This window comes from Mesorhizobium sp. M0518 (genome assembly GCF_040321125.1).
In the GTDB taxonomy this organism is placed as follows: domain Bacteria; phylum Pseudomonadota; class Alphaproteobacteria; order Rhizobiales; family Rhizobiaceae; genus Mesorhizobium.
This window is the reverse complement of record NZ_JAMYQY010000022.1, coordinates 1-56,533: the sequence shown is the minus strand read 5'-3', so window position 1 is coordinate 56,533 and position 56,533 is coordinate 1. Positions and strand designations below refer to the sequence as shown.

Annotated in this window: 54 protein-coding genes and 1 pseudogene (1 of these 55 cut by a window edge); 38 read left to right on the top strand and 17 right to left on the bottom strand. The window is 61.8% G+C overall.

The window, feature by feature from the left end; all coding sequences use genetic code 11:
• Window positions 1-677, top strand: the 3' portion of a protein-coding gene (locus NKI66_RS26490; RefSeq protein ID WP_352753506.1) for an SDR family NAD(P)-dependent oxidoreductase. It extends 109 nt beyond the left edge of the window; 677 of the gene's 786 nt are visible here — the last part of the coding sequence; its start codon lies beyond the left edge, outside the window; it ends in the stop codon at window positions 675-677.
• Between the two features lie 75 nt (window positions 678-752).
• The gene (locus tag NKI66_RS26485; protein ID WP_352753504.1) at window positions 753-1,931 is read left to right on the top strand and encodes a zinc-dependent alcohol dehydrogenase; all 1,179 of its coding nucleotides are present in this window, start codon (window positions 753-755) and stop codon (window positions 1,929-1,931) included.
• A gap of 421 nt (window positions 1,932-2,352) precedes the next feature.
• Here NKI66_RS26485 and NKI66_RS26480 read toward each other — a convergent pair whose 3' ends face one another.
• Together NKI66_RS26480 and NKI66_RS26475 are read right to left on the bottom strand one after the other, a co-directional pair.
• Window positions 2,353-2,733 carry a response regulator gene (locus tag NKI66_RS26480; RefSeq protein WP_352753501.1) on the bottom strand — a complete coding sequence of 127 codons (381 nt, stop codon included), beginning with the start codon at window positions 2,731-2,733 and terminating at the stop codon, window positions 2,353-2,355.
• Window positions 2,730-5,840: a CheR family methyltransferase gene (locus tag NKI66_RS26475; protein ID WP_352753499.1), complete on the bottom strand. Its 3,111-nt coding sequence runs from the start codon at window positions 5,838-5,840 to the stop codon at window positions 2,730-2,732. Before NKI66_RS26475 ends, NKI66_RS26480 begins: the two co-directional genes overlap by 4 nt.
• Window positions 5,841-6,172: 332 nt before the next feature.
• Here NKI66_RS26475 and NKI66_RS26470 point away from each other — a divergent pair, with 332 nt between their 5' ends.
• Window positions 6,173-6,766, top strand: coding sequence for a response regulator (locus NKI66_RS26470; RefSeq protein WP_352753497.1), 594 nt, complete (start codon window positions 6,173-6,175; stop codon window positions 6,764-6,766).
• 52 nt (window positions 6,767-6,818) lie between these two features.
• Here the strand turns inward: NKI66_RS26470 and NKI66_RS26465 are convergent, their stop codons facing one another.
• Entirely contained in the window at window positions 6,819-7,091 is a 273-nt protein-coding gene (locus NKI66_RS26465) for a hypothetical protein (RefSeq protein ID WP_127255003.1), read from the bottom strand.
• 212 nt (window positions 7,092-7,303) lie between these two features.
• Between NKI66_RS26465 and NKI66_RS26460 the strand changes: the two genes are divergently transcribed.
• The 9 genes from NKI66_RS26460 (at window position 7,304) to NKI66_RS26420 (ending at window position 16,528) form a co-directional block, all read left to right on the top strand.
• On the top strand, window positions 7,304-8,410 hold the full coding sequence (locus tag NKI66_RS26460) for an NAD-dependent epimerase/dehydratase family protein (protein ID WP_352610921.1): 1,107 nt from the start codon (window positions 7,304-7,306) through the stop codon (window positions 8,408-8,410).
• Window positions 8,407-9,480 (top strand): NAD-dependent epimerase/dehydratase family protein, encoded by a 1,074-nt coding sequence (locus tag NKI66_RS26455; RefSeq protein ID WP_352753494.1) that lies wholly within the window; start codon window positions 8,407-8,409, stop codon window positions 9,478-9,480. The genes NKI66_RS26460 and NKI66_RS26455 overlap by 4 nt, the downstream gene beginning before the upstream one ends.
• Window positions 9,477-10,769, top strand: a complete 1,293-nt coding sequence (locus NKI66_RS26450; protein WP_352753492.1) for a TIGR04295 family B12-binding domain-containing radical SAM protein — start codon at window positions 9,477-9,479, stop codon at window positions 10,767-10,769. The genes NKI66_RS26455 and NKI66_RS26450 overlap by 4 nt, the downstream gene beginning before the upstream one ends.
• Window positions 10,754-11,854 carry a glycosyltransferase family 4 protein gene (locus tag NKI66_RS26445; protein WP_352753490.1) on the top strand — a complete coding sequence of 367 codons (1,101 nt, stop codon included), beginning with the start codon at window positions 10,754-10,756 and terminating at the stop codon, window positions 11,852-11,854. The genes NKI66_RS26450 and NKI66_RS26445 overlap by 16 nt, the downstream gene beginning before the upstream one ends.
• Window positions 11,855-11,856: 2 nt before the next feature.
• Window positions 11,857-12,987 carry a CgeB family protein gene (locus tag NKI66_RS26440; RefSeq protein WP_352753488.1) on the top strand — a complete coding sequence of 377 codons (1,131 nt, stop codon included), beginning with the start codon at window positions 11,857-11,859 and terminating at the stop codon, window positions 12,985-12,987.
• Window positions 12,984-14,078 carry a CgeB family protein gene (locus tag NKI66_RS26435; RefSeq protein WP_023809476.1) on the top strand — a complete coding sequence of 365 codons (1,095 nt, stop codon included), beginning with the start codon at window positions 12,984-12,986 and terminating at the stop codon, window positions 14,076-14,078. Before NKI66_RS26440 ends, NKI66_RS26435 begins: the two co-directional genes overlap by 4 nt.
• Window positions 14,075-15,178: a CgeB family protein gene (locus NKI66_RS26430; protein ID WP_352441957.1), complete on the top strand. Its 1,104-nt coding sequence runs from the start codon at window positions 14,075-14,077 to the stop codon at window positions 15,176-15,178. Before NKI66_RS26435 ends, NKI66_RS26430 begins: the two co-directional genes overlap by 4 nt.
• Before the next feature lie 23 nt (window positions 15,179-15,201).
• Complete coding sequence (locus NKI66_RS26425; RefSeq protein ID WP_023809477.1) at window positions 15,202-16,248, top strand: UDP-glucuronic acid decarboxylase family protein; 1,047 nt, start codon at window positions 15,202-15,204, stop codon at window positions 16,246-16,248.
• Window positions 16,249-16,342: 94 nt separating this feature from the next.
• Window positions 16,343-16,528, top strand: coding sequence for a hypothetical protein (locus NKI66_RS26420; RefSeq protein WP_032900517.1), 186 nt, complete (start codon window positions 16,343-16,345; stop codon window positions 16,526-16,528).
• 9 nt (window positions 16,529-16,537) lie between these two features.
• On the opposite strand, the gene NKI66_RS26415 is transcribed toward NKI66_RS26420, so the two are convergent.
• On the bottom strand, window positions 16,538-18,280 hold the full coding sequence (locus NKI66_RS26415) for a hypothetical protein (RefSeq protein ID WP_352753485.1): 1,743 nt from the start codon (window positions 18,278-18,280) through the stop codon (window positions 16,538-16,540).
• 156 nt (window positions 18,281-18,436) lie between these two features.
• On the opposite strand from NKI66_RS26415, the gene NKI66_RS26410 reads away from it, so the two are divergent.
• The 10 genes from NKI66_RS26410 (at window position 18,437) to NKI66_RS26365 (ending at window position 27,434) form a co-directional block, all read left to right on the top strand.
• Complete coding sequence (locus NKI66_RS26410; protein WP_127292207.1) at window positions 18,437-19,540, top strand: inositol-3-phosphate synthase; 1,104 nt, start codon at window positions 18,437-18,439, stop codon at window positions 19,538-19,540.
• Window positions 19,537-20,133, top strand: a complete 597-nt coding sequence (locus NKI66_RS26405) for a histidine phosphatase family protein (RefSeq protein WP_023809481.1) — start codon at window positions 19,537-19,539, stop codon at window positions 20,131-20,133. Before NKI66_RS26410 ends, NKI66_RS26405 begins: the two co-directional genes overlap by 4 nt.
• A gap of 14 nt (window positions 20,134-20,147) precedes the next feature.
• Complete coding sequence (locus tag NKI66_RS26400) at window positions 20,148-21,248, top strand: CgeB family protein (RefSeq protein WP_023809482.1); 1,101 nt, start codon at window positions 20,148-20,150, stop codon at window positions 21,246-21,248.
• Window positions 21,248-22,051 (top strand): sugar phosphate nucleotidyltransferase, encoded by an 804-nt coding sequence (locus NKI66_RS26395; RefSeq protein WP_023809483.1) that lies wholly within the window; start codon window positions 21,248-21,250, stop codon window positions 22,049-22,051. The genes NKI66_RS26400 and NKI66_RS26395 overlap by 1 nt, the downstream gene beginning before the upstream one ends.
• 2 nt (window positions 22,052-22,053) lie before the next feature.
• Window positions 22,054-22,815 (top strand): TIGR04290 family methyltransferase, encoded by a 762-nt coding sequence (locus NKI66_RS26390; protein WP_013533206.1) that lies wholly within the window; start codon window positions 22,054-22,056, stop codon window positions 22,813-22,815.
• On the top strand, window positions 22,808-23,740 hold the full coding sequence (locus NKI66_RS26385; RefSeq protein ID WP_023809485.1) for a glycoside hydrolase 5 family protein: 933 nt from the start codon (window positions 22,808-22,810) through the stop codon (window positions 23,738-23,740). The genes NKI66_RS26390 and NKI66_RS26385 overlap by 8 nt, the downstream gene beginning before the upstream one ends.
• 6 nt (window positions 23,741-23,746) lie before the next feature.
• Window positions 23,747-24,895, top strand: a complete 1,149-nt coding sequence (locus NKI66_RS26380; protein WP_032908815.1) for a glycosyltransferase family 4 protein — start codon at window positions 23,747-23,749, stop codon at window positions 24,893-24,895.
• Between the two features lie 8 nt (window positions 24,896-24,903).
• Complete coding sequence (locus NKI66_RS26375) at window positions 24,904-25,878, top strand: GNAT family N-acetyltransferase (protein ID WP_032908818.1); 975 nt, start codon at window positions 24,904-24,906, stop codon at window positions 25,876-25,878.
• 3 nt (window positions 25,879-25,881) lie between these two features.
• Complete coding sequence (locus tag NKI66_RS26370) at window positions 25,882-26,796, top strand: class I SAM-dependent methyltransferase (protein WP_031212594.1); 915 nt, start codon at window positions 25,882-25,884, stop codon at window positions 26,794-26,796.
• Between the two features lie 461 nt (window positions 26,797-27,257).
• Window positions 27,258-27,434, top strand: a complete 177-nt coding sequence (locus NKI66_RS26365; protein ID WP_023809490.1) for a hypothetical protein — start codon at window positions 27,258-27,260, stop codon at window positions 27,432-27,434.
• On the opposite strand, the gene NKI66_RS26360 is transcribed toward NKI66_RS26365, so the two are convergent.
• Window positions 27,435-27,998, bottom strand: coding sequence for a sigma-70 family RNA polymerase sigma factor (locus NKI66_RS26360; RefSeq protein WP_023809491.1), 564 nt, complete (start codon window positions 27,996-27,998; stop codon window positions 27,435-27,437).
• Window positions 27,999-28,289: 291 nt separating this feature from the next.
• Between NKI66_RS26360 and katE the strand changes: the two genes are divergently transcribed.
• Complete coding sequence (gene katE, locus NKI66_RS26355) at window positions 28,290-30,401, top strand: catalase (RefSeq protein ID WP_352675224.1); 2,112 nt, start codon at window positions 28,290-28,292, stop codon at window positions 30,399-30,401.
• 72 nt (window positions 30,402-30,473) lie between these two features.
• Here katE and NKI66_RS26350 read toward each other — a convergent pair whose 3' ends face one another.
• The 3 genes from NKI66_RS26350 to NKI66_RS26340 all read right to left on the bottom strand — a co-directional run bounded on the left by NKI66_RS26350 (window position 30,474) and on the right by NKI66_RS26340 (window position 33,269).
• A complete protein-coding gene (locus NKI66_RS26350) occupies window positions 30,474-30,968 on the bottom strand; it encodes a hypothetical protein (protein WP_352441950.1) in 495 nt (164 codons plus the stop codon).
• An 87-nt stretch (window positions 30,969-31,055) separates the two neighbouring features.
• Window positions 31,056-32,348, bottom strand: coding sequence for an Nramp family divalent metal transporter (locus tag NKI66_RS26345; RefSeq protein WP_128303878.1), 1,293 nt, complete (start codon window positions 32,346-32,348; stop codon window positions 31,056-31,058).
• Window positions 32,349-32,678: 330 nt separating this feature from the next.
• Window positions 32,679-33,269 (bottom strand): LysE family translocator, encoded by a 591-nt coding sequence (locus NKI66_RS26340; RefSeq protein WP_352753481.1) that lies wholly within the window; start codon window positions 33,267-33,269, stop codon window positions 32,679-32,681.
• A 224-nt stretch (window positions 33,270-33,493) separates the two neighbouring features.
• Here NKI66_RS26340 and NKI66_RS26335 point away from each other — a divergent pair, with 224 nt between their 5' ends.
• The 8 genes and pseudogenes from NKI66_RS26335 to NKI66_RS26300 all read left to right on the top strand — a co-directional run bounded on the left by NKI66_RS26335 (window position 33,494) and on the right by NKI66_RS26300 (window position 42,930).
• The gene (locus NKI66_RS26335) at window positions 33,494-34,504 is read left to right on the top strand and encodes an ATP-dependent DNA ligase (protein WP_352753478.1); all 1,011 of its coding nucleotides are present in this window, start codon (window positions 33,494-33,496) and stop codon (window positions 34,502-34,504) included.
• A 106-nt stretch (window positions 34,505-34,610) separates the two neighbouring features.
• Window positions 34,611-36,364: pseudogene (locus NKI66_RS26330) on the top strand (thiamine pyrophosphate-dependent enzyme).
• 95 nt (window positions 36,365-36,459) lie between these two features.
• Window positions 36,460-37,341: a cytochrome c oxidase assembly protein gene (locus tag NKI66_RS26325; protein WP_352441946.1), complete on the top strand. Its 882-nt coding sequence runs from the start codon at window positions 36,460-36,462 to the stop codon at window positions 37,339-37,341.
• A 152-nt stretch (window positions 37,342-37,493) separates the two neighbouring features.
• Entirely contained in the window at window positions 37,494-38,570 is a 1,077-nt protein-coding gene (gene coxB, locus NKI66_RS26320; RefSeq protein ID WP_352753475.1) for a cytochrome c oxidase subunit II, read from the top strand.
• Window positions 38,567-40,507 carry a cytochrome c oxidase subunit I gene (gene ctaD, locus NKI66_RS26315; protein ID WP_352753473.1) on the top strand — a complete coding sequence of 647 codons (1,941 nt, stop codon included), beginning with the start codon at window positions 38,567-38,569 and terminating at the stop codon, window positions 40,505-40,507. Before coxB ends, ctaD begins: the two co-directional genes overlap by 4 nt.
• The gene (locus NKI66_RS26310; RefSeq protein WP_352753531.1) at window positions 40,504-41,106 is read left to right on the top strand and encodes a cytochrome c oxidase subunit 3; all 603 of its coding nucleotides are present in this window, start codon (window positions 40,504-40,506) and stop codon (window positions 41,104-41,106) included. The genes ctaD and NKI66_RS26310 overlap by 4 nt, the downstream gene beginning before the upstream one ends.
• 1 nt (window position 41,107) lies before the next feature.
• On the top strand, window positions 41,108-41,449 hold the full coding sequence (locus tag NKI66_RS26305; protein WP_352441943.1) for a hypothetical protein: 342 nt from the start codon (window positions 41,108-41,110) through the stop codon (window positions 41,447-41,449).
• Window positions 41,450-41,469: 20 nt separating this feature from the next.
• A complete protein-coding gene (locus NKI66_RS26300) occupies window positions 41,470-42,930 on the top strand; it encodes a c-type cytochrome (protein ID WP_352753470.1) in 1,461 nt (486 codons plus the stop codon).
• Here the strand turns inward: NKI66_RS26300 and NKI66_RS26295 are convergent.
• The 3 genes from NKI66_RS26295 to NKI66_RS26285 all read right to left on the bottom strand — a co-directional run bounded on the left by NKI66_RS26295 (window position 42,902) and on the right by NKI66_RS26285 (window position 44,464).
• Window positions 42,902-43,327: a c-type cytochrome gene (locus NKI66_RS26295; RefSeq protein WP_128303875.1), complete on the bottom strand. Its 426-nt coding sequence runs from the start codon at window positions 43,325-43,327 to the stop codon at window positions 42,902-42,904. The genes NKI66_RS26300 and NKI66_RS26295 overlap by 29 nt on opposite strands.
• Before the next feature lie 87 nt (window positions 43,328-43,414).
• Window positions 43,415-43,720, bottom strand: coding sequence for a hypothetical protein (locus tag NKI66_RS26290; protein WP_128303874.1), 306 nt, complete (start codon window positions 43,718-43,720; stop codon window positions 43,415-43,417).
• A 540-nt stretch (window positions 43,721-44,260) separates the two neighbouring features.
• Window positions 44,261-44,464, bottom strand: coding sequence for a CsbD family protein (locus NKI66_RS26285; protein WP_023809505.1), 204 nt, complete (start codon window positions 44,462-44,464; stop codon window positions 44,261-44,263).
• A gap of 63 nt (window positions 44,465-44,527) precedes the next feature.
• Here NKI66_RS26285 and NKI66_RS26280 point away from each other — a divergent pair, with 63 nt between their 5' ends.
• Complete coding sequence (locus NKI66_RS26280; RefSeq protein ID WP_352610931.1) at window positions 44,528-44,953, top strand: Rossmann-fold NAD(P)-binding domain-containing protein; 426 nt, start codon at window positions 44,528-44,530, stop codon at window positions 44,951-44,953.
• A gap of 127 nt (window positions 44,954-45,080) precedes the next feature.
• Here the strand turns inward: NKI66_RS26280 and NKI66_RS26275 are convergent, their stop codons facing one another.
• The 6 genes from NKI66_RS26275 to NKI66_RS26250 form a co-directional block, all read right to left on the bottom strand.
• A complete protein-coding gene (locus NKI66_RS26275; RefSeq protein WP_023809507.1) occupies window positions 45,081-45,809 on the bottom strand; it encodes an ABC transporter ATP-binding protein in 729 nt (242 codons plus the stop codon).
• Window positions 45,809-46,573 carry an ABC transporter ATP-binding protein gene (locus tag NKI66_RS26270; RefSeq protein ID WP_352753467.1) on the bottom strand — a complete coding sequence of 255 codons (765 nt, stop codon included), beginning with the start codon at window positions 46,571-46,573 and terminating at the stop codon, window positions 45,809-45,811. The genes NKI66_RS26275 and NKI66_RS26270 overlap by 1 nt, the downstream gene beginning before the upstream one ends.
• A 2-nt stretch (window positions 46,574-46,575) precedes the next feature.
• Window positions 46,576-47,535, bottom strand: coding sequence for a branched-chain amino acid ABC transporter permease (locus NKI66_RS26265; RefSeq protein ID WP_245273097.1), 960 nt, complete (start codon window positions 47,533-47,535; stop codon window positions 46,576-46,578).
• Window positions 47,535-48,446: a branched-chain amino acid ABC transporter permease gene (locus NKI66_RS26260; protein ID WP_023809510.1), complete on the bottom strand. Its 912-nt coding sequence runs from the start codon at window positions 48,444-48,446 to the stop codon at window positions 47,535-47,537. Before NKI66_RS26260 ends, NKI66_RS26265 begins: the two co-directional genes overlap by 1 nt.
• A gap of 118 nt (window positions 48,447-48,564) precedes the next feature.
• On the bottom strand, window positions 48,565-49,683 hold the full coding sequence (locus NKI66_RS26255; protein WP_245273099.1) for a branched-chain amino acid ABC transporter substrate-binding protein: 1,119 nt from the start codon (window positions 49,681-49,683) through the stop codon (window positions 48,565-48,567).
• A 147-nt stretch (window positions 49,684-49,830) separates the two neighbouring features.
• Window positions 49,831-50,466 carry an RraA family protein gene (locus NKI66_RS26250; protein ID WP_352753464.1) on the bottom strand — a complete coding sequence of 212 codons (636 nt, stop codon included), beginning with the start codon at window positions 50,464-50,466 and terminating at the stop codon, window positions 49,831-49,833.
• A 238-nt stretch (window positions 50,467-50,704) separates the two neighbouring features.
• Between NKI66_RS26250 and NKI66_RS26245 the strand changes: the two genes are divergently transcribed.
• The 6 genes from NKI66_RS26245 to NKI66_RS26220 are packed head-to-tail and all read left to right on the top strand — an operon-like array spanning window position 50,705 to window position 56,425.
• The gene (locus NKI66_RS26245) at window positions 50,705-51,481 is read left to right on the top strand and encodes an SDR family NAD(P)-dependent oxidoreductase (protein WP_023809514.1); all 777 of its coding nucleotides are present in this window, start codon (window positions 50,705-50,707) and stop codon (window positions 51,479-51,481) included.
• Between the two features lie 6 nt (window positions 51,482-51,487).
• Window positions 51,488-52,150 (top strand): 5-oxoprolinase subunit PxpB, encoded by a 663-nt coding sequence (gene pxpB / locus NKI66_RS26240; RefSeq protein ID WP_352441939.1) that lies wholly within the window; start codon window positions 51,488-51,490, stop codon window positions 52,148-52,150.
• Entirely contained in the window at window positions 52,147-53,127 is a 981-nt protein-coding gene (locus NKI66_RS26235; RefSeq protein ID WP_023809516.1) for a 5-oxoprolinase subunit C family protein, read from the top strand. The genes pxpB and NKI66_RS26235 overlap by 4 nt, the downstream gene beginning before the upstream one ends.
• Window positions 53,124-54,287 (top strand): epoxide hydrolase family protein, encoded by a 1,164-nt coding sequence (locus NKI66_RS26230; protein WP_023809517.1) that lies wholly within the window; start codon window positions 53,124-53,126, stop codon window positions 54,285-54,287. The genes NKI66_RS26235 and NKI66_RS26230 overlap by 4 nt, the downstream gene beginning before the upstream one ends.
• A 38-nt stretch (window positions 54,288-54,325) precedes the next feature.
• On the top strand, window positions 54,326-55,357 hold the full coding sequence (locus NKI66_RS26225) for an Ldh family oxidoreductase (protein ID WP_023809518.1): 1,032 nt from the start codon (window positions 54,326-54,328) through the stop codon (window positions 55,355-55,357).
• A 42-nt stretch (window positions 55,358-55,399) separates the two neighbouring features.
• A complete protein-coding gene (locus NKI66_RS26220) occupies window positions 55,400-56,425 on the top strand; it encodes a proline racemase family protein (RefSeq protein WP_023809519.1) in 1,026 nt (341 codons plus the stop codon).
• Window positions 56,426-56,533: the final 108 nt, after the last annotated feature.

Sequence of the window (56,533 nt, the reverse complement as noted above, 5' to 3'; positions counted from 1 at the left end):
AACCTGCGATCCGGCAGGCCGCCGAGGCGCTCGGTTCGCATGGTGTGACTGTCGAAACCATCGAGGCCGATCTGGCGACCGAGGAAGGTGTCGATCGTTTGATCGCCGGGATCGGCGATCGCGATGTCGACCTGTTGTTCCTGAATGCCGGACGTGGGCTCGGCCGTGGTTTCGTCGATCAGGATTGGAAAAAAGTCCGCCGCATCATCGACACCAACATCACCGGTACCGTCTATCTCGCGCATCAACTCGGAGCCAGGATGGCACGCCGCGGCCGAGGCCGCATCCTCTTCACAGGATCGATCGCTGGTTTCATGCCGGGCACTTTCCAGGCGGTCTACAACGGCACCAAGGCTTTCATCGATTCCTTCTCGATCGCACTGCGTCATGAATTGCAGGACACAGGAGTCACAGTCACCGTGCTGATGCCCGGGGCAACGCAGACGCGGTTCTTCGAACGCGCCGAAATGATGGATACCAAGGTCGGCACCGATGAGAAGGACAATCCCGCCGATGTGGCCGAGGCCGGCTACGAGGCGATGATGGACGGTGAGGAACAAGTCATCAGCGGCTGGAAGAACAAGCTGCAGGTCGCCGCGGCGCATGTGACGCCGGCAGGCACGCTGGCCGAACAGCACCGCAAGATGGCCGAGCCGGGTTCTGCCTCCAAAGGCTGACGTTCGGCCTTCACGCCAAACCAAAATGTCGGGCAGACTCTTCTGCCGACCTTCTTCCAAGGCAGGAGCACCATCATGAAAGCGCTCACGTGGCACGGCAAAGGCGACATTCGATGCGACCAGGTGGCTGATCCCGCCATCGAGGATGATCGTGACGTCATCATCAAAGTCACCTGTTGCGCCATATGCGGCTCGGACTTGCATCTGATGAACGGATATATGCCGACGATGGAGTCGGGCGATGTGCTCGGACACGAGACGATGGGCGAGGTCGTGGACGTCGGCAGCGGCCATTCGAAGTTCAGAAAGGGCGACCGCATCGTGGTGCCTTTCAACATCTCATGCGGCGAATGCTGGTTTTGCCAGAAGGGGCTGTTCTCGCTTTGCGACAGGTCCAATCCCAATGCCAAACAGGCTGCCGAAGTGATGGGACAATCCCCGGCTGGCCTGTTCGGCTATTCGCATCTGGTCGGCGGCTATTGGGGAGGGCAAGCCGAATATCTGCGCGTTCCTTTCGCTGATGTCGGTCCGATAAAGGTGCCCGAGGGAATGGACGATGAACAGGTGCTGTTCCTCTCCGACATCTTCCCAACCGGCTATATGGCGGCTGAAAACGCAGGCATCGAGCCAGGCGACACCGTCGCTATCTGGGGTTGCGGTCCGGTCGGCCAGTTCGCCATCCAGAGCGCATGGATGCTCGGCGCCGGCCGCGTCATTGCCATAGACAAGGTGCCGGAGCGGCTGGCGATGGCTCGCGAGCACGGCAAGGCCGAGACGCTCGACTTCAGCAACTCCGATATCTACGACGCCTTGATGGCGATGACCGATGGCCGCGGTCCGGATCGCTGCATCGACTGTGTCGGTACGGAATCGAATCCCGGCGCCAGTGCCGACTCCATGCTCGACAAGGTCAAGGCTGCCGTCTATCTCGGCACCGACAGGCCGCATGTGCTTCGCGAAGCAATTTACTCCTGCCGCAAAGGCGGCACCATCTCGGTGCCCGGCGTCTATATCGGCCTCGTCGATCATATTCCGTTCGGCGCCGCCATGAACAAAGGACTGACCTTCCGGATGGGTCAGACGCACACGCAACGCTATCTCGAACCGCTCCTGGCCATGGTACAGAAGGGCGACATCGATCCCTCCTTCGTGATCACGCACCGGGCAGACCTCGAAGCGGGACCGGACCTCTACAAGACGTTCCGTGACAAGCAGGATGGCTGCATCAAGGTGGTGATGCGACCGCATGGCTGAGATGTCGGCATCTTGCGTGGGGTCCGCCTTGCGCGGATTCCCCACCAAGGATAGCACCGACGCTGCCGAGGAACCTGGAACTTTCGACCGTGGCGGCGGTTGACCCGCAGAATAAACTCAGGGCGACGAGACTGTCGTGCCCGCCCGCTGCGAAGGAGGTTATCGCCATGAGGAATCCCACATCGAAACCCAGCGTCCGGTCGCCAAACGCCGATGCTCTGCCGCACCCGAGACGGGACGCCAGTGATACGGATGCCGGTGCCAAGCCGCTGACGCCGAAAACCGCCGGCACATCCCGGCCATCGGCCCCGCCGCCGGACAATCCGGTTGCCAATCGAAACGCCGGGCGGCCGCGTCAGGCGAGCACCACGCCTAGGCCGACCGACAAGCCCCTGGACTGATCGAAACCGGCCTCTTGAAATCACAGCGAGTGTTTGTCGGGACGAAGCGATGCCAGGTCGGCCAGGGTGTTGAGAAGTGCAGCGTCGCCTGCCGGTTTCGGCACGAATTTGCAGTTTCGGAAGGGTGTGGGAACGTCGCGCGGCCCAAATCCGGTCATGAATGCGAAGGGGATGCCGCGAGCCAGCAATGTTTCGGCCACGGGCAGACTTGTTTCACCGTTCAATTGAATGTCCAGCAGCGCCACGTCGGCTTTGCCTGCATCGATAACCTGACGAGCCGCGGCGACCGACGAGACCGGGCCGATCACCGGATAACCCGCCGCACGCAGGCGAGACGCGACGTCTTCGGCGATCAGCCATTCGTCCTCGACCACCAGAACGCGCGGCCTGTCGTCGCTCACGGCGCCTCCTTGTGATTTGCCGGAAACGCGATCTGGACGCTGAGGCCGTCCTTGTGGAACGCGGTCTCGACATGGCCGCCGAGCCTGTAACCGATTTCTCCTTGCAACAAGGTCAGGCCAAAGCCGTTGTCCAAGGGCGCCTTGACAAGAGGACCGTCCTTCTCTCGCCAGCCAAATGTGAAACTGTCATCCTCGATCGACCATTGCACACTGACCTTGCCGTCGGTTTTTGACAAAGCGCCATACTTGGCCGCGTTGGTGGCCAGTTCATGAATGGCCATGCTGAGGGAAAGCCCCTGTTGCGGGCCTAATTTCACGTCTGCGCCATCGAGTTCAACCCGCTCGATGCCGAAGGGTTCGAGCTCCTGCTGGAGCAATTCCCTGACCGAGGCTTCCTTCCATCTCTCCCGGGTCAGCAGGCCGTAGGCCCGCGACATGGCATGCAGGCGGCCGATCAGCGCATCCGCGAACTCCTCCTTCGTATCAGAACTTTCCCGCGTGCGGCTTGCAATGCTGGCGATCACCGCAAGCATGTTCTTGACCCGGTGGTTGAGTTCCGAGATGAGCACCTGCTGATGCTCTTCTGCCTGTGCCAGCGTGGTAACGTCGACAAGTGTCACCACCACGCCCTGGATCCTGTTGCCCTTGTCCCGATAGGGATTGATGCGGACCATGTGGAACAAGCCCCTGGCATCGCGCGCCAGATGGTGATTCAGGATCTCGCCTGTCTCGAACACCTTGTCGATGTGCTGCTTCAACTCTGGGTAGTCGAGTTGGCTCGACAAATCCGTCAGTGGCCGGCCAACATCGGAGGGGCGCAGGCTGAAGAAGGATGACGCCGCCGGCGTGAAGGTGCGGACCACAAGGCTGCGGTCGAGGAAAATGGTCGCGATGTCAGTGCTTTCGAACAGGTTGCGCAGATCGCCGTTAGCGTGATTGAGCTCTTCTATCTTGGCCGTCAACTCGGCATTGATCGTGTTGAGTTCCTCGTTGAGCGACTGCATCTCCTCCTTCGAGGCTTCGAGTTCCTCATTGGTGGATTGCGCCTCCTCATTGACGGAGACGAGTTCCTCGTTCGACGATTTCACCTCCTCCAGCGCGGTCTCGTATTCCTCGATCATCGATTGCAGGCGCTCTCTGGTATCGCGCAGTTCCCGCTCGAGATCGGCGGTGCTGTCACTGTCACGGCTGCCGCCGTCTTCCTCTGAGCGGGCCTGCGTCGGGCCCGACGGCTCGAAAAGGACAAGGTAAAGCGGCTCGCCGTTGCCGCGTTCCGCGAGCGGCTCGATCGTCAGCCTGATCGGCTGGACCCGTTCGTCGTCTTCCTCCACGGTGAGGTTTTCCCGCACCACTGTGCGGCGCGTGGTCGTCGCTTCGCGCAGTGCGGCGCGGAGATCCAGCCGCAGCCCACGCCTTGCCATCGTCAGCAACTGCCGGCTGGGAATCCCTTGTGGCGCTTCGAGATATCTGCCGGTCCTGGCCGAATAATAGACGACATCGCCCTCGGCGTTGACCAGGACATGCGGCGGCGCGAACCGTTCCAGCACCTGCGCCTCCACTGCCTGCCGCAAGGGATAGCCGACAAGTCCCTTCTTCGAGCCGGCGCTTTCGGATGGGAAGACGCTGGAATGACTTTCCCCGATCAAGGCCGGCAGTCTGATGTGCGGTGAGGCATGCTCCCGCGCATGAAAGATGCGATGTTTCTTGTCGACGGTGGCGAACAGATCGTCGTGCTGCCCGACGCTTTCGGAGGTGCCAAGGAAAAGGTAACCGCCGGGCTTCAGCGCATAATGGAAGACAGGGATGACGCGGTTTTGGATGATCGGGCCGAAATAGATCAGCAGATTGCGGCAGGAGACCAAGTCCATGCGCGAGAAGGGTGGATCGCGAATGACGCTGTGCGGCGAGAAGATGCACAGTTCGCGTATCGCATTGCTGATGACATAGCTTTCGCCATCGCCGTTGAAAAACCGCTGTTTGCGTTCGGGAGAAAGACCTTGCAGCAAGGCTTCCGGATAGCGTGCCGCCCGCGCCACCGCCAGCGCCGGCTCGTCGATGTCGGTGGCGAATATCTGGACGCGCGGAACGACCGTAAGCTTCTCCATGTGTTCGCGCAGCAGGATGCCGATGGAGAACACCTCCTCGCCCGTGGCGCACCCGGGAACCCAGACCCTGACGGTGTCGCTGGCGGTCTTGCCTTCGAACAGCTGCGGTATGATCTTTCGCTCGAGCAACTCGAAGGCATCGGGGTCGCGAAAGAAGTTGGTGACATTGATCAGCAGATCGCGAAAAAGGCTCATCACCTCGCGAGCATCCTTCTTCAGCCAGTCTATATAAGCGCTGATGGAATGGACCTGGGCGATCTGCATGCGCCGCTTCACGCGGCGCAGGAATGTCTTGGTCTTGTAGCCCGAGAAGTCGTGGCCGGAGTGGCTGCGCAGAATGGCGTATATCTGTTCTCGCACCTTATCGATGTCGGCCGTATGGTCGCCATCTTCTTCCGCCAGCCCTTCCAGCGGGTCGAAGCCGCGGGCGAAAGCCTCCAGCTTCGCCCCGATCTCCTCGGCGGGCACAGCGACATCGACGAGTCCGCTGGCAATAGCGCTCTGTGGCATGTCGGGATTGCGCGGCCCGTAGCCGTCCGGCGCCTGCGCGACGGTAAACCCGCCCCGCTCCTTGATGGCCTTGGCGCCCAGGGTTCCATCGGAGTCGCCGCCCGACAGGATGACGCCAACGGCGTATTCGCCTTGGTCTTCACCCAATGCGGCGAAGAAGATATCGATGGGCTTGCGCTCCTGGGTAAGCCCATTGGGCCGGCGGAGGTGCAGCACCCCCGATTCAATGGCCAATGTCACGTTTTGCGGCATCACATAGACGTGGTCAGGCTCAACCACCATGCCGTCCTCGATCACAATGACAGGCATGTCGGTGTAGCGGCTGATGACCTCGTGCAACAGGCTTTCGCGCTTGGGGCTGAGATGCGTGATGATGACGAAAGCCATACCAGGCTGACCGGTCACGCCTTTGAACAGACCTTCCATCGCGGGAATGCCGCCCGCGGACGCGCCTATGCCCACGATGGGAAACCTTTTCGGTTGGGCTGTCACGTCATGTCCCCCTTTCGCCGACCCGACCTGAAATCCCCTCAAGGCCGGCGGACAGGACACAACCATATAGCGCGCAAGACGGATGGAACAAGACGTCAGGGATGACGTTGAACCCGATATCAATGGTGGTTCAATGGCAAAACGATCTGCTGACATAAAACTCCCGACGCCGGTGGTATCAGGGGAGCCTGGATCGCTTGGAAGTTCCCATGCTGGGGCCGTCCCTGATCGCATGCTGGCGCTTACGAGACAATTGCAGGCGGCCTTGGACGACAGAATTCGGAAGGCAAATCCGCTCCATTCTAACCCCCGTTCCAAGAAAGGATGACGACGTGCGCGACCTGCGGGGGCTGCATATTCTGATAGTCGAAGACGAATGGGCGATGGCGGGAGATCTTGCGCGGTTTTTCAGCAATATGGGTGCCATCATCCTCGGTCCCGCTGCAACCGTCGAACAGGCATCCAAACACACCGGGACGGCTGAAGCTGCAATCCTCGACGTCAATCTCAATGGCCGACGCGTGTTTCCAATCGCCGATGAGTTGATGCGCCGGGGTGTCCCCTTCGTGTTCTTCAGTGGCGATGACGACATCGCCATTCCCGATCATCTACGCTACGCCAGCAATTTGCGGAAATCCTCGGGCAGCCAGGCGGTGTTCAACGCGCTCTTTCCCCCGCAGGCATCTGGGCGGGAGACCCCCATGTCGGACCCCTCCGACGACGTCTTCGCGCTTTTGCCCAAACTGCGACTTGCGGCGCGCCTTTTGCTGGCAGACGTCGAGGCATCGGATCGGCTCGTCGAGAGGACGCTCGAGCAAGCGATCCGGGATGTCGACCGCAGACAGCTTGGTCAATCCACTGAAAACTGGCTCAACGGCATCATGCAAGAGATGGCGAAAACCCGCGGCGCAAAACTGATGCATTAGTTTGCCTTCCAAGAAAACTTGGCCGTACAGATAGGCCATTTGACCGGCGTCATCAGCCCTTCTGATTGCGCTCGACGAACTTGTTGAAACGGCTGGCTTTCCCCTCACCGGTCTTGGCCTGATACAGAAAGGCCAGATCATTCTCGTCGAATATCCGGAAGAACTCGTCCCATTCGACGGGCTCGAATGCTTCCTCGGGCTCGCCGAAGTCGATCCGCAGGATGCCGCCCTCGCCTTTGGTGCGCACCACTGCCGGCCGGCCATCCCGCTCCTCGGCCCATTTGCGAATTTCGTCGTGGTTGGTGGTCGTTTGCGACTGAGACATTGAAATCTCCTTTGATCATCGGCGTTGCCACATGGGACACGCGGGCTGTCGGGCGTCCTAACAGCACAGGGGCGCCAATGTTCCAGCACCGCGCGGTGATCGCGCTGCGCCGGCTCCCAATGGGACCGGCCAAAGGAACTTTGTTGAAGCAAGGGAACAAACCTTTTGCCGAAAAGTTCGGGGCGCCGAGGTTACTTGTCTGAGGAGTCGTCGTGAAACGCATATTGGTTACAGGAGGCTGCGGCTTCATCGGCCGGCATGTCGCACAGGAACTCGTCGAGCAGGATTATTCGGTTCGCATCCTCGATGCGCTGCTGGAGCAGGTGCATGCGGGCGAAGCCGTCGCGCTTCCCGCTGGAACCGAGCTGATCAAGGGCGACGTCCGGGACCGAGAGGCGGTCGCCAGTGCGCTGGAAGGTGTCGACGCGGTCATTCATCTGGCGGCGGAAGTCGGCGTCGGACAATCGATGTACGAGATCGCGCGCTATGTCGGCGCCAACGATCTCGGCACCGCAACGCTGCTCGAGGCGCTGATCAAGCACCCGGTCGAACGGATCGTCGTCGCCTCGTCGATGAGCGTCTATGGCGAAGGGCTCTATGCAACGCCAGACGGCCGGCGTGTCGACAATGCTCGGCGCAAGGCGAGCGACATCAGGAGCGGGCAATGGAACCCGCTGTCGCCAGAGGGAGACGCCCTCTCGCCGCTGCCGACGGACGAAGAAAAGCCGGTCGATCTCGCCTCCATCTATGCGCTGACAAAATACGCACAGGAACGCGCCGTGCTGATCTTCGGCGAAGCCTATGGCGTCGATGCGGTCGCGCTGCGCCTGTTCAATGTCTTCGGCGCCGGCCAGGCGTTATCCAATCCCTATACCGGCGTGCTTGCCAACTTCGCTTCGCGTCTCGCCAACGGCCAACGGCCAATGATCTTCGAGGATGGAGAACAGAAGCGCGATTTCGTCCATGTGCATGACGTCGCCCGCGCCTTTCGCCTTGCGCTGCAGCAACGCCAGGCAAGGGGTCATGTCATCAACATCGGCAGCGGCCGCGCCTATGCGATCAGCGAAGTCGCGCGATTGCTGGCCGAAGCCATGGGGACACCGAACCGCTCGCCGGAACTGCTCGGCAAAGCCCGCTCCGGCGATATCCGGAACTGCTTCGCCGATATCTCCAAGGCCCGTGAGCTGCTCGGTTTCGAGCCGGTGCGGCAACTGGAGAATTCGCTCGGCGAGTTCGTTTCCTGGGTGCGTAACACGTCCGCCGTCGACCGCGGCGCCGACATGAAGCGCGAGCTAGAAGAACGTGGGTTGGTCTCATGAACACACGCAATCGACGCGACGCGCCGATCGCCATCATCGGCGGCAGCGGCTTCATAGGAACGAACCTCGCCGACAGCCTGTTGTCGGATGGCGAGCCGGTACTGGTGATCGACAATCTCAGCCGTCCGGGCGTCCAGCAGAACCTTGAATGGCTGGCGCAAAAACACGGTGGTCGCCTCACGGTGGAGACGATCGACGTGCGAGACGCCAACGCACTGGCGCCTGTCTTGATGGTTTCCAGGGCAATTTTCCATCTGGCCGCGCAAACCGCCGTCACCACAAGCTTGGTCGAGCCGGGCGAGGATTTCGACATCAACCTTCGCGGAACGTTCAACGTTCTGGAGGCGGCGCGACTGAGCGGTGAGCGCATCCCTGTGATCTTCGCCAGCACCAACAAGGTCTATGGCAGCCTGCCCGACGTCGCGGTCCGCGAGGACGGCGATTGCTATGTGCCTTGCGACAGCGTCATCCAGGCGAACGGCATCGATGAGGCTCGGGGCCTGGACTTCTGCACGCCCTACGGTTGCTCCAAAGGCGCGGCGGATCAGTATGTGCTCGACTATGCCAAATCTTACGGCATGCCGACGGCGGTTCTGCGGATGAGCTGCATCTATGGACCGCGCCAGTTCGGAACCGAGGACCAGGGCTGGGTCGCACACTTCCTGCTCAGCGCGCTGACGGGACGCCCAATCACCATTTACGGCGACGGCAGGCAAGTGCGCGATATCCTGCATGTCTCCGATGCCGTCGCCGCCTACAGGGCCGTGCTCGATCGCATCGAGACCACCAAAGGCCAGGCATTCAATCTTGGCGGCGGCCCGGAAAATGCGGTCAGCCTGCGCAGGTTGTTGAGCGAAATCCGTAGCCTGACCGGCCATGATCTTTCAATCCGCCATGATGGGGAACGCACCGGCGACCAGCCCTTCTTCGTCGCCGACACCCGCAAGATCAAAACCGCGCTTGGCTGGATGGCCCATGTTTCATGGCGCGAAGGCATCCGCGACCTCGCCGACTGGCTGCGCCGCCATCGGCTCGAGCCTCGCCCTGAAGCCGTGAGGTACGTTGCATGAAAATCGCCCTGGTAAACCCGTCCTGGACGTATGACGACAGCATTTATTTCGGCTGCCGCCAACCGCATCTGCCGCTGGAACTCGGCTATTCGAAGGCCCTGCTCGAAGCCGCCGGACATCAGGTGCTGATGCTGGATGGCCAGTTGCAGAAGCTCGATAATTCCGGTCTCTGCGAGCGGGTGGCTGATTTCGCCCCGGCTATGACCGTCGTCAGTACCGCCCCGACCTATCTGTTCTGGCGCTGCGCACCGCCGGAATTGCGTGTGCCGGCCGATTTCCTCAACCGTCTGGCCGGGCGCGGTGGACGCACGGTCGCGGTCGGGCCGCACGGCTCTGCAACGCCGGCGCCGACCTTGCGCAAGCTCGGCGTCGACATCGTCGTGCGCGGCGAATGCGAAGAAGTCGTCGAGCAACTTGCCCGGCGCGACGATTGGAGCGCCGTGCCCTCAACCGCTTATCTGCGGGATGCCAGGGTTGTTTCGAACGGCGGCGTCCACGCCAGCTCGTTTGTCGATCATCCGCCACTCGAATGGCCAGCGGACTGGATCGCAGCCCATGCGCATCACCATCACAGGTTTGACGACAGTCAGGTCGGGTTCGGCGCGGAAGTGGAGGCATCGCGCGGCTGTCCCTACAATTGCAGCTTCTGCGCCAAGATCGATTTCCGTGATGCCTATCGCCGTCGAAACCACGAAGCGGTGGTAGCGGAGATCGATCGGCTGATTGCCCAGGGTGTCGGCTACGTCTACTTCATCGACGAGATCTTCCTGCCGCAAAAAGCGTTGCTGGAAGCCTTGGTCGATCGCGACGTGAAATTCGGCGTACAGACCCGCATCGATCTGTGGAAGCCCGAGCTGCTGGAATTGCTGGGCGCCGCGGGCTGCGTCTCCATCGAGGCCGGTCTCGAAAGCCTGACCGTCGAAGGCCGGGCAATGCTGGCCAAGCGCTGCCGGCTGGGGACCGAGGAACTCGCCGCGCTGCTCGTCGATGCCAGACGTCACGTTCCATTCGTCCAGGCCAATCTGATCGGCGTGGTCGAGGATGATCCCGCCCTGGTCGAGCACTGGCGAACCCACCTGATCGACCACGGCGTATGGGCCAACGAACCTGTGCCGCTTTACCCGTATCCGAGTTCGCCCAGCTACCGCGAGCTTTGGGGCGAACCCGACGACCTTGCCTGGGAACGGGCCCATGACCACTACCTCGCATCCTTCCAGAAATTCAGTGACATCCAGGAGAGGCGGCCGCGGCCGCTGGCGGAACTGGAGGCGACATGTTGCGGACACTGACGCCGCGCTCGCGGCGCATCCTGATGACCGTCGATGCCGTGGGCGGCGTATGGCGCTATGCGCTCGATCTGGCACGGGAACTTGTGAACGGCGGCGACAGCGTGGTGCTTGCCGGCCTCGGTCCGCAACCGTCGAGGCAGCAGGCCGAGGAGGCGGAGGCTTTCACGACGCTGATCTGGTTGAACACGCCGCCGGATTGGATGACCCGCGACGGCGGCGACCTCGACGCGCTGCCGCGGGAATTGCATGCGCCCATGCGCGACCACGCCATCGACCTTGTCCATTTCAACGCGCCGACGCAGGCATCGGGATTCGATGCGCCATGCCCAGCCGTGGTGGTCTCCCATTCCTGCGTGACGACATGGTTCCACGCCGTCAGGAAACAGCCAGTGGACGGCGCATGGGCCTGGCAGAAGGAGCGCAACAGGCGCGGCTTGGATCGGGCCGACGCAGTCATTGCGCCGAGCCGCAGCCACGCCGACATGCTTGAGACCTGCTACGGCCCGATCGCGCGCCTGCATGTTGTTGCAAATGGCGCTCGTCCCGTCCCGAATGCCGAACAACGTCAACCAGTCGTCTTCGCCGCGGCCCGCTGGTGGGACGAGGGCAAGAATGCGGCGGTGGTCGACCAGGCCGCGTCGCTGACGCAATGGCCCGTCTTTGCCGCCGGTTCGATGCACGGTCCGAACGGCGGGCATACCAGCTTCAGCTATGCTGTTCCTCTGGGAGCACTGCCGTCTCACGAGGTGCGCTCCTTGATGGCGCGCGCCGGTATTTTCGTGTCGCCATCGATCTATGAGCCATTCGGTCTGGCCGCGCTGGAAGCTGCCATGTCGGCAACGCCACTGGTGCTTTCCGACATCGCAACCTATCGCGAACTATGGGACGGGGCCGCGATGTTCTTTGATGCGTGCAATCCGCACGACCTCGCTGCCTGCCTCAATCGTCTCTCCAGCGACGCCGAATTCAGGCGGGAGCTTGGCCAGGCAGCCATGCGACGGAGCCGCCGGTTTACACTGGTCAGGCAAGCGGCGGCCATGCGAGGCGTCTACGACAAGGCGGCCCTGGCCATGGCGGGGCGCTGACCATGCGCTTTCTGTTCTACACCCACTCGGTCGTTTCCGACTGGAACCACGGCAATGCCCATTTCCTGCGCGGTATCATGCGGGAACTGATCGCGCGCCGGCACCAGGCGGTGGCGCTGGAGCCGGCGGACGGTTGGAGCCGTTCGAACCTGGTGGCCGAGAAGGGACCCTTCGCCATCGAACGCTTCCGCAAGGATTTCCCAGAACTGATGCCGGTGACCTATGATGCCGGGTTCGATCACGAAGCCTGGATCGCTGAGGCCGACGTCGTGATCGTTCATGAGTGGACGGATCCGGAGCTTGTCGCACGCATCGGCCGTGCCCGGGCCGCTGGCGGCAACTTCATCCTTCTGTTTCATGACACCCACCACCGGGCCGTATCGGCGACCGAGGCAATCTCGGCGCTGCGGTTGGAGCACTATGACGGCGTTCTCGCCTTTGGCGAGGCCTTGCGCGAGAGCTATCTGCGCGCCGGCTGGGGCAAGCGCGTCTTCACCTGGCATGAAGCCGCGGACGATCGCCTGTTCAAGCCGCATCCGGAGATCAACGTCACGTCCGATCTGGTCTGGATTGGAAACTGGGGCGACGATGAACGAACCGTCGAACTCAGGGAGTTTCTGATCAAGCCGGTCCGCGATCTCGGCCTCGAGGCCACGGTGCACGGCGTCCGCTATCCCAAGCCGGCGCTCACGGACCTAGCCGCCGCCGGACTGCGCTATGACGGATGGATCGCCAATGCCGACGTGCCGAAGGCGTTCGCCGCGCATCGTGTCACCGTCCACATCCCACGGCGCCCCTATCGTGAGGGTTTGCCCGGAATTCCGACGATCCGCATGTTCGAGGCGCTCGCCTGCGGCATTCCGCTGATTTCAGCACCATGGTCCGATGTCGAGCAGCTGTTCAGGCCCGGCGTCGACTTTCTGTTTGCCCACAATGGCTCGCAAATGCGGCAACACCTGCGGGCGGTATTGGCCGATGCGGATTTCGCGGCTTCCCTGGTGACTTCGGGTCTCGAGACCATCCGCTCGCGGCACACCTGCTCGCACCGCGTCGACGAGTTGTTCGGCGTGCTCACGGAATGCACAGCCGAACACACCATCAACAAGACCACCGCAAAGGAAGCCGCCGCATGAAGATGGCATTCTACGGATCGAGCCTCTTGTCGTCCTACTGGAACGGTGCCGCGACTTACTATCGCGGGTTGCTGAAGGCGCTTTCCCAATTGGGCTACGAAATCACCTTCTATGAGCCCGACGTCTACGACCGGCAGAAGAACCGCGACATCGAGGCGCCTGACTGGTGCACTGTGGTCGTATATGAAGCGACCCAGCACGCACTGATGCAGGTCGCGGCACGCGCCGCCAGCGCCGACATCGTCGTCAAGGCGAGTGGCGTCGGTTTCGAGGACGAGGCGCTGCTGCGCGCCGTCCTCGACCACGCCCGCAGCGACGCGCTGGTGGTATTCTGGGACGTGGACGCTCCAGCAACCCTTGCCCAGCTGCGCGACGAACCGGACCATCCGCTCCATGGCGCCCTGCAAGAAATCGACCTTGTGCTGACCTATGGCGGCGGCGACCCCGTCGTCTGGGCCTACCGTGCCATGGGGGCGAACGAATGCGTGCCGATCTACAATGCGCTCGATCCCCAAACGCATCACCCGGTCGCCAGCAATGCGCGTTTCGCTTGCGATCTGGCGTTCCTGGGCAACCGGCTGCCGGATCGTGAGGCACGCGTCGAAGCGTTCTTCCTCGATCCCGCAAGCCAGCTTCCGAAACAGCGTTTTCTGCTCGGCGGATCTGGCTGGGGGGACAAGCCGCTTCCCGCCAACGTCGGCTGGCTTGGTCACGTTGGCACCCGCGATCATAATGCCTTCAACGTCACACCCAAGGCAGTGCTGAACATCAGCCGCGACAGCATGGCCGTAAACGGTTTTTCACCGGCCACGCGTGTCTTCGAGGCGGCTGGCGCCGGTGCCTGCCTCATCACCGACGCATGGCTGGGCGTGGAACTGTTCCTGAAACCAGGCGAGGAGATCCTGGTGGCACGCGACGGCGGCGATGTCGCCGAGATCATGCGCTCGCTGACCTCCAGTCGTGCAAAAGCAATCGGCCAGGCCGCACTTTGCCGCGTGCTGGCCGACCATACCTACGCGCTGCGGGCGGACGTGGCCGATGCCGTCTTCAAACGTCATTTCGAGCAGGGGACCGTGGAGGCAGCGGAATGACCAAGCAATTGAACATCGTCTTTCTCGGCCTGTCGCTGTCCTCGTCCTGGGGAAACGGCCACGCCACGACGTTTCGAGGCCTGCTGAAAGGTCTGCACGAACTCGGCCACCGCGTGACCTTTCTGGAGCGCGACGTGCCGTGGTACGCCAACCACCGCGATCTGCGAGATCCGGATTTCTGCGCCTTGCGCTACTACGAAACCACTGCGGAGTTGCAACGCGACTACGCCCGGTGCCTGGAGCAGGCCGACATCGTCGTCATCGGCTCCTTCGTGCCGGAAGGGCGCGTGGTCATCGACATCGTCGCTTCATTTTGCAAGGGGCGCTTCTGCTTCTACGACATCGACACACCGGTGACCGTGGCGCAGCTTTCGGCCGATGATTGCGATTATCTGAGCTGGCGGCAGATTCCGTATTTCGATGTCTACTTCTCGTTCACCGGCGGGCCGATGCTTGGCCATCTGGTGGAGGAGTTCGGCGCGCGCCGAGCCGAACCGCTCTACTGCTCGGCCGACCCGGAACGGCATCACCGGACCGGCGATCCGATCCGCTGGGATCTCGGCTATCTCGGCACCTACAGCGCGGATCGGCAGGCAACGCTGAACGCGCTGCTGCTCGAACCCGCACGGCATATGCCGGACCGCCGTTTCGTCGTAGCGGGCTCGCAATACCCATCCGACATCACCTGGCCGGACAATGTCGAACGCATCGAACATTTGCCGCCCGCCGATCATGCCGCGTTCTACAGCCGTCAGCGCTACACGCTGAACGTCACACGCAGTTCCATGATCGCTGCCGGATGGTCGCCCAGTGTGCGCCTGTTCGAAGCGGCTGCTTGCGGCACGCCCATCATCAGCGATCGCTGGCCGGGGCTCGACAGCTTCTTTCCCGCATCGGCGATCCACACCGCCGGAGAAACGGACGCTGTCGTCGAGATCCTCTTCGGCGAGTCCGAGCGCACACGCCGGGCCATGGCCCGCCGGGCCCGCGAACGCGTCCTCGCATTCCACACCGGTGCGGCCAGGGCCCGCGAATTCGTGGCGGCGTTGACACAGCCAAGGGCGGCGGCCCTCGATTTCGACATCGGAAGCGCAGCATGACCGGCATACAGGAGAAAACGACGATGCGACAAAAAAGAAACGCGCAAAGGGCAAAGGCAGTGCTTGTTGCCGGCGGTGCGGGATTCCTCGGTTCGCATCTTTGCGAAGCATTGCTCCGCGACGGCTGGCGCGTGATCTGCGCCGACAATTTCCTGACTGGGCGCATGGAGAACATCATCTCGATCATGGACCAGCCGGGTTTCCGATTGATCGAGCAGGACATCTGCCGGCCATTGGATCTCGGCGAGCCCGTGGAGCGTATCTTCAATCTGGCATGCGCTGCCTCGCCGCCGCGTTACCAGGCCGACCCGATCCACACCACGCGAACCTGTGTGATCGGCACGCTCAACCTGCTTGAACTCGCTGCCCACAATAACGCGCGGCTGCTACAGGCCTCGACGAGCGAAGTGTATGGCGATCCGGAGCAACATCCTCAGAAGGAGGACTATGTTGGCCATGTGAACTGCACCGGCCCACGCGCCTGCTACGACGAGGGCAAGCGCACCGCCGAAACGCTTTGCTTCGACTATCTTAGAGCCGGCAAAGCCGACGTGCGCGTCGCGCGCATCTTCAACACCTACGGTCCGAGAATGGATCCGGCGGACGGCCGCATCGTCTCGAACCTGATCATGCAGGCGCTCGAGAAACGTCCTCTGACGATCTTCGGCGACGGCTTGCAGACGCGATCCTTCTGCTACGTCTCCGATCAGATTGATGGATTGAGGCGACTGATGGATATCGATCCCAATCCGGGCAAGCCGGTCAACCTGGGCAATCCCGGAGAATTCAGCATCGTGCGACTGGCGGCGTTGGTAAAGGCGATGACCGGCACCAAATCGGATCTGAGATTTCTGCCGCTGCCGCAAGACGATCCTCGGCGCAGGCAGCCCGATATTTCGCGTGCAAAAGCGCTGCTCGGCTGGACACCGAAGGTGCCCCTCAACGAAGGGCTCAAGCTGACGATCGATTATTTCGCGGCGCTCGAAGGCAGTCGCATCGGCGATCAGATGACAGGCTTTGCCAAAAGGGCGAGACCCGCATCCGGCGGGCTGCAGAACCTTCCGGCATGATGCGAGCCGGCGGTCGAATCTTTCCCGAGATCGTGCGGAACATCCGCCCAAGCTTGTGGTTTGGCGGGAGGACCCGATACGGAGGATCATCCTCATGCAACCCAAGCGACCCGCGAGGGATATCGACCAGATGGCCGAACGCGAAACGGCTGCCTATCTGCGGCGCGCCTCGATCACCTATCTCGAGTGCTGCGTCAGCCTGATGATGACGCATCTCCAGCGGGAGGAAGTGGCCACTATTCTCGAGCAGGAAGCAGACATGTTGCGAAGGCTGGACTGATCGGAACGATCATGCCCGGCATTCGTCCAGGAACCGTATCAGTCGCATCCTATATCGGTCTGCCGTCGCGGCCAGCCTTGCTTTTTCCCGGCCACTTTCGGATTGCGCAGCCGTGCTCCAGAGCCCGAGCTGGAATGCCAAATAGCACGGTTCGAAAAAGCCGATGTGGCCGTTGTCGATGGCAAGCTTCATTTCTTGGACCAGGGTCCTCACATCGCTGTCGGATAGCCCGTACTCGACACGGGCGCCGGCAATGTCCCACTCAATCGGCTGGCAGCCGATCAAATCGTGTGCCCGGCAATGGTCGACAGCATCTGTCTTGAGCACCCTGCCGTCGGCACGAACGAGAAACTCCCACGGTTGTAGCTTTCCGTCGATTTCAACCCGCTGAAGCACATGCGCGGGAGTTTTTTTCGAGAGCCAACCGCGCAACGTCGCCGCGCGTTTTTCGCCCAGGGCTTCCGACGCATTGGAAACAGCCATCTCCGCGAGTGCAAGCAATGATGCACCCGGTTCGCAAGTTCGAAGATTAAGCGCACGCCAGGCCAGGTAATTTGTGAACTCCGCGATCAGCCTTTCCTTGGGCAGCGGCGCCTGATCCATCGTGGTGCCGTCAATCCACCGTTCAACCAGAAAGCCATGGCAAAGCGCGACAACTTGCGATCCGAACCCGGCTTCATGCAACATCGCCGCGGCTCGTTTCTTGCGCAGTCCGGTTTCGCCGAGGCCGGCAAATTTGACGAGCCAGCGGTCACGCCCGGCGGACGCAAGGAATTTGCGCCGCTCGGTACCGCGTGGGCTCGGCGGCCAGCGCCCTTCGTCGGTGTAGTGGGCGGCCCGCCACTCGCCACCAGATAGTTCGGTCAGGCTTAATTCCGGCCTGCCGACCGCCTCGGCCACCCAATCGCGCAGCGTGGGAATTTTCGAGTTTTCGGAGAAGGTGCATTCAAACCCCGTCGCCACATGTTTCGGACAGCGCGACCATGTCTCCCAAGACTCCCGCGACGCTTCGGTGCCCGGGCCGCCTGAATGGCTGGGAAACAGGTGAATGCGGTCCGTATCGATACCCAGTTCACGCAGCCACACGACAACGGCATGCATCGAACTGCCGGAAAGGCCGGGACCCTCGTCGACAACGGCAAAGCGAGCCGACGGATTGTTCTTCCAGGTGGCGATCGACCGCGGATCGGCGTTGACATGCCGGCGGAAGGGATGACCGATCGGACGAACGCTGAATGGCGCCGCCGCGCCAATCGAGGCCGCCACCATAGCTGCCAGTCCAAGGCCAATGCTGCGGACGCCGATCACGCATGTGTTCGCATCGAGACCCGACTTCTGCGCCGCGTCCAAATAGCTTTCGGGATAAAGCGCATAATGCGCATAACCCTCGGCAGAGCCGGTCACAACCTCGGCCTGGCAGTCGAGCCCGGCCAGCAGTTTGAGAAGTCCCGGGTCGATGCCACCGCCGACGTCGAAACCGCTTCGCCACGACTTCGCCACCTCTGCCGCAAGTCCGACCAGCAACCTCGCGCCTTGCTGTTGTCGCGGCGAAAAGATGTCGATGCCGCTGGTTTCGAAGTCGACATCGGCAAGCGCCTGAACCAGCTCCGACACGCTGATGAACAGTCCGACCAATGCAGCGTGGCGTCGGACGCCATGAGACATCCGATCCAGGCTTTCGGCCATTTCACTTGCTGCTTCGCGAAGCTGTTGTGCGTTCTGCGTCTGCTTGTGGTCGCCGTAGACGATCATCGGTCGGTTTTCCAATGCTTGCCGTGCGGCAACGCATCGAATGCAGCTTCGATCCATGCTGTCTCGCGCAATTTTTCGATGGGCGGAGGAACATTCCGGCACGCTGATGGTTCGGCGCCAGGAACTTACCTTTGAACAACATAGGGTGGCGGTTTCGTGGGATCGAAAAAGGTTCGTGTTGGTATCGTTGGTGTCGGCAACTGCGCATCCTCCCTCGTGCAGGGCCTCTCCTTTTACCGTCACGCGAAAAGCAACGAACCAATCCCTGGGCTGATGCATGCCGACCTCGGCGGCTACCATGTCGACGACATCGAGATTGTCTGCGCATTCGATGTCGCCAGGAGCAAAGTTGGCCTCGACGTCGCGGAAGCGATCTACGCCGCCCCCAACAACACGTTCCGCTTTGCCGACGCGTTGACAACCGGCGTTCGCGTCGAGCGCGGACCGACGCTGGACGGGATCGGCAAATATTTGCGTGACGAGATTGAAGAAGCTCCGGAGCCGGTTGCCAATGTCAGCGAGATCCTGCGCGACAGCAACGCTGACGTGCTGGTTTCCTACCTGCCGGTGGGTTCCGAGGAGGCGACCTGCTTCTATGCCGAATGCGCACTCGAGGCCGGCTGCGCCTTCGTCAATTGCATACCCGTTTTCATCGCCTCACGTCCGGAATGGCGCCGGCGCTTTGAGCAGCGAGGACTGCCGCTGGTCGGCGACGATATCAAGAGCCAGGTCGGCGCGACCATCGTGCACCGGTTGCTGGCCAATCTCTTTCGCGAACGCGGCGTGCGCATCGACCGCACCTATCAGCTGAATTTCGGCGGCAACACCGATTTTCTCAACATGCTGGAACGCGAGCGGCTGGAATCGAAGAAAATCTCGAAGACACAGTCCGTGGCCAGCCAGTTCGATGTTCCCCTGGAGCCGGGCAATATCCATGTCGGCCCGAGCGACCATGTGCCTTGGCTCACCGATCGCAAATGGGCCTATATAAGGGTGGAAGGCACGACTTTCGGCGGCGTGCCGCTCAATGCCGAACTCAAGCTGGAAGTCTGGGATTCTCCAAATTCAGCCGGCGTGGTGATCGATGCGGTACGCTGCGCCAAGCTGGCGCTCGATCGCGGCATAGCCGGTGCCCTGACCGGTCCCTGCAGCTATTTCATGAAGTCGCCTCCCGAACAGTTCACCGACGCCGAAGCGCGGCAGCGCACGCTTGCGTTCATCGCCGGCAAGGACGAGCCTTTGCTCGATGCCGCAGAATGACGACGACCTTCTTTCTGATCCGCCATGCGGCACACGACAATGTCGGCTCTTATCTTGCAGGCCGGATGGACGGCGTTTGCCTCGGCGATGCCGGCAAGGCACAGGCAGCGCAGCTTGGCGGCCGCATGGCCCGGGAGCCTATCGTCGCGATCCTGTGCAGCCCGCGTGAGCGTACGCGAGAGACGGCGCTGCCAATCGCGCTAGCCTGCGGTGTCGGGGACATCGCGATCTGCGCCGAACTCGACGAGATCGACTTCGGCGACTGGTCGGGAAAGACTTTCGATGAGCTGAATGGCGACGCCAGTTGGCGAGCGTGGAATGACCAGCGGCAGGAGGCAAGGACACCGAGTGGCGAGACCATGCAGGATGTCCAGCAACGCATTGTGTCGCTGATGGCCGCGGTCCGCGAGCGGCATCAGAACCAATGCGTCGCCCTGGTCAGCCATGCCGATGTGATCAAGGTCGCCGTCTGCACCGTCCTTGGCTTGCCGGCCGGTGACTGCTTTCGCTTCGACATCGATCCCGCCTCGATCACGACGATCGTGTCGGGGGACTGGGGGGCGAAGCTGATCCGATTGAACGAAGTTGCCTGACGAGGATTTGCCGGATGCAGATGGTCATTTTCGGTCTTACCGTCACGTCTTCATGGGGTAACGGCCATGCCACTTTATGGAGGGGACTGATCAGAGCCCTCGCCCGGCGCGGCTGGTCCATTACCTTCTTCGAACGCGACACACCCTACTATGCCGGAACGCGCGATCTCGATCATCTGGACGGCGGCAACGTCGTGCTCTACCCGGACTGGGAGGACATCCGCCGGGTCGCGGAGCAAACGATCAAACGATCGGATGTCGTGATCGTCACCTCTTATTGTCCCGACGCCGTGGACGCCTCGCGGCTGGCGCAGCAGGCAGGGCGCGGAGTGCGGGTCTTCTACGATCTGGACACTCCAGTCACGCTTGCCCGCATCGAACAAGGTGAGCGTCCACCCTATTTCGGCCCCGAGGGTCTTGCGGATTTCGATCTCGTCCTGAGTTACACAGGCGGCCCGGCGATCGACGCGCTAAAGACGGTGCTGGGTGCGCGCTACGTGGTGCCGCTCTATGGGCATGTCGATCCCGACCAACACCGGCCGGCAGCGCCGCGAGCCGATTTCAGGGCCGATTTGTCCTATCTCGGAACCTATGCGCCAGATCGCCAGGCAGCAGTCGAAAATCTGCTGGTTCGCCCAGCTGCGCGCTTGCCGGACCAGCGCTTCGTCATCGGCGGCGCGCAATACCCGCAGGAGTTCCCGTGGAGCGACAACATCTTCTTCGTCAGGCACCTTCCGCCGGCCGATCACCCGGCGTTTTTCTCATCCTCTCGTCTGACGCTGAATGTCACCCGCGAGGCGATGGCGCAAAAAGGCTGGTGCCCTTCGGGCCGGTTGTTTGAAGCAGCGGCATGTGGAGTGCCGATCATAACCGACACCTGGCCCGGCCTAAGCAGCTTCTTCGAACCCGGCAGCGAGATCCTGCTGGCCCACGACACCGATGACGTCGTCGCGGCGCTCGCCTTACCCGCACGAGAACTCGATGCCATCAAAACCCGAGCGCGCGAACGGGTTCTCGACGAACACACCTCTGCCCGGCGCGCGGCGGAGCTGGACCACATTCTAAACGACGCCTTTCAAAGATCTCCCGGCGAACCGATGATGGAAGCAGTCTGATGTTGGGCATCGTGCCCGCTGCCGGGCGCGGCAGCCGCATTCAGCCGCTCGGCTTCTCCAAAGAGCTGCTGCCGGTCGGCAGTCGGATCGATGGGCAGACCGAGCGTCCCTGCGCCGTGAGCGAGTATCTGGTGCGGCGGATGGTGCGCGCCGGCGTCGACAAGATCTGCTTCATCATTGGATCGGGCAAATCCGACATCCTCGAATATTACGCCGCCGGCTATGGTGACGCCGCGGCTCTCTTCGTGGTGCAGCCCAATCCGGTTGGGCTTTGCGATGCGATTTTTCGGGCAGCTCCTCTCGTCGCGCCCAATGAGGTCGTCCTGGTCGGCCTTCCCGACACGATCTGGTTTCCCGAGGATGGCTTCTGTCATTTGCCTGACGATCAGCTTTCATTTCTGCTCTTCCCGGTGGATCGTCCGGAATTCTTCGACGCCGTCATTGTCGATGACCACGAGCGCGTGATCGAAATCCAGGTCAAGCAACAGGATGCCGGCACGAACTGGGTTTGGGGTGCGTTCAAGATGCCGGGCCAGATTCTGCATCAGCTTGCGGCACTCTGGCGCGAGCGGGAATGCCGTGACGAATATATCGGCACGTTGGTCAACGCCTACCTTGCGGCCGGAGGTCAAGCCTCCGGCGTCAAGGCTGGGTCCGCCTATGTCGATGTCGGCACGTTCAATGGCTATCGCACGGCTCTGCGGCTGCTCGAGGACGGCGCCGCACCCGTCCATCACCAAACCGCCACGATTATGCCAGGTGCCCGTTCGCATGTGCCTGTCGTTCCCGGCGAAGGAGCCTGATCATGCTGCATTCCCATGCCGAAATCCGCCGCCGTATCGATGCTCTCGGCCCATGGTTCCACAACATGGAACTGGCGGGTGTCGAAACCGCTCCCAACCATTTTCTCGGCAATTATCCGCTGATCAAATGGCGCAAATTCGCCGAGGCCATTCCCGCGGATCTGACAGGCAAGACGGTGTTGGATATCGGCTGCAATGCCGGTTTCTATTCCATCGAGATGAAACGGCGAGGTGCTGCCCGTGTCCTCGGCATCGATTTCGATGAGGCCTATCTGGCGCAGGCCCGCTTTGCCGCCGAGATCGCCAATTGCGAAATCGAATTCCAGAAACTTTCGGTCTACGACGTCGGCGCCCTGCGCGAAACATTCGATATCGTGCTGTTCATGGGGGTGCTTTATCACTTGCGCCACCCCTTGCTCGCGCTCGACCTTATCCGTGAGCATGTCGCCGGTGACCTGATGATCTTCCAGTCCATGCAGCGCGGCAGCACAGATCTGCCCGAGATGGAAGAGAACTATCATTTCTGGACGCATGACCTGTTCGACCGGCCGGAATTTCCCAAGCTCCATTTCATCGAGCACCGCTATGCCGATGACCCGACCAACTGGTGGATTCCCAACCGCGCCTGCACCGAAGCGATGCTGCGCAGCGCCGGATTTGAAATCGTCCTGCATCCGGAGCAGGAGGTCTATTTCTGCCGCGCCGCCGGCGACCCGGCCAGTGGCGGTCCCGTCTACCCCTCGAAAGGACAGCGCCATGATTGAAGCCGCGATGATCTGGAACGAGCCCAACAACAAATCGCATTGGGACCCGGAACTCGACCCTGATTGGAGCCGCTTTGCCAGGATGGCGATCCTGTCGGCGGACGCAATCGCATCTGAAAACCCGGCTTTGACCAAAGTGCTCGGCGGCATCTCGCCGATAGATCCGGGGTTCATCACCCGCATGAAGGAATTCGGCGTGCTGGATCATGTAGATGCCGTCGCTGTGCACGGCTTTCCCCTCGACTGGAATCTGTGGCAGATCCAGGAGTGGCCGCAGAAGATCGGCGAGATCGCGACCGTCACCGACCTTCCCATCTGGGTCAGCGAAGTCGGCGTATCGACCTTCGGCGCCGAGGAAATCCAAGTCTGGGGGCTCAAGCGCACAGCTGAATTGCTGCTCGGCAATGCGCCACGCATCCAGTGGTACAGCCTCTATGATCTTCCGCGTGAATGGGAAGCAACGACGCGGCACCGCGAAGCCGAGGGCTCGTCTTATTACCGGCATTTCCATATGGGGCTGCTGCGCCAGGACGGCACGCCAAAGCCCGCGCTGGAGGAATTCCTGCGCCATGCACCTGCAATGGGCCTGGTGCAGTGGTTTCATTTCGAAGACCCGCGGCTGGACGATGCGGTCGCCTGGATGAAGCGGCTGGGTGTCACCAATATGCGTACCGGGCTTTCCTGGGCGGACAGCTTTCGGCCGAATGCGCTGGACTGGTTCGACCGGCAGATGGAAGCACTCGCCGATTTCGATGTGACGGTCACCTTCTGCTTCACACCTCAGCACCGCGGAATGATGCCCCACCACACCAGCCCCCCCCTGGTGCCGGAGGAGTTCGCGGAATTCTGTTCAACCATGATCCGCCGCTATGCGCCTGGCATGACATCCGCCTCGCTCCCCACGCAGCGGGCCTCGGCCGCGTGAAATGTCATGGTGCCTATGCATCAGATGCCGGGCTCCGCGACGCCGTTGACAGGTGGAGATGCGGCGCAGGGCAACGAGACGCGACCGGCCGCGACGCTCACCGTCCTCAATGTCGCCTACCCTCTCGCACCCGTCGGCCCCGACGCTGTCGGCGGTGCCGAACAGGTTCTGTCGATGCTCGATCGGGCACTGGTTCAGGCCGGTCATCGATCTATCGTCATTGGCTGCCGAGGCTCCAGAACGAGCGGCACGCTTGTGGAAATACCGGCCGAAAACGGCGTACTCGACGAGGCGGCGAAGAGCCGCGCCCAACAGGCCCATCGCGACGCGATCGCGGCTGCCCGCGCCCGATGGCCCATCGACGTGGTTCATCTGCACGGCATTGATTTCGACGCTTATCTGCCCGACGATGGTCCGACCTTGGTGACCCTCCACCTGCCATTGGATTGGTATCCGGCCGCGGCATTGCGCCCGACGCGCGGTGACCTCTGGCTCCATGCGGTCTCGACCAGCCAGCAGAAAACCGCGCCATCAGGCGCCAGGCTGGCGGCGCCGATTCCAAACGGCGTTGACATCGAAGCACTGACCCTGCTGCAGCCGAAGCGCGACTTTGCCCTTGTTCTAAGCCGGGTTTGCCCGGAAAAGGGCGTCCACCTGGCGCTCGACGCAGCCAAACAGGCAGATGTGCCGCTGGTCATCGGCGGCAAGGTCTATCCCTATGAAACGCATACGCGGTACTTTCGCGATGAGGTCCAATCTCGCCTCGATGGCCGCCGCCGCTTCCTTGGCCCGCTCGGCTTCACCGCCAAGCGACGCATTCTCAACGCAGCGCGCTGTCTGGTCATTCCGAGCCTCGCAGCCGAGACCAGCTCGCTTGTGGCCATGGAGGCCCTCGCCTGCGGTACCCCGGTAGTCGCCTTTCCAAATGGTGCGCTTCCCGATGTCATAGAGCACGGCAGGACGGGCTTTCTCGTCGACACGGTCGATGAGATGGCCCAAGCCATTCTTGCGGCGTCCAGCTTGGATGCCGAGACATGCAGGGCCGAAGCGCGACGGCGGTTTTCGCTGGAACGGATGATCTCGTCTTACATGGACGCCTATCAGGCGCTGGCACAGCTTGGCAGTGGTCGCCGGCGCTTCGCCGCGGTGCCGTGAGTAAAGCTGTGCTGCGCAGCGAAATCATCGGTGACCTCGCACAATTCGACGCCTTGACGCCGCACTGGTGGAAACTGTGGCAGCAGAGTCCCTCGGCGACGCCGTTTCAATCTCCCGCCTGGCTGGTGCCATGGTGGCACGCATTCGCACCCGGTGAACTGGCGACGGTCGCGGTATGGCGCGGCGGCGATCTGGTCGGGCTGGCGCCGCTCTATCTTGAGCATGGGACCGCCGGTTCGAAGCTGCTTCCGGTCGGCATTTCGCTCAGCGACTACCTGGACATTCTGGCTGTCCCTGGGATCGAAGCCGAGGTCGTCGCCATTGTCGCCGAGTCGATCCTCTCGATCGGGTGGGTGCAATGGATCTTGTCGGACTTGCCGCAGGACAGCGTCGCCCTTGCGATGACGCATCCCGAGATGGATTGGCCGACCGCCCATGCCGCCTGCCCCGTGCTCGCCCTCGCCGGCGACGAAACGCTTGCAGGCTGCGTCCCCGCAAGACGCAGACGCCAGTTGCGTCGGGCGCGTCAAGCCGCATCAAGATGCGGCCGGATCGCGCTGTCGTCGGCGAGCGGCAGTCCGCAAACCTTCCTCGATCAATTGATCCGCCTGCACAATATGCGCTGGGCCGAACAAGGAGGCGGTGTGTTGGCCAACGCCGCCGTCGAGCAATTCCATCGGCTCTCACTTCCCGTGCTCGATGCTCACGGTCTGGTGCGATGCTGGCTGTTCGCGATCGATGGCGGGACCGTCGGCGCCTATTACGGATTTCACCACCGCGGCCGTGCCTATGCGTACCTCGGTGGCTTCGACCCTGCTTATGCCGAGGAGAGCCCAGGCGCGATCCTGATTGGCCACGCAATCGCGGAAGCGATCCGCGAAGATGCGCGCGAGTTCGATTTCCTGCGCGGCCAGGAGGCCTATAAATATGGCTGGGGCGCCGTCGACAGGTGGACGACGCGCAGGATCTGGACGCGGAGTTGATGCATGAGTGTAACCGCACCGAAAGCCGCCCAGCGCCCGACATCGGTCAGGCTGGCGGTTGAAGACTGCGTGGCTGATGGCATTTGCGCCGAAGGCGTTCTCGTCAGACTGGCGCTCCACCTGCCGCCCACAATTGGAGCGGCGGAATTGGCGGAGGTCGTGCTGAAGGTCCAGCCGGCGGATGCCGGCGACGCAGCAAGGCTGCGAAAGGTCGCCGGACTGCTGCGCTGCAAGCCAGACGTCTTCGCCATGTTGCAGGCAACGGGTGGCGCCGTTCGGCATGAGCGCGATGAGGATGAGACGAATGTCGCTGTCGTCAGGCGGCTGGCCTCCAGCTTCGATGCCGCGGCAGCGATTTCGGGAGCCGCGAGTGTCCAACTGGCATCCCTCGGCGATGAGGCAAGGCTCACAGCCACGACCAACGAAATCGTTGCATGGCTGGAATCGCGAGAATTCACCGGAAGGGAACGGAGCATCCTCGACATCGGTTGCGGCATCGGCCGTTTCGAGCGTGCGCTGTGCAAATCCTTCAAGCGGATGGTCGGCATCGACATATCGCCGCGGATGATCTCCATCGCCTCCGAGCAATGCGCCGCGCTCGGCAATGTCGAGTTGCGACAAACCTCCGGTCTCGATCTGTCCGAATTCGCCGATGCCAGTTTCGATTGCGTGCTGGCGGTGGACAGCTTTCCCTATCTGGTTCTGGCCGGCATGGCTGATCGGCATTTCGACGAAATTGCGCGCGTTCTGAAACGGCCGGGCTGGCTCGCCTTGCTGAACTATTCCTATCGCGGATCACTTCTCTCAGACCGCGATGACATCGGCCGTCTGGCGCAAGCTCATCAATTGCGGGTCCTCATCGACGGCGAGAAGCCGTTTCGGTCGTGGGATGGCGACGCCTTTCTGCTCGCTGGGTGAAGCGGAACATTACAGCGCGATGCCAGTTCGGACGTCGAACAACGGGCACCGACGAGTGTCCCCGATTCGAAGGAGGATATCATGGCATCCGGCGGTAAAAAACATTTCGGCCGCAGCAGCCAGGCAAGAGTGCCGACGCCGGCGCGGTGACCTCACCGGAGAAGGACGAGATCGAAGAAAACGCGGTCTTGTCGAATCGCGACAAGAAGCAGCATGGCCAGGAGCGCGGGCAGGACGGCAATCGGATCAAGTCCGATCAATATCCGGGTCACGCCGCTGACCGATTGCCTAAGGACTGAACGCTACCGCAGCGCGTCCATGGCCCGCGGCGACGAAGGAGCAGCAAGGAAATAAACCTGTGCAAGGGGCCGCTGGTGAGCTTCTTGGCGGTGGACACCGCCTTGTAATGCAAGGCGCTTACCACCACACTAGGATCAAGGGACCGCTATCAAGAGAATGTGATGTCTCGTTCGAGCGACGATACCGCGGATCCGCATGTCGAGATGGCTGTGGATCAGGAGATTGCTTCCCTGCTGGCCGCCATAGAGCAGGAAAAAATTCCAGATCGCCTGACCGAGCTGGCGATCGAATTGCAAAACGCGCTCGTCGAGAAACGTCGACGCGACGTGAAGAACTGACTATCTGCGGCCGTCGACCTCGACATCGAGCTGACCATCCGACAGCTGGTTTCGTCTTTCCATCAATGTCTGCAGCGAACTCTCCCCCAGGAATTCAAGGATGTTGGCGCGCGCACGGTTCAGGCGGCTTTTGACCGTCCCGACCGCGCAACCGCATATGTCGGCGGTTTCCTCGTAGCTCACTCCCAAAACGCCGATCAGCATCAGGACCTCGCGTTGGTGTTCAGGCAGCCTTTGAATGGCGCCGTGAACTTCCCTGCTCTGAACCGTCCATTCCTGGGTAGCTTCCGAAATTGGCCTCGAAGACGCGCAATCGAGCAGGCCGGGCGCCTCCCGGGCAGCGATCTTGACCCGGGTGTAATAAGTGTTGCGCATGATGGTGAAGAGCCACGACTTCATGCGCGTACCGGGTTCGAACTTGTCGATGTTGGCGAGACCCTTGGTCAGTGTCTCCTGCACGAGATCGTCGGCGTCGTCGGGGACGCGGCAGAAGGTGCGCGCGAATGCCCGCAGGGCAGGTATCAGGTCAACGATGGAAACTTCACTGGTTTCCTGGTCGGCCAAAAGGCAGCCTCCGGATGACAATGGTCCAGCTCCCAGAAGAAAGAGTGTGTGAACGCAGCCCCAGCTAAATGCATGGAAGTTTGGTTCGTTCCTCGTGCTGGAGACAACTCTTCATAAATTCTGCGCAGGCGGAGATATCTGTCATCCGATCGGCGCGCACCATCGCCGCAGCAGTCACGGCTCCTCCGACAGCGGTGTCTCCAGCGTCCATTTTTTACGGGAACAAAGCCGCTCACCGGCAGTTTGATGGCTTGACCACTTCAACCTTCCGGTATCGATCGAGGACCTGTCATGGCCAAATCCGCTCGCCCCTCCGCTCGCCAATCGGCAAGTGGACTGGATCAGAATAGCGCGCGCGGAAATGGCGGCGAGTTGCACCAGATCGCGGGGGACGAAACGCCTGCCCTTACGACGGCGCTCGGAACGCCTGTCTCCGACGACCAAAACACATTGCGGATCGGTGAGCGCGGACCGTCGCTGATCGAGGACTTTCACTTTCGCGAGAAGATTTTCCACTTCGACCACGAACGCATCCCGGAAAGGGTCGTTCATGCCCGCGGCTACGGTGCGCATGGTTTTTTCGAGACCTACGAGTCACTTGCCAAATACACACGTGCCGACATTTTCCAGCGAGTTGGTGAAAAGACGCCGGCATTCGTTCGTTTCTCGACGGTTGCCGGCAACAAGGGCTCGTTCGATCTCGCCCGCGACGTGCGCGGCTTCGCGGTCAAGCTCTACACCAAGGAAGGCAATTGGGACCTGGTCGGCAACAACATCCCGGTCTTCTTCATCCAGGACGCCATCAAGTTTCCCGATCTGATCCACGCCGCCAAACAGGAGCCCGACCGCGCCTTTCCGCAGGCACAGACGGCGCACGACAATTTCTGGGACTTCATCAGCCTGATGCCGGAATCGATGCACATGGTGATGTGGATCATGTCGGATCGCGCGATCCCGCGTTCCTTCCGCTTCATGCAAGGCTTTGGTGTGCACACGTTCCGCCTGGTCAACGCGAAGGACGAATCCACCTTCGTCAAGTTCATCTGGAAACCCAAGCTCGGCATGCAATCGGTGGTCTGGAACGAGGCGGTCAAGATCAACGGCGCCGATCCCGACTTTCATCGCCGCGATCTGTGGGACGCCATACAGGCCGGCAATTTCCCGGAATGGGAGTTGACGATGCAACTGTTCGATCAGGCGTTTGCCGACAGTTTCGACTTCGATATCCTGGATGCAACGAAGATCATTCCCGAAGAGGTCCTCGAACCAATTCCGGTCGGTCGGCTGGTGCTCGACCGGATGCCGGATAATTTCTTCGCCGAGACCGAGCAGGTGGCGTTCATGACGCAGAATGTGCCGCCCGGAATCGATTTTTCCAACGATCCGCTTCTGCAAGGCCGCAACTTCTCTTATCTCGATACCCAATTGAAACGGCTGGGCAGCCCGAACTTTACCCATCTGCCGATCAACGCGCCGAAATGCCCGTTCGCCCATTTTCAACAGGACGGGCACATGGCCATGCGCAACCCGGCCGGTCGCGCCAATTATGAGCCGAACTCATGGGGACTGGGACCGCGCGAGGATCCGCAGCGTGGCTTCCGTTCTTTCGCCGACGCCGAAGAAGGGCAGAAAGTACGTCTGCGCGCGGAGAGCTTCGCCGATCACTACAGCCAGGCCCGGCAATTCTTCAACAGCCAGACACCACCGGAGCAGCGTCACATCGCGATGGCGCTGACCTTTGAACTGAGCAAGGTCCAGGCACCGGCGATCCGCGAGCGGATGGTTTCGCATTTGTTGAACATCGATGAAACGCTGGCGACCACCGTAGCCGACAAGCTCGGCATCCGTGACATGCCCGAACCTGCCGAAGCCGCCGTTCCGCCGCGCGACGACTTGCCGCCGTCGCCGGCGCTCAGCATCATCCAAAACGGGCCCGACAGTTTCGAAGGCCGCAAAGTCGGTGTCATGCTCAGCGATGGAGCCGATATCGCGCTGTTCGAGGAACTTCGTTCCGCCATCGAAGCGGAAGGCGCGGTGATGGAGGTGATTGCGCCCAAGGTGGGCGGCGTCGAAGCCGCCGACGGTACTCACATCGAGGCAAGGCACATGATCGACGGCGGTCCATCCGTATTGTTCGACGCGGTGGTGCTGCTCCTCTCCGAGGCGGGCGCCGAGCTGCTGGTCAAGGAGGCCGCTGCGAAGGATTTCGTGTCTGATGCGTTTGCGCACTGCAAGTTCATCGGCTTCACCACAGGGGCCGAGCCGCTCCTGATCAAAGCAGGCGTCGCTCCCGATGCCGATGAGGGGTTGACGCGGCTGGATTCGGCGGCTTCGGTAACTGCGTTTGTGCAGTCATGCCGCAAACTGCGGCTCTGGGCGCGGGAGGCGGCTGTCAAGCTTTGATGCGATGGCGCCAGCTGTTTCGTTAGCGTGTGCGCGGGCCTTGGTTGCCGCCAAACCAGCCGGCACCGCGATCTACGAGCGGCCTTCCTTGCTGGACGCTTGTTGCCGCTGCTTTTCCAGGATCTCGTCGGTCCCGACCAGCTTCTTTGCTCCGCCTGAAATGGTCGTGGACACCACCGAGGGTGGATCGCTCGCCGGAAAGGAATCCTCCAACCCCGCCTGCAGTTGGTCCTCGAGCGTCTGTGGTTCTTCGGAACGGCCGGGCGTTCTGCGCGTGTCTATCTTCTCAAGTGCCTGTTTCTTTTTTGGCGAATCGTTGGCGTTCCGGACCAGGGCGTAAAGCTGCTCGATCGCGAATTCCTTGATCGATTCGAAATCGGCCCGATCGTCCTTTGCTGCCTCGATTTGATCAACCATGGCTTTCTCGAAGCGGTCGAGGCTGTCGGCTCCGCAGGCATGGGAAAGGCGCAACAAGGCCTCGTTCAGCATCAACGGAGCGAAATGTGCTGAAGCTTCAAGCCTGAGTTGCCTTAAACGATCCGGAGTGGCGGCCTGCAACTTTGACATGGACAACCTCATTTCTCCCACAAACGTCTCAACGACATTTGACCGCCGATGTTCCACCATGCCTGAACATCCTTCCCACCCGGCGAGCTACAGGAACCAGCTTGCTACCAACCCCGCCGACGCCGCAAGAATCGCCAGGATCGTCACCCCACCCAGGATGTTCGTGCTTGTGCTGTTGACCTTGTCACCCATGATCTTGCGGTTGTTGGTCATGATGAGAAGGAGAAGCAGCAGCGGCGGCGTTGAAAATCCTTGCACGATGCCGGACCAGACCAGAGCTTTCATCGGGTTGAAGCCGAAGAAATTGAGGCCCACCGCCACCAGCGTTATGACCCCGATCACGATGTAGAATTTGGGAGCCTGCCGGGGTTTGGCATGCAAGCTATTCTTCCATCCCATCGCCTGAGCGAAATCGAAAGCGGCGCCAGCGGTCATGATCGGCACGGCCAGAAAGCCGACGCCAATTATACCGGCCGCAAAGAGAATGCCGGCAGCGTCGCCGGCAAGCGGCCGCAGCGCTTCGGCCGCCTGTGCCGCTGTCTCGATCTGCGTCTGCCCGGCCTTGTAGAGCGTCGACCCTGTCGAAAGGATGATGAAATACATGATCAGATTGGAAAACGTCATGCCGATTAGGATATCGCGGCGGGATCGGCGCAGCTCGCCCTCGGTGGCGCCTTTGCGCTCTTCGAGGCTCGTTCGACCCTTGGCGATCTCCTCCTCCACCTCCTGATTGGACTGCCACGTGTAAAGGTATGCGGAGAGCGTGGTCCCGACGATGGCGACGAGGATGGACAGGTATTCGCGGCTGAACTCGATTTTTGGCAATAGCGTGCCACGCAGAACGGAGGCGGCATCCGGTTTGGCAAGCACCGCGGAGACCACATAGGCAAGCAGAGCCAGAGCCAGCCACCGGAACACATTTCGGATCAATTTATACGATCCGAACACCTGCAGGGCAAAAATGACGACCGCAACGACAATGACGACCAAGGGAGCAGGCAGAGGAACGAACAGCACGATGGCCGCCGACATGGCGCCAAGGTCGGCGGCTGCCTCGATCGTGTTGCCAATCAGTACGCCCACCAGCACAGACCATAGCAGCCAACGCGGATAGAAGTCCGATATGACCTTGAAGAGCCCGCGACCCGAAACCTGGCCAAGTTTGGATGAAAGGTAGACGACGAGATACATCATCGGCAGCGTGACAGGTGCCGTCCACAGCAGGTCGGGGCCGAACCGGGCTCCGGCGCTCGCGTAGGTACCGATGGCCGAGCAGTCGTCATCGGCCGCGCCGGTGATCAAACCAAGCCCGAGAGCCCGAACGACGCCACCTTTTTTTTGCTCGCTTGCCCTTTGGCCCTCTTCAGGTGGCTTGTTCATTGAAGCGCGTCTTTACCGGGGCCACGCAAGAAATCATGACGAACATTCCAATCGGATGCCGATGAAGCAGCCGTTTCAAGCTGCATTGAGATCAAGTTCGAACCTCTGGTCAGGCTTTTTGTTCCTGGACACAGTCCCGGCCCGCGACGGCGTTTCATCCCATGCGGGTTCTTTCGGCGGAGCCGAACATCCAAGCGAATGCTCCGTCCCCTGAAGAAGAGAATGCTTGTCTCGAAGCCTGTCATTCAGGCGACGTGGCACAAAATTATTCTTTGAAGGAATCCAGCGGCGCCAAAGTCGAGTGTGCGGCCCGGCCGTTCATCCGCTTCGTCAGCGGCTCGTACCGCCGCCGATCACCATGCGCACGCCGAGGCCGATGATGAGACAGCCGGCGAGCCGCTGCTGCCAAAGCCTTGCGCGGGGGTGCCGCATGACCCATGCGCCGGCCGCGCCCGATGCCAAGGCGTAGGCTCCCAGCACCAGCACACCGGTTATCTTCTGTGTTGCGCCAAGCAGCACCAGCTGCAAGGTGACGGAGCCCCCATGCGGATCGACAAATTGCGGCAAGAACGCAACCATGAACATCAAAGGCCAGGGATTGCTCAGATTGGCGATCATTCCTTCCCGGGCGGCGGCGAGCGGCCGCAGCGCCTTGATGTCACCCGCGGGAATGGTTGCCGAGGCTGAAAACAGCAGCCGGATACCCAGCCACACAATGTAGGCCGCCCCGGCCCATCGAAGCAGATTGAACGCCAGCGGCGAGGCGTGGACAAGCGAGGACAGGCCAAATGCAATCAGCGGAAGCTGCACCAGTCCGGCGCCCAGCGTCATGCCGAGTACCGTGAACAGCGCCACGCCGCGCCCCTGTCCGATGCCGCGTGCCATCACCAGCATGCTGTCGGGGCCTGGCGGCATCTGCATCAGAATGACGGTTCCGACAAAAGCTATCCACAATGAGGGATCGATGGGACATCTCCGCTCGCGTTGCCGATGACATCAAAGCGGCCAGCCGTCCTCCGGGTTCCGCGGCAAACGAAAATGTCCCATCGCGAAGAACCAGGCAGAACCGTCAGATGGAACGCGGTGCCAGTCCCGGAAGTTGAAAAGCCGAAGCCGTTCCTAAACCGGTTTTGGAGGCCTGACCCGTGCATGAACCGATAAACGCCTTCCCGCTCCCGCTGGACACTCCTCCGATGGAGGCCAGGCTTGCCGATGAAATCCCCAAGGACGGGAACCGCTGGCAGTACGAGCCCAAATGGGACGGATTTCGCTGCCTGGCTTTCAAGAGCGACAACGCCGTTGACCTGCGCGCCAAATCCGGCAAGCCGCTCGGCCGCTATTTTCCAGAAATCACGGAGATTTTGCGTGACCTCAAGCGCGGGCACTTCGTCATCGACGGCGAGATTGTCATTGAGGTTGACGGTGAGCTTTCCTTCGAAGCGCTGCAGATGCGCCTTCACCCAGCACAAAGCAGAATCCGCAAACTGAGTTCGCAGACGCCTGCCAGTCTGATCCTCTTCGACATGCTTGCCAGGCCGGGCGGCGAGGTCATCACGGGCAAGCCACTTGTGGAAAGGCGGCGAGCGATCGAGGACTTCGTGACCTCCTCGAACAGTCCAGATCTTCGCCTGTCGAAGTGCGCTTATGATGCAGCCACGGCGGCTCGATGGCTAAACGGCGCTGGCCATGCATCGACCGACGGCATCGTGGCCAAAGTGCTCGATGAGCATTATCTGTGCGGCGAACGTGCGATGGTGAAGGTAAAGCCGAGGCGCACCGCCGATTGCGTTGTCGGCGGTTTCCGCTATCTCGCGGACAGTCGTGAGGTCGGCTCGCTGCTCCTCGGCCTCTACAATGACGACGGCAAGCTCGATCACGTCGGCTTCACGTCGACCATCGCCAGGACCGACAGAGGAGCGCTCACGCGCCGGCTGGAAGGGCTGCGGTCAGAGCCCGGATTCACCGGCAAGGCGCCCGGCGGCCCGAGCCGCTGGAGCACGGAGCGCAGCGGACAATGGGAACCCTTGGAACCTGAACTGGTGGTGGAGGTCCGCTTCGACCACGTTACCGGCAATCGGTTTCGCCACGGCACCAAACTGCTGCGCTGGCGCCCCGACAAGGCGCCACGGCAATGCACGTTCGAGCAGATCGAATAGACCGCTCCGGGGAGATCGCTTCCAGAAACCTGTCACGATTTATTGTGACGAAGGAACCAACTCGGGATTCACCGGTTCGGACACCATCCGCCGGAGCTACCCTGACATGCCAAATGCAGCAGAAATTCTCATCGATACGCTCGTCGCCTGGGACGTGGAGGTGGTGTTCGGCTTGCCGGGAGACGGCATAAACGGCGTCATGGAAGCGTTGCGGCGCGGCGCGACAAGATTGCCTTCGTTCAGGTCCGGCATGAAGAATCGGCTGCCTTCATGGCATGTGCGTATGCCAAGTGGACAGGTAAGCTGGGCGTGTGCCTTGCGACGTCCGGTCCCGGCGGAACACATCTTCTGACCGGCCTCTATGACGCCAAGCTCGACCAGGCTCCGGTGCTGGCGATTACGGGCATGCAGTTCCACGATCTGATCGAGACGTTCACGCAACAGGATGTCGATCTGACGCGCGTGTTCAATGATGTCTCCGTTTATAACGCCCATGTTGCCGATGCCGCGCATATGGAAAACGTCGCCAGCCTTGCCTGCCGAACCGCGCTGGCGCGCAAGGGCGTCGCACATCTTTCGATTGCCAGCGACATCCAGGAGCAGGAGCGCGATCCGTCGAAGCGCTCCAAGCGCAATCGCCCGGCGCACACGCCGCAGGATATGTTCGCCGCTCACAGCGTACCGCTGGACGTTGAGCTCGACAAAGCCGCCGACATTCTCAATGACGCTTCGCGGGTTGCGATCCTGGCCGGACGCGGCGCCATCGGCGCGGCCGCCGAACTCGAACACACGGCGCGCCTGCTGCAGGCGCCTGTCGCGAAGGCCTTGCTGGGCAAGGCGGTGCTGCCGGACGACCATCCCTACACCACCGGCGGGATCGGCATTCTTGGAACCCTGGCTTCGCAAGAGGCGATGGAGAGCTGTGACGCGGTGCTGATTGTCGGTTCGACCTTTCCCTATATCGAATACTACCCGCAGCCCGGGCAGGCCCGTGGCGTCCAGATCGACTGCGATGCGCAGCGGATCGGCTTGCGCTTTCCAGTCGAAGCCGGCCTTGTCGGCGACGCGGCCGAGACATTGCGCGCGCTCAACCAACGTCTGACGCAGAAGCCCTCCGATGAGTTCCTGCACCGTTCCCAAGAGACCATGAGAAAATGGCGCGAGATGATGCGGCAGTCGGAAGACATGCAGGCGCAACCCTTGAAGCCACAGGCGATTGCCCGGGCGTTCGGACAACGGTTGGCCGACGACACGGTGCTGGCCACGGATTCCGGTCAGAACACGGAACTGGCCGCCCGCCATGTCGATCTTCGCAGCGGCCAGGCATTTGGGGTGTCCGGATCGCTGGCGTCGATGGCTTGCGGTCTCGCCTACGCCATCGCTGCCGGCATAGCATTCCCCGGTCGCCCGATTGCCGCCATCGTCGGCGATGGCGGCTTTGCCATGCAGCTCGGCGAATTCTCGACGGCGGTGCGCTACAAGATCCCGCTGAAGGTTCTGGTGATCAAGAACAACATGCTCAATCAGATCGCCTGGGAGCAGATGATGTTTCTGGGGAATCCGCAATTCGGCTGCGAATTGCAGCCGATCGATTTTGCCATGGCGGCGGAAGCAATGGGCGCCAAGGGTTTTCGCATCGAGCGGACCGATCAGATCGAGACGGTTCTCGACCAGGCTTTCGCCACGGAAGGCCCTGTCGTGATCGAAGCGCTGGTCGATGCCTATGAGCCGCTGATGCCGCCCAAAATGCCGGCAGACTATGCCAAGAACTTCCGCCAGGCCCTGCCGCGAACACCGGGACACGAACGCATAGAAGAAAATATCGCCCGGGAGCCGGCGAAATCGATGATGGACGCCTAGAGGCGGCGCAAGGAGGTGGGAACAGCGCGCCTCCTTGGCTTCATTCTGGATCTTTCCAGATGAACCGGTGCTCTTCCGGGTGACGGATGCGGATCATGAGCTTCGACGCGCTTTTTTCGACCTCCATCTGCTACGGTAACGGCGCTCCGCAGGCCGGTTGGACTCTGGCGCTCCCCATCACATTGCCACTGGCGGCAATCCTTTTGCTGTATGTTGCCGGCGCCAACCGACTGTGGCGACGGAGCGGACGCGGACGTCGCTTGCGATCACGGCAGGCCTTCCAGTTTGCTGCCGGCTGGGCCGTCCTGGCGTTCGCCCTTGTAAGCCCGATCCATGCGTTGGGCGAACATGTGTTTGCGGCGCACATGATCGAGCATGAATTGCTGATGGTGGTCGCAGCGCCTCTGCTGGTTACCTCCCGCCCGACAGCGGCGATGATGTGGGCACTGCCGGTACAACTGCGCCAGATATTCGGAGCGGCCGGACATGCAAATACGCTTCGGGCGATCTGGGCGTTCATCAGCCGCCCTGTGGTCGCGACCGTCCTGCACGGAGCCGCGATATGGATTTGGCATCTCCCGGCGCTGTTCGAGGCTGCCCTCCAGCAGGGTTTCCTGCACTATGCCCAGCACGCGAGCTTCCTCGGCACCGGGCTTTTGTTCTGGTGGGTGCTGCTGCCTCGCCCTGGCCGCGAGCACGCTCGCGGCAATGCGGTGATGCATCTCTTCTTCACCTCGCTCCACACCGGGCTGCTCGGGGCTTTGCTCGTTGTCTCGCCAAAGCTGTGGTATCCGGCCAACGCCGTCGGCTCGGATCTGTGGGGGCTCAGCCCGCTCGAGGACCAGCAACTTGCAGGCTTGATCATGTGGATTCCCGCTGGCCTGATCTATGGCGGAGCCGCACTGCTCTTGGTCGCTTTCTGGATTCAAACGAGCAGTCGGCGGCATCAGGCTCCCCAGGAGTTGCGCATCGTCTAACCCGCACCGCTTCACGTCGGTTTTCGCCGGGGCGGTGTTGCCAAGCATCCTTTTTCAGTCAGCTGCGTTATGGCCTTGGCAACGATGGTGGATCCTTCATGGCGAGGTGCATGAGTCCGTTGGCCGGCTCTCGCAGGCGGACACGACCGCGAATGTCGCTTGCCTTTACATGTCCAACGCAAATCCTGACTGACATTGTTCCGGGAAAGGCCGCGCAACAGCGTTTGAGGTGGGTCAGCGCAGCGCCGATGTTGGTATTGGCAGGATGCGGCGATCGGCAGTCGGCCCTCCATGCACACGGTGCGAACGCCCGGAGAATCCTTGATCTGATCTGGTCTTTCAGCGCAGTCGCGGTGGCCACGTGGCTGCTTGTCATGCTGGTCTTGGCGGCAGCGCTTTTGCATCGCCGCCTGTCCGAGACAACGCGCTCGCCGCTCGAGATCGATTCACATCAGGAGCGCCGATTTACCCGCGCTGTCGGCAGCGCCATTGCGTTGACCGTTCTGGTGCTCGTCATGATGACGATAGCGAGTTTTTTCGCCGGCAAATCCATTGCTTCGCTGAGCGGAACGGAAACGCTTGCCGTGCGGATCACGGGGCACCAATGGTGGTGGGAGGTCCGGTATGCCGGTAATGATCCCTCGCAATCGATCGTCACGGCAAATGAAATCCATGTCCCGGTTGGCGAACCGGTCAAGGTCGAACTCGATTCGCTCGATGTCATTCATAGCTTCTGGGTGCCGAACCTTGCCGGTAAGCGCGATCTCATTCCGGGCCGGCTAAGCCAGCTTACCCTCATCGCCGATAAGCCCGGCATCTATCGTGGCCAGTGTGCCGAATTCTGCGGCTATCAGCACGCCCATATGGCCATCACCGTCATCGCGGAAAGCCGCGAAGCGTTCGAAGCATGGCAATCCAGGCAAAACGCCGTCGCATCGGCGCCTGGCGGCGAGGAAGAACGCCGCGGCCAACAGGCATTTCTTTCCACCGGCTGTGCGCTCTGCCATACGATAAGAGGCACGCCTGCCAGCGGAACGGTCGGACCTGATCTTACCCATCTCGCCAGCCGACGTGCACTGGCCGCGGATACGCTGGCCATGACCCCTGGCGCACTCGCCGCCTGGATTGCCGATCCACAGTCGATAAAGCCTGGCGCCAAGATGCCGCGCATTGCCCTTAGCGCCGACGATCTCAACGCGGTCGTCACCTATCTCGGAAGCCTCGAATGAGCGGCATTGCGGGAAAGCCGGCCGAGCATACCGAGCAGGGCTTGAAAGGCATCCGTGACACCGGCCTCGAAGAGGTGAGACTGCGCGCTTTTCTGGCGCATGCCTGGCGAACGCCGAAAGGCTTCTACGGCTGGCTGGTCACGGTCGATCACAAGCTGATCGGACGGCGCTATATCGTGACGGCTTTCCTGTTTCTCATCCTTGCGGGTCTATCAGCGCTCGCCATGCGTTTCCAGCTTGCCCAGCCTGAGGCCGGCCACATCGGCCCCGATCTCTACAACCAGCTGTTCACCATGCATGGCACGACGATGATGTTTCTGTTCGCCGTGCCGGTGATGGAAGCTTTCGCCATTTACCTGGTGCCGCTGTTGATCGGCACTCGCAATGTCGCCTTTCCGCGGCTCAATGCATTCAGCTACTGGGTCTATCTTTCCGGCGGGCTGATGATCTGGATCGCCTTTGCCTTCGAAACCGGTGCGGATGCCGGCTGGTTTTCCTACGTACCGCTCGCCGGACCCGAATATGGCATCGGCAAGCGCCCCGATTTTTGGGCGCAGATGGTGACCTACACTGAAGTGTCCGCGCTCGCGGTAGCGGTCGAGATCATCGCGACAGTGTTCAAACAACGTGCTCCCGGCATGTCGCTCGACCGCATCCCGCTCTATGTCTGGTCCGTCCTCGTTACGGCTTTCGTCATCCTGTTCGCCATGCCGGCCGTGATGGTCTCGAGTACAATGCTGATCCTGGACCGCCTGGTCGGCACGAAATTTTTCGATCCCGCAGCAGGCGGCGATGCACTGCTGTGGCAGCATCTGTTCTGGTTCTTCGGCCATCCCGAGGTCTACATAATCTTCATTCCGGCGACCGGCTTCGTCTCCGCGATCCTGCCGACCTTCGTTCGCCGCCCGATCTTCGGCTATCTCGGCATCGTCCTGTCGTTGATCTCGATCGGTTTTCTTTCCTTCGGCCTGTGGGTGCACCACATGTTCGCTACCGGCCTGCCGCAGCTCGGCGAAAGCTTCTTTACCGCTTCCTCGATGATGATCGCCATTCCGAGCGGCATTCAGATCTTCTGCTGGATTGCGACGATCTGGGGCGGCCGGCCGATCTTCGCCACGCCCATGCTTTTCGTGCTCGGCTTCATCTTCACCTTTGTGATCGGCGGCCTGACCGGGGTCATGGTCGCCTCGGTGCCGCTCGACCTGCAGGTGCACGACACCTATTTCGTGGTTGCCCATTTCCACTATGTGCTGGTCGGGGGCGCCGTCTTCCCCCTGCTCGGCGCCGTTTATTACTGGTTTCCCAAGATCACCGGACGCATGCTGTCGGAGAGGCTCGGCCGCTGGAATTTCTGGCTCGTCTTCCTCGGGTTCAATCTCACCTTCTTCCCCATGCATATTCTCGGTCTGCAAGGCATGCCGCGCCGCGTTTATACGTATCCGCCGGCGAGCGGCTGGGGCGAGATGAACCTCCTCATCAGCCTCTCTTCACTGGTGGTGTTCGCCGGCTTTGCGCTTTTCTTCCTGAACCTCCTGCTCAGCCTTCGCAACGGCCGCATTGCCGGAGACAATCCCTGGGGCGCGAGCACGCTCGAATGGGCGACGACGTCGCCGCCGCCCTCCTACGATTTTTCGCGGCTGCCCGTGGTAACTCACCGCGAACCGCTTTGGGCCGAGCCCGATACGCTTCCCGTGGTCGAGGGTCTGCGTGTCGACGCACGCGAGGTGCTCGCCGGCACGGTCGCCGATGCGGTGCCGCAACTAAGGGTGCCATCGGCTGACAACTCGATCTGGCCGCTGCTGTCGGCCATTGCGGTGGGCGGCGCATTTCTCGGTTCGATATACACGCCATGGGCGGTGGTCTGGGGAGCGATCCCGGTTTCGATCGGCTTCATCTGTTGGTTCTGGCCGAAAGGCGAGCCGGAGGACGAGGAATGAGGCACCGTCCCGTCGCCGACATCAGCCACCTGCCCACATATGATTTCGGGTCGGCGAGCCCGATGTGGTGGGGAACCCTTGCCTTCATTGCTCTCGAGGCAACAGGTTTTGCCTTGGCGATAGGCACCTACTTCTATCTGGCTGTGCTGGCCCGGCATTGGCCCATCGGAGCCCCGGCGCCAGATTTGCTGCCGGGCACGGCAGCGTTGATTATTCTGGTTGCGAGCGTCGTGCCCAACCACCTGATCGAGTTTTGGGCGCGTCGCCAGGACCTCGCGAAAGTTCGCCTTGGCATGGTCGTCATGTCGATCGTCGGGATTCTTCCGCTGATCGTTCGCATCTGGGAATTTCCGGCTCTGCGGATTTCCTGGGATCAGAACGCTTACGGATCGATCGTGTGGTTCCTGCTTGGACTGCATACGACGCATCTTCTTACCGATGTCGGCGACACGATCGTCCTGGCGGTTCTCATGTTCACGCAAAAAGGCAAGGCGGGCCGCCGCTTCAGCGACGTCTCGGACAATGCGTTCTACTGGGACTTCGTCGTCGTCTCATGGGTCGTGCTCTATCTTGTTATTTATTGGGCTCCGAGGATGTGAGATGCAGGCGATCCGTACCGGCGTTTCCTGGGCAGGCCTGGTCAGCGGGCCAGTTGCGTGGGCAATAGCCCTGCAGCTCGATTACTCCATTGCGTCCTGGCAGTGCCATGCCGGCTTTCGTCCCACTGCCTTGTTCTCATTGATAGGCGCCGCTGTCGCCCTGGCAGGCACGCTGCTGTCGTGGCACGCCGTTCATGACCGCGGACATGGTACGATCCCGCCCCGGAGGGCGCGCACGCGTGCGTTCCTTGCCAGGACTTCGGTGGGCGTCGGGGCGCTGTTCACGCTCATCTTGCTGGCGCAAGTGGTGGCAGGGCTGATCTTCAGCGGGTGCGAACTGTGACGACGCCAAAGACGCGGAGATTGGCCATCCACCGCCGGTACGCGCTTTGGCCTGCCACGGGCATTCCATTCCCACCCGTCATTTCTCGGGCGGTCGTACTCGTCTTGTCGTCGTTGGCGCTTTGCACCGAGCTGCGGGCGAGCGAAATCCAGAGGGGTGAATATCTCACGCGAGCGGCCGACTGCATCGGCTGCCACACGTCCAATCCGAGCCGCCCCTTCGCTGGAGGCTATCGCGTGCCGACACCGTTCGGCGATGTATACTCGACCAACATCACACCAGATCTCGAAACGGGCATCGGACGCTATTCCGCGGACGAGTTCGTGCGAGCCGTCAAGAAAGGTATCAGGCGCGACGGAGCCGATCTCTACCCCGCCATGCCCTATGACAGCTTCGCCGCAATGAGCCGCGAGGACGTGCTTGCAATTCGGGCCTATCTCCTTGCGCAGCCGCCGATTTCCCAGCCGCGGCCGCGAAACATTCTGCCTTTTCCATTCAACCAGCGCTGGACGGTTGCGCTGTGGAAGCTCGCGAATCTCCAAACCGGCAGTTTCACGCCTGATCGGAGCCGGACCGCCGCATGGAACAGGGGAGCCTACCTTGTCGAGGTGCTCGGCCACTGCGGTGCCTGCCACACGCCAAGGAATGCGACGTTCGGCATGGATGAAGACCACAAGCTTGCCGGCGGCACCGCCGGCATCTGGCACGCCTTCAACATCACCAGCGACAAGATCGCAGGCGTCGGCGGCTGGAGCAACGAAGAGCTGTCTCGATTTCTCAAAACCGGCGCCGTGCCCGGGAAGGCCTACGCGGGCGGGCCGATGGCGGAAACGGTCATGAACAGCCTGCAGCATCTTTCCGACGACGACATCCAGGCTATTGTCGCCTATCTCAGGGACGTGCCCACCCAACCGGGAGACGAGAAGCAGCCGCGTTTCTCATGGGGTAACGCGGCCGCCGCCGCGGCCGACGGCGATGCTGGAACCGAGGGGATGACGCAAGGCAGCGGGACCGCAACCGGCGATGATCTCTATCGATCGCTCTGTTCGACGTGCCATGGGGCGAACGGAGGCGGATCGCCCGACGGATACTATCCGTCCTTGACCCGCAACAGCACCCCCGGCGCGGCCACGCCCGAGGATGTCGTCATGACCATCCTTGAAGGCGTCAAAGCTGGTGACGTGGCCGGGCGTCAATCGATGGCGGCCTTCGGCGGCTGGCTGGACGATGGCCAGGTGGCAGCTCTTGCAAATTACGTCACCGCGCGGTTCGGAAATCCCGACCTCAGCGTCACCGCGGCCGATGTACGCCAGATGCGAGCAGGAACGACAACCAGCCAGACAATCATGATTCTGGCGGCTCAATCACTTGTAGCGGGCGCCGCCGTGTTGATGCTTGGCCTGCTGCTTTTGCTGGCAAGACGCCTGCGCCGTGGGGCGACTTCAGCGCGCCTCATGTTCGCGCATAGAGATAGGCGGTAATGTCGCGCGCCTCTTGAAGCGACAGATTTGTATTGGGCATGGCCGCCTTCGGGTCTACATCCCGCGCCCTGCTGATCCAGCGCATCATCGCATCCGGGGTGGCTCGCGACGCCCCGATATATCCTCTTTCGACGACGCCTTGCAGGGACGGACCGACGGTGCCATGGGCGCCGGGTACCCCCGGGATTTCGTGACATCCGCCACAGCCGTGGCGGATCATTGCCGGGACGGCCCGGTCAGGGTCGCCACCGATGGCCTGTGCAATGGTGGTTTCCCGGAGATTGTCGCCGCGGACCAAGTTGACGGCGCAAACTACCGGAATAATGACGATTGCCGCGGATACGCCTGCCACCCAGGGCAGCGCGGATGGCATCAGCCTGACGGGTTGTCGGCTCATCCGCGCATGCCATCGCAGTCGCAAAACGCGGCCCGATCGCAGCCCCAGGGAAAGGAGCAATGTCCGGCAGCGCTCCGAGGCACCAATCTATTTGTTGCAGTTCTGCACATTCGACGTTGTCGTGCCGGAGGCGGTGTTTGTGTCGGTATCATTGCCCGCGGCGTCCTTGCAGCGGTCGCTCATGCCGTTCGGGGTGGTTGTCGAATTTGTTGCGTTCGGGTCAACGGGGGTTGTCGAAGTACCGGAACCGGAACCGGCGGTACCATTGGCATCATTCGTGGTTCCGGGCGTCGTGCCCGAACCGCTGTTGGAGCTTGAACCGTTCGACTGCGCCATTGCCGATGTGGCCAATGTGAGCGCGAGCACAGCGGTGGAGAGAAGTTTGACAATCATGGTGGATCTCCTGGTTGTGTACCGCCACCAAACCAATCCTTTGCTGATAGTTCCCGGCGAAATCGTGTTCAGCGAAATTCCTGTGAAACGGTTTCAGGCTAACGCAGACTGTTAGCCGCGCGACGGCAGTCGGTATAAGCGCCGCTTGTTGCGCCGTCCGGCCGCGGAAGCAGCGCCAGCCGCATATCCTCGCCAAACACATCGTCGCTCACTGGTGGCCGCTGCAAGCGCCTCAAACGCCCGATCATCCCTGGATCGTGCAGGAAACAGCTCAATCATCGCAACGAAAATCACACCAACGGGCCGAACACGAATGTAGCAAGCAGAACAAGGAAAATCACAGCGATAACTGCGACCGCCCACATGACAATCCTTCTTGTCCCCCGTTGCTCTTGCTTGCGAGAGATATCTTCTGACACAGTACGAAATCCTTGCTGCAAAATTCAACTGACGATAAGGCTCGGCGCCTGCATGGCCCGGACCTGCCGAATTGGCACCCGGGCCGCGTCTTGGAGTTGGCCGCAGCCGGGGCTCACACGCCTACCAGCCCTGCCGACCGTACCAGTCATCGATATCGCGCCGCACACGGTCCTTTTCGAGGCCGTAACGCTCCTGGATCTTGCCTTCGAGTTGATCGCGCTTGCCGGCGATGCGGTCAAGGTCATCATCCGTGAGTTTACCCCACTGCTCCTTGACCTTGCCTTTCACCTGTTTCCAGTTTCCTTCCACGCGGTTCCAGTCCATGACACCGTTCTCCTTCGGTTTGAAAACGTCTAACCTCGGAGAGCAAACGCAAATCAACGACGGATGTTCCTGGAACTCGACAGCAAGGCGCTTGTCTTGCTCTCACAGGCCGCGATCCATTCCTTTACGCTCAGTCTGCGTCATCAATTGAGGTCGAGCGGAATTCGGGTGGTGGAGATGGCTCCGCCAATTGTCGATACCGGTCTCGTTGGCAGCACCCGCAGCGGAGGAACAGCCAACCGTATGATGGTCAGTCCGGACGAATTCGCCACCGAGGCGCTGCGCATTCGAAGCGGACAAGGACGAGGTGCTTGTCGGTATTTTGGCCCATACGCGCCGGATGGGCGAAGCTTTGTTCGAGCGGATGAACAATCACTCCTGAGCCATTATGGGATCGCCGTCGCGGTTGCGGCAATCCGCTGGTTTCCGTGCGTCCCTCGAGGTTTTGTCAGCTATGTCCCCGGGGTCGGAACACAGACTGGATGGTAGGCCCGGAAGGTCAACGTTTCTACAGAATCAACTCGTTGTGGCTGATCCCACTCCTGCAAGGCGGGCAAATCATGGACTGGAGCGGCGGCCTCATTCTGTAAAATCCGGGCGTTGGCAGCTTTGCCAGCTAAGCAGCGACGCCACCTAAATAGGCGCTGATAACCGCTTCATTGCTCGCGAGATCGCTGCCTGGTCCCTCAAGAACAACGCGTCCGGCCTTGAGAACGTAGCCGTAGTCGGCGAATTTCAAGGCGACTTTGCTATTCTGCTCCACAAGCAGAATGGTCACGCCTTCACGATTGAGGCGCTGCACGATGTTCATGACTTCCTTGATCAGTTGCGGCGCCAGACCCATGGAAGGCTCATCGAGCAACAGCACCTTGGGCGCGGCCATGAGGGCTCTGCCGATCGCCAGCATCTGCTGCTCGCCTCCCGAGAGGTTCCTTGCATCGCCATTCTGTCTGCGCGCCAGGATGGGGAAGAGCTCAAAAACATGATCCAGCCGCCGCCGGCGCTCGACGTCGTCGGCAAGCGTGAACGAGCCCAGGTCGAGGTTCTCCCTGATCGTCATGTCGCCGAAAATACGCCTTCCCTCCGGGACGTGGACGAGCCCGCGATGCGGCAGGCGATGGGCAGGGACTTTGGTTATGTCCTCGCCCAGGAAGCGGACACATCCGGAGGATGCGGCAACAAGGCCGGACAGCGTGCGCAGGGTGGTGCTCTTGCCCGCACCATTCGCGCCAAGCAGGGCGACGATCTGGCCGCGCTTGACCGAAAGGCTGACACCATGAAGGGCTTCGATGCCGTCATAGCGTGCGACGATGCGGTCCGCGGAAAGAACGATTTCGGCGTCCATCAGTCCTCCGTACCGAGATAGGCTTCGATGACCCTGGGGTCTTTTCGCACGGCCTCCGGCGGTCCGTCGGCGATCTTCTGCCCATAGTCGAACACCACGATCTTCTCCGACACCTGCATGACCAGGCCCATATCGTGCTCGATCAGCAGGACGGTGACACCGGTTTCGTCACGGATGCGGCGGATCAGGTGAGCAAGGTCCAGCTTCTCGCGCTCGTTCAGGCCGGCGGCGGGCTCGTCCAGCAGGATGAGCTCGGGCGCCGACGCCAGGGCTCTTGCGAGTTCGAGCCGCCGTTGATCGCCATAGGAAAGACCACCGGCACGGCGATGCGCATGCTGCTCGATGCCGACAAAATCGAGCCAGCGCATGCCAGCCGCGCGGATCGTCTCCTCCTCGCGCCGCTGTGCCGGCAAGTGCAGGATCGCCGACATGATGCCGTGGCGGCTGCGGCAATGCTGGCCGGACATGGCGTTTTCCAGAACGGTCATTTCCTTGAACAGCCGGATGTTCTGGAACGTGCGGGCGAGGCCGAGCGCGGTGATGCGATGCGGCGGCAAGCCGGTGATTGGCCGGCCGCCCAGACTGATCGAGCCGCCCTTCGGCTTGTAGAAGCCGGTCAGGCAATTGAAGAGTGATGTCTTGCCGGCCCCGTTCGGCCCGATAAGACTGTTGATGGCGCCTTTCTCAACCGAGAACGAAATGTCGTGAAGGACTTTCAGTCCTCCGAAACTGAGACGCAGGTCGCGGACTTCCAGCAGCGCCATGGTCAAACTCGCTTGTCCGGCCACAGCCCGTTCGGCCTGAAGAGCATGATTGCCAGCAGCGCAACCGCGGTCACCAGGGGACGATAGGTTCCCGCGCCGCGCAGCACCTCCGGAAGCAGGGCCACGAGAACAGCACCAAGGACGACGCCGGGAATGCGGCCCATGCCGCCCAGGACGACGCCGAGAAGGATGAGCAGCGATTGGTTGAAGGTGAAACTCTCCGGCGAGATGGCCGTCATCTTGGCTGCGTAGAGGCATCCGGCCACGGAAGCGATCACAGCGCCCATCATATAGGCTTGCAGCTTGGCCGTGACACGGTTGATGCCGATGCCAGCGGCGGCGTCCTCATCGTAGCGAACGTAGAACCAGGCTCGTCCCATTCGCGATCGCTCGACGCTCAGACAGACGAAGGCGGTGAGAAGCGCAAGCACCAGGAACGCATAGTAGAAGTGCTGCACCTGCATCAGCCTGAAGCCGAATATCTCCGGGCGCTCGATGCCGATGAGTCCGCTCGCGCCACCGGTGATGTCGAGGTTGCGGGCGATGATGCGCACGATTTCGCCGAAGCCCAGCGTCACGATCGCCAGATAGTCGCTGCGCAATCTCAATGTCGGAGCCCCGATGATGATGCCGGCCACGCAGGCGGCGACCATGGCGACCGGGATGGTAAGCCAGAAATTGAACCCGAATTCCGCGGTCAGGATGCCTGATGTGTAGGCGCCGACCGCGAAGAAGGCGGCGTAGCCGAGATCGAGCAGGCCTGCATAGCCGACGACAACGTTGAGGCCGAGGCACAGAACGACATAGAGCAGCGCCGTGGTTGCCACCTCCGTCACATAGGCGTTGGCGAATTGCGGCAACACCAGCGCGCAGGTGAGCGCCGCCAGGCCGGGCAGCACGACGGACCAGCGCATCAATTGCGGTTGCCCGGCGGTCGGCATGGTTCTCACTTCGTCGGTCATCACACCCGCTCCACGACAGAGCGTCCAAGAAGGCCGGTCGGCTTGAACACAAGGAACAGGATCAGGGTCCCGAACACGAAGACGTCACGCCACTCCGAGCCGACGAAGGGCAAGGACGAACCGAAAGCTTCGAGCAGGCCGAGCAGCAATCCGCCGAGCATGGCGCCCGGCACGCTGCCGATCCCACCTATGACCGCGGCGGTGAAGGCCTTGAGCCCCATGATGAAGCCCATGAAGAAATGGACACTGCCATAATAGGCGCCGGCCATGACCCCGCCGCCGGCAGCGAGCGCCGAGCCCATGAAGAAGGTCAAGGCGATCACCCGGTCGACATCGATGCCCATCAGGCGGCTCGCCCCCATGTCGATGGACACGGCGCGCATCGCCTTGCCGTACATGGTGCGTGAGACAAAGGCCTGCATGCCGGCCATAAGAGCGATGGAGGCGGCCACCAGCACCATCTGCGTGTAGGTGATGTGAACGGTGGAAATATCCACGCCGGCAAAACCGAGGTCCGTGTTGAAGGCGTAATGCCGCCCGCCTGTCAGGGCGAGTGCCGTGCCGTTCAGCACCATCGACGCGCCGAGCGCCGTGATGAGGATGGAGAGGCGCGGCGCATTGCGCATCGGCCTGTAGGCGAAGCGTTCGATGATGACGCCGAGCAAGCCGACAGCCAGCATCGACACAAGCAGGGCGCAGACCACGCCCAGCCAGCCATTGCCGACCCATATGCCGACGAAGGAGAACACGATGAGGCCGACGAAGGCGCCGTTCATGTAGATGTCGCCATGGGCGAAATTCAGGAGCTTGATGACGCCGAAGACCATGCTGTAGCCAAGCGCGATCAGGGCATAGAACGAGCCGACGATAAGACCGTTCACCAGTTGCTGAATAAGCAGGTCGAGCGTCATTGATGCTCCAGGGCAGAATTGAAAAAGTCTTGTCTGAGCGCAGCGTCGGCACACCAGACAATCGGCGGTGACGCCGAGGCCGCCACAAGGCCTGCCTCGGCGTCAATCCGGTTGGCCTTTATTCGGCTACCCACTTGCCGCCCTTGGCGATCACCGGGCGGAAATTCGAGGTCTGGAGCGTGTTCTTGTCGGTGAACTTGATTTCACCAGCAAGGCCCTTGAAGTCGCTCGCCTTGAGCGCCTCGATGATCGCTTTCTGATCCGCCGACTTGGCCCGCGTGATCGCATCGACGATCAGGTCGCCCACATCGTGGGAGAGCGCCGCATAGGCGCCGGCGTCGCGGCCATAGGTTTCCTTGTACTTGGCCTTGAAGTCGGCGGCGCCGGACAAGAGGTCGACAGTCGGGGGAGACAACAGGTACACGCCCTCACCGGCCGACCCGGCGATCTCCAGATATTCCGGTGAATTGTTGCCGTCGCCCAGCACAATGCCGCCCTGGAACCCGGCCTGCCGGAGCTGCTTGGTGAGCAGGGCGCCACCGGCATGATATGCGGTCCAGAAGACAGCGTCGGCGCCGCTCGATTTGATCTTGGTGACGACCGCCGAATAGTCCTGCTCGCCGGCCGTGGTGGTCTCCTTGGCGGCAATTTCGCCGCCTGCGCTCTTGAAGGCTTCGGCGGTCAGCTTGGCCAAGTCGGACGAATAGGCATCGCCTTCGTCCACGACCGCGATCTTCTTGTAGCCGTTCTTCTTGAAGAGCTCGACGGCTGTCGTCGCCTGCATGTCACCGGTTGAATTGGCTAGGAAGGCATTGCCCTGATTGGCGGCGACCAGCTTGGTCGAGTTCGCTCCGATGATGACGAATGGAATGCCGGCGTCACCATAGATCTTCAATGTCGGCAAGACGGCGCCCGAGCAGTAGCCGCCGACGATGGCGGTCACGCCTTCCGAGACAAGCTTGCTGCCTGCGGTCACCGCCTGCTGCGGATCGCAGGCGTCGTCGGCGGTAGTGGTGATGATCTTGTCGCCGTTGACGCCGCCTTTGGCGTTGACGGCATCGATCGCCATCTTCACGGCGTTCTCCATATCCTGCCCCTCACTGGCCAGTTGGCCAGTCATGGGGGCCACAATGCCGATCTTGATGTCGGCAGCCGCGGCCATCGTGGTCATAGCCAGCCCGGCAAGGGCGGTGGCACAAGCAAGCCTCTTGGCAAGCCTCTTGAAGGAAACAACCATTAATTCTCTCCATTTCCCCTGTTGGCGCATCCAGGCGGCGTGCCCGAAATGCATTGTTTCGCCCCTCGGTTAGCTGGGGAGCGGTTATGTTGAGCAAGATCGCCAGCCGGCCACGCGATTTGTCACCCGCAGGCTCTGATCCGCCGATCAGTGACTGCCGCCGGCAGCCCGGGCATAGGCTCCCTGGTAGCGGTTCTCCCGGATGCTCTGCATGATCTCGGCCTCACGCGCTTCTTGCGCCCTGACGGCGGCCAGCAAAGCCGCGGCATCTTCGATTGGAAATGCCACGACGCCATCCTCGTCACCGACGACGATGTCGCCGGGACCGACGACCATGCCGCCTATGCAGACGGGAACATTTATGGCTCCCGGACCATCCTTGTAAGGTCCGAGATGGATGGCCGACCGTGCGAAGCATGGAAACGGATTGCGGCCGATGGCACCGGCATCGCGAATGGCGCCGTCGATGACAATGCCTGCGGCGCCGCGCGACGCCGCGACACTTGTCATGATCTCGCCGACCAGCGCGCGTCCTTCATACCCGCCGCCATCGACGACGATGACGTCTCCGGGCTGCAACAGATCGAGCGCACGATGGATGAACTGGTTGTCGCCGGGGCGGGTCCTGACCGTCAGCGCCCTCCCCGCCATGACGCCGCCCACCCGGTGAAATGGCCGCAACCCGACAGCCCCGGGGACACGGGCGAGATTGTCGCTGATCAACGGCGTCGCCAGAGCGCGGAACACGTCGATCAGTTCGCTTTCCTGTGATCCATCCGCCATCGTCTGCACTCCCCGTCGTCGGCACTTTTATGAATATAGTATCCAATCACAATTAATTCAGTGGAGTCAACCGGCTTGCAATGGTCGGCAGAAAAAAGCCAAAGCAGCCCATAAACGCCGCCACTTGGGCAAACATGACCGCAAAGGCCCACCCGTCCGGGCTTGCACTGGCGGCAAAGTTCAAGATAGATTGGATAACATATCCATAAACGCCATGATTGTAAAAAGGGAATTGGCTGTGAAGCATGCAGGAAAAGTCGTGATCGTTACCGGGGCGGCACAAGGCCTGGGCCTTGCCTGCGCCGAGCGCTTTCATGCCGATGGCGCCAAGGTTGTGCTTGTCGACGTGCAGGCCGATCGCGGGCGCGAGCATGCCGAACGTCTTGGTGAGCGTGCCGCCTGGCTATCGGCGGATCTCTCCGAATGCACGCAGGAAATGGCAGCCGATGTTGTTGCCAAGGCCACAGAGCGATTCGGCGGTGTCGACGTCCTCATCAACAATGCCGGCATCATCCATCTGGACGATTTCGTCGACTTCCCCGAGGAAGCCTTCGACCTGGTTCAGCGCGTCAATCTCAAGGCGCCCTTCCTTCTCGGGCAGGCCGCGGCAAGGGCCATGATCGCGCAGGGACGCGGCGGCTCGATCATCAACATGTCGTCGATCAACGCCATCCTGGCCATTCCCAATTCCGTCGCCTATGCCGTGTCCAAGGGTGGCATTAAGCAATTGACGGCGGTGATGGCCGTCGGATTGATCCCGCATAACATCCGCGTCAACGCCATCGGCCCCGGCACCATCCTGACCGACATGGTCAAGAGTTCGGTCATGGCCAGCGAAGCGCAGCGCCAGACCATCCTGTCGCGCACGCCGAGCGGCCGCTGTGGCGAACCTTCGGAGATCGCCAGCGTCGCATCCTTCCTGGCCAGCGACGACGCTTCCTACATCGTCGGCCAGACCATCTATCCGGATGGCGGTCGCCTGATCCTGAACTATACGGTGCCGGTGAAGGACTGACCGCCCATGGTTGTCGGTACGCCTCACATCAGTCTTGCGGGATCGGGCGCGCTGCTGCTCGATGGCGTGCAGGGGGCTTTCAGCGATGCCACCCAGGAACTGGTCTGGGCGGTGGCGAATGCCGCGCTGCGCCTAGAGGGGGTGCGCGAGGCCGTTCCCGGCATGAACAACCTGCTGGTGGTGTTTGACCCACTCGCTACGGACGCCCACAGCGTCACGGGTCAGCTGATGTCGCTCTGGGCTTGCACCGATGCCCACGCGGTGACCGGCACGCATCATACCATTCCCGTCAGTTATGGCGGCGCGCGCGGCGAGGATCTCGCCGGCTGGGCCGCACATTGCGGCATGTCTGTCGACGAGACCGTCAGCCGCCACGCGGCGGCCACCTACACCGTCGCCGCCATCGGCGCCATGCCGGGCTTTCCCTATCTGTCCGGTCTCGACCCGCTGCTTGCCTGGGCAAGGCGCAGCACGCCTCGCCTCAAAGTCACTGAGGGCGCCGTCATCATTGGTGGCGCGCAGGCGGGTATCATGCCGATGACTGCGCCTTCCGGATGGCACATAATCGGCCATACCGACGTGAAGCTGTTCAAGGCCGAAGCGGAATTGCCCGTGCTGCTCAGGCCCGGAGACAAAATCCGATTCGCAATCGCAGAGATCGAGGCATGATCGAGATCCTCACCACCGGCTTGCCGAACACGGTCCAGGATCTCGGCCGGCCCGGTCATCTGGCGCTGGGGGTCAGCCATGGCGGCGCCATGGACAGGCAGGCGCTGGCGATCGCCAATCTCATGCTGGGCAATGACCCCTCGGCTGCCGGGATCGAGGTCGCGCTTCATCCGTTCCGGCTGCGCGTGCATATCGACACCGCCGTCGCCATCACCGGCGCGGATTGCGCCGTCAGCGTCGGCGATCGGCCCTGTCCACCCTGGTGGGCCATGACGATCCGCGCCGGCGAGACCCTAGTCCTCGAAACCCCGCGCATCGGTGCTCGTTCCTACATCGCCTTTGCCGGCGGGCTCGATCTGCCGTCCGTCATGGGGTCGCGCGCGACGGATGTGAAAGGCGGTTTCGGCGGTTTCGCCGGACGCGGTCTGTCCCGCGGTGACCGGCTTGCGCTCAACCCTGCGCAATGCCGCCTTCCCGCGGGCGGCATCGGCGCAGCGCTGGAAGAGCGGCGAGGCGCGGCGGACGGCTTGGCCTCGGCAATCGAATTGCGGGTTTTGCCGGCCGCCGAGTTCGACGCCTTCAGGCCGGAGGCCCAGGCGGCTTTCACCGGCAGCGAATGGAGCATCACCAACGACGCCAACCGTATGGGATATCGCCTTGCCGGGGCGACGCTTTCCCTCCTCTCGCCGCTGGAATTGCTGTCCCACGGCATCGTGCCGGGAACTGTTCAAGTGCCGCCGTCCGGCCAGCCGATCATCCAACTTGCCGATGCCAACACCTGCGGCGGCTATCCGAAGATCGCCACGGTGATCGAAGCCGATTTCTGGCGGCTGGCGCAAGCGCCGGTCGGCGCTCGCCTACGTTTCTTGCCGGTCTCGATCGAAGCGTCGACAGAAGCGCTTCGCGCGAACCGGCAGCAAAGTCACGACTTTATCGCCGCCCGAAACCTTATGGCCGGCGAGCAGAGGGCTCCATGAAAATTCGCCCCTTCACCATCGAGATTGCCCAGTCTGAAATCGACGATTTGAAGAAGCGCATCTCGATCTGGCGCGAGCCGGACCAGTTGCAGGCAATAGGCTGGACGCAGGGAACGGAGCACGAGCAACTGCGCCGACTAATGCAACACTGGCGCACTGGCTTCGATTGGCGCAAGCAGGAAGCCGCCTGGAACATCCATCCGCACTACCAGACGGATATCGGCGGCGAAACCCTCCATTTCATCCATGCGCGCGCCGCTGTCGCAACCGGCAGAACGGTCATACTCACCCATGGCTGGCCAGGCAGCGTCTTCGAATTTCATGAGTTGATCCCGCTTCTGACCGACCCGCTTTCGCATGGCGGAAGACAGGAGGACGCCTTCAACGTCGTGGTCCCCTCGATTCCCGGCTATGGCTTTTCAAGCCGACCGACCAGGCCTGGTCTCAACCTGTTCACCGTCGCCGACCTTTGGGCCGAGTTGATGAGCCGTCTCGGCTACAAACGATATCTCGCGCAAGGTGGCGATCTGGGCGCCGGCGTGTCGACCTGCCTGGCGCACGCGCATCCAGACAGTCTCGCCGGGGTGCATCTGAACTTCATCCCCGGCTCATACTCACCTCCTCACGATCCAGGCCCGGATGGCGACCTAAGCTTGGAAGAACGCGCCTTCCTGGAACGGAAAGCCGAATGGGCGGATATTCATGGCGCCTATGCTCATATTCAAGCGACGCGCCCGCAAACGCTTGCCTATGGGCTGACGGATTCGCCGGTCGGACTGGCAGCGTGGATGATCGAGAAGTTCCGCGACTGGAGCGATTGCGATGGCGATCTGCCCAACGCCGCATTTTCGCGCGACGACATGCTCGCCAACATCTCGCTTTACTGGTTCACCCGGACCGTCGCTTCGTCGATGCGACTCTATTGGGAAACGCGCGCCCGTCCGCTTGCATTCGCGTCCGGCACAGCGATCAACGTCCCGCTTGCAGTGGCTTTGTTCCCCAAAGAGCTGCCGATGCCGCCCAGGAGTTGGGTCGAGCGCGTCTTCAAGGACATCCGCCAGTGGACAGCGATGCCGCGCGGTGGTCATTTCGCAGCCCTCGAGCAGCCCGCTTTGCTTGCACAGAATATAAGAGCCTTTGCCGGCGGTCTGGATTTTTAAAGGCAGCGTTTGCGCGCAGCCAAACCCGAAGGCCAGAAATGAACAATACCGCCCTCACCATCGATGCCTTGCATAAGCGCGTCGATGCAATTTTCCGCAAGGCCGGACTGAACCCCATCCAGGCCAGCGCCATCACACGGGTCATCGTCGCGGCGGAGCGCGATGCCTGCAAATCGCATGGTATCTACCGGATCGAAGGCGCGCTGCGAACGATCAAGGCAGGGAAGGTAAACCCAGACGCGGTGCCCGAACTGTTGCCGCAAGACGCTCCCGCCATTGTGAAAGTGGATGCGAAGCACGGCTTCGCCAACCCGGCCTTCGAACTGGGCCTGCCGGTGCTGGTCGAGCGGGCACGCTCCTGCGGCATCGCCGCGCTAGCGATCAACGATGCCGTGCATTTTTCCGCCCTTTGGGTGGAAGTCGAAGCCTTGACCCAGGCAGGCCTTGCCGGCCTGGCCATGTGCCCGAGCTATGCCACCGTCGCTCCGACCGGTGGCAACGGACCGTTGCTGGGCACCAATCCTTTTGCCTTTGGCTGGCCGCGTAAAGAGCAGCCTCCCTACGTTTTCGACTTCGCGACCTCGGTTGCCGCGCGCGGCGAGATCGAGCTCCACCGCCGGGCAGGCAAGAAGCTGCCGGAAGGCTGGGCCATGGATTCGGACGGCAGGCCAACGACCGATCCCGAAGCTGCCCTGGCGGGCGCCATGCTTCCCTTCGGCGGGCACAAAGGCTCCGCCATCGCGACGATGATCGAACTGCTCGCCGGGATCATGATCGGCGACCTGACCAGCCCCGGGGCGCTCGAGCTGCTTGGCACCACGACGCTTTATCCGTCGCACGGAGAGTTGGTCATCGCTTTCTCGCCGAAAGCCTTCGCCGCCGGCCGGCCCGGCAATCCGCTGGGCCGTGCTGAAGCGCTGTTCGAGGCTATCTTGGGCCAAGGTGCGCGCCTACCCTCGCAAAGGCGGTTCCTAGCCCGCGAGACGTCGGAGCGCGACGGTATCGTCCTCTCGCACCAGGAAATGGAACAACTCGATCGTTTTCTCGAACGGGGGCTCGACACGGTCTGAATCGGTATCGCCAGGGCCAAGATCAATCACTGGAGGAGAAAAATGCGCTGGACGAAAACATTCACGGTCGTCGGCTGCCATGCCGAGGGCGAAGTCGGCAATGTGATCACCGGAGGCGTCAAGGACGTTCCGGGCAAGACCATGTTCGAAAAGAAGGAGTATCTCGAAGCGCATATGGACGACATTCGTGGGCTGCTCTTGTTCGAGCCGCGCGGTGCGCCCTACGTCAACGGCAACATCATCCTGCCGCCTTGCGATCCCTCGGCGGATCTCGGTTACGTCATAATTGAAAGCACCGAATACCCGCCCATGTCGGGCTCCAACACCATCTGCGTCGCCACCGTGGCGCTGGAAACGGGCATGGTGCCGATGAAGGAACCCGAGACGCGGCTGCGCATGGAGGCGCCGGCCGGCATGATCGAGGTGCGCTGCCTCTGCGAGAACGGCAAGGTGAAGCAGGTGGAGTTCACCAATGTGCCGGCTTTCGCGTTCCACCTCGACACACCTGTCGAAGTCGAGGGGCTCGGCACGATCACCGTCGACACCTCCTATGGCGGCATGACTTTCGCCCATGTGAACGCGCGCGCACTGGGCTTTTCCATAACACCCGACGAGGCACACCAGATGTCGCTGATGGGCCAACGTATCAAGAAGGCGGCCAACGAACAGCTCGTTGTCGTGCATCCGGAGAACGCTAAGATCCGCGACGTGTCCAACGTGATTTTCGAAGGCCCGATCAAGCGCGTCGACGGTCGCGTGGAAAGCGTCAACGGCACGGTGTGTCTGCATGGCAGGCTCGACCGCTCGCCTACGGGCACCGGCACCACCGGGCGGCTGGCGGTGATGTCGGCAAAGGGGCAGATCGCCAAGGGAGAGCTGTTCCGCAACAAGTCGATCATCGGGACCCATTTCGATTCCCGGGTGATCGCCAATGCGCGCGTCGGCGATCGCGACGCTGTCGTGGTCACCATTGCCGGGCAGGCCTGGATTACCAGCATTGGCCAGTACGGCCTCGACCCGACAGACCCTTATCCACGAGGGCATCGCCTCAGCGACGTCTGGTTCTGAAACGGACGCGGGCGGGGGGGTGGGGGCGGCCCCGGGCCCCATCGGGGGGGGTGGGGGGGGCCGGGCGGGGCCCCGAGCCGCCTGGCGCAAACCCGGGCGGGGCCGGGG

What these genes read in the sequence shown, in the direction of transcription:
- NKI66_RS26485 (WP_352753504.1), top strand. Translation starts at nt 753, where the DNA reads ATGAAAGCGCTCACGTGGCACGGCAAAGGCGACATTCGATGCGACCAG.
- NKI66_RS26465 (WP_127255003.1), bottom strand. Translation starts at nt 7,091, where the DNA reads ATGTCTCAGTCGCAAACGACCACCAACCACGACGAAATTCGCAAATGG.
- NKI66_RS26455 (WP_352753494.1), top strand. Translation starts at nt 8,407, where the DNA reads ATGAACACACGCAATCGACGCGACGCGCCGATCGCCATCATCGGCGGC.
- NKI66_RS26450 (WP_352753492.1), top strand. Translation starts at nt 9,477, where the DNA reads ATGAAAATCGCCCTGGTAAACCCGTCCTGGACGTATGACGACAGCATT.
- NKI66_RS26445 (WP_352753490.1), top strand. Translation starts at nt 10,754, where the DNA reads ATGTTGCGGACACTGACGCCGCGCTCGCGGCGCATCCTGATGACCGTC.
- NKI66_RS26440 (WP_352753488.1), top strand. Translation starts at nt 11,857, where the DNA reads ATGCGCTTTCTGTTCTACACCCACTCGGTCGTTTCCGACTGGAACCAC.
- NKI66_RS26435 (WP_023809476.1), top strand. Translation starts at nt 12,984, where the DNA reads ATGAAGATGGCATTCTACGGATCGAGCCTCTTGTCGTCCTACTGGAAC.
- NKI66_RS26430 (WP_352441957.1), top strand. Translation starts at nt 14,075, where the DNA reads ATGACCAAGCAATTGAACATCGTCTTTCTCGGCCTGTCGCTGTCCTCG.
- NKI66_RS26425 (WP_023809477.1), top strand. Translation starts at nt 15,202, where the DNA reads ATGCGACAAAAAAGAAACGCGCAAAGGGCAAAGGCAGTGCTTGTTGCC.
- NKI66_RS26420 (WP_032900517.1), top strand. Translation starts at nt 16,343, where the DNA reads ATGCAACCCAAGCGACCCGCGAGGGATATCGACCAGATGGCCGAACGC.
- NKI66_RS26415 (WP_352753485.1), bottom strand. Translation starts at nt 18,280, where the DNA reads ATGATCGTCTACGGCGACCACAAGCAGACGCAGAACGCACAACAGCTT.
- NKI66_RS26405 (WP_023809481.1), top strand. Translation starts at nt 19,537, where the DNA reads ATGACGACGACCTTCTTTCTGATCCGCCATGCGGCACACGACAATGTC.
- NKI66_RS26400 (WP_023809482.1), top strand. Translation starts at nt 20,148, where the DNA reads ATGCAGATGGTCATTTTCGGTCTTACCGTCACGTCTTCATGGGGTAAC.
- NKI66_RS26395 (WP_023809483.1), top strand. Translation starts at nt 21,248, where the DNA reads ATGTTGGGCATCGTGCCCGCTGCCGGGCGCGGCAGCCGCATTCAGCCG.
- NKI66_RS26390 (WP_013533206.1), top strand. Translation starts at nt 22,054, where the DNA reads ATGCTGCATTCCCATGCCGAAATCCGCCGCCGTATCGATGCTCTCGGC.
- NKI66_RS26385 (WP_023809485.1), top strand. Translation starts at nt 22,808, where the DNA reads ATGATTGAAGCCGCGATGATCTGGAACGAGCCCAACAACAAATCGCAT.
- NKI66_RS26380 (WP_032908815.1), top strand. Translation starts at nt 23,747, where the DNA reads ATGGTGCCTATGCATCAGATGCCGGGCTCCGCGACGCCGTTGACAGGT.
- NKI66_RS26370 (WP_031212594.1), top strand. Translation starts at nt 25,882, where the DNA reads ATGAGTGTAACCGCACCGAAAGCCGCCCAGCGCCCGACATCGGTCAGG.
- NKI66_RS26365 (WP_023809490.1), top strand. Translation starts at nt 27,258, where the DNA reads ATGTCTCGTTCGAGCGACGATACCGCGGATCCGCATGTCGAGATGGCT.
- katE (WP_352675224.1), top strand. Translation starts at nt 28,290, where the DNA reads ATGGCCAAATCCGCTCGCCCCTCCGCTCGCCAATCGGCAAGTGGACTG.
- NKI66_RS26350 (WP_352441950.1), bottom strand. Translation starts at nt 30,968, where the DNA reads ATGTCAAAGTTGCAGGCCGCCACTCCGGATCGTTTAAGGCAACTCAGG.
- NKI66_RS26345 (WP_128303878.1), bottom strand. Translation starts at nt 32,348, where the DNA reads ATGAACAAGCCACCTGAAGAGGGCCAAAGGGCAAGCGAGCAAAAAAAA.
- NKI66_RS26340 (WP_352753481.1), bottom strand. Translation starts at nt 33,269, where the DNA reads ATGCAGATGCCGCCAGGCCCCGACAGCATGCTGGTGATGGCACGCGGC.
- NKI66_RS26325 (WP_352441946.1), top strand. Translation starts at nt 36,460, where the DNA reads ATGAGCTTCGACGCGCTTTTTTCGACCTCCATCTGCTACGGTAACGGC.
- coxB (WP_352753475.1), top strand. Translation starts at nt 37,494, where the DNA reads ATGTCGCTTGCCTTTACATGTCCAACGCAAATCCTGACTGACATTGTT.
- ctaD (WP_352753473.1), top strand. Translation starts at nt 38,567, where the DNA reads ATGAGCGGCATTGCGGGAAAGCCGGCCGAGCATACCGAGCAGGGCTTG.
- NKI66_RS26310 (WP_352753531.1), top strand. Translation starts at nt 40,504, where the DNA reads ATGAGGCACCGTCCCGTCGCCGACATCAGCCACCTGCCCACATATGAT.
- NKI66_RS26305 (WP_352441943.1), top strand. Translation starts at nt 41,108, where the DNA reads ATGCAGGCGATCCGTACCGGCGTTTCCTGGGCAGGCCTGGTCAGCGGG.
- NKI66_RS26295 (WP_128303875.1), bottom strand. Translation starts at nt 43,327, where the DNA reads ATGAGCCGACAACCCGTCAGGCTGATGCCATCCGCGCTGCCCTGGGTG.
- NKI66_RS26290 (WP_128303874.1), bottom strand. Translation starts at nt 43,720, where the DNA reads ATGATTGTCAAACTTCTCTCCACCGCTGTGCTCGCGCTCACATTGGCC.
- NKI66_RS26285 (WP_023809505.1), bottom strand. Translation starts at nt 44,464, where the DNA reads ATGGACTGGAACCGCGTGGAAGGAAACTGGAAACAGGTGAAAGGCAAG.
- NKI66_RS26280 (WP_352610931.1), top strand. Translation starts at nt 44,528, where the DNA reads ATGTTCCTGGAACTCGACAGCAAGGCGCTTGTCTTGCTCTCACAGGCC.
- NKI66_RS26275 (WP_023809507.1), bottom strand. Translation starts at nt 45,809, where the DNA reads ATGGACGCCGAAATCGTTCTTTCCGCGGACCGCATCGTCGCACGCTAT.
- NKI66_RS26270 (WP_352753467.1), bottom strand. Translation starts at nt 46,573, where the DNA reads ATGGCGCTGCTGGAAGTCCGCGACCTGCGTCTCAGTTTCGGAGGACTG.
- NKI66_RS26265 (WP_245273097.1), bottom strand. Translation starts at nt 47,535, where the DNA reads ATGACCGACGAAGTGAGAACCATGCCGACCGCCGGGCAACCGCAATTG.
- NKI66_RS26260 (WP_023809510.1), bottom strand. Translation starts at nt 48,446, where the DNA reads ATGACGCTCGACCTGCTTATTCAGCAACTGGTGAACGGTCTTATCGTC.
- NKI66_RS26255 (WP_245273099.1), bottom strand. Translation starts at nt 49,683, where the DNA reads ATGGTTGTTTCCTTCAAGAGGCTTGCCAAGAGGCTTGCTTGTGCCACC.
- NKI66_RS26250 (WP_352753464.1), bottom strand. Translation starts at nt 50,466, where the DNA reads ATGGCGGATGGATCACAGGAAAGCGAACTGATCGACGTGTTCCGCGCT.
- pxpB (WP_352441939.1), top strand. Translation starts at nt 51,488, where the DNA reads ATGGTTGTCGGTACGCCTCACATCAGTCTTGCGGGATCGGGCGCGCTG.
- NKI66_RS26235 (WP_023809516.1), top strand. Translation starts at nt 52,147, where the DNA reads ATGATCGAGATCCTCACCACCGGCTTGCCGAACACGGTCCAGGATCTC.
- NKI66_RS26230 (WP_023809517.1), top strand. Translation starts at nt 53,124, where the DNA reads ATGAAAATTCGCCCCTTCACCATCGAGATTGCCCAGTCTGAAATCGAC.
- NKI66_RS26225 (WP_023809518.1), top strand. Translation starts at nt 54,326, where the DNA reads ATGAACAATACCGCCCTCACCATCGATGCCTTGCATAAGCGCGTCGAT.
- NKI66_RS26220 (WP_023809519.1), top strand. Translation starts at nt 55,400, where the DNA reads ATGCGCTGGACGAAAACATTCACGGTCGTCGGCTGCCATGCCGAGGGC.